Source organism: Cupriavidus sp. UME77 (assembly GCF_014170355.1).
In the GTDB taxonomy this organism is placed as follows: Bacteria; Pseudomonadota; Gammaproteobacteria; order Burkholderiales; family Burkholderiaceae; genus Cupriavidus; species Cupriavidus basilensis.
Genome location: NZ_LZZU01000051.1, coordinates 1 through 55,775 on the forward strand (window position 1 = coordinate 1; position 55,775 = coordinate 55,775).

55 protein-coding genes (1 of these 55 running past the window's edge) are annotated in these 55,775 nt (G+C 67.0%); 14 read left to right on the forward strand and 41 right to left on the reverse strand.

The features are described from left to right. Positions 1–395: 395 nt before the first annotated feature. From purH to A9975_RS20730, 10 genes are all read right to left on the reverse strand, one after another. Positions 396–1,970, reverse strand: coding sequence for a bifunctional phosphoribosylaminoimidazolecarboxamide formyltransferase/IMP cyclohydrolase (purH, locus tag A9975_RS20685; RefSeq protein ID WP_183034453.1), 1,575 nt, complete (start codon positions 1,968–1,970; stop codon positions 396–398). Positions 1,971–1,987: 17 nt separating this feature from the next. Then, positions 1,988–2,221 carry a Fis family transcriptional regulator gene (locus tag A9975_RS20690; RefSeq protein ID WP_006156396.1) on the reverse strand — a complete coding sequence of 78 codons (234 nt, stop codon included), beginning with the start codon at positions 2,219–2,221 and terminating at the stop codon, positions 1,988–1,990. Then, positions 2,218–3,312: a tRNA dihydrouridine synthase DusB gene (gene dusB / locus A9975_RS20695; protein ID WP_183034454.1), complete on the reverse strand. Its 1,095-nt coding sequence runs from the start codon at positions 3,310–3,312 to the stop codon at positions 2,218–2,220. Before dusB ends, A9975_RS20690 begins: the two co-directional genes overlap by 4 nt. 229 nt (positions 3,313–3,541) lie before the next feature. After that, a complete protein-coding gene (locus tag A9975_RS20700; RefSeq protein WP_183034455.1) occupies positions 3,542–4,789 on the reverse strand; it encodes a UbiH/UbiF/VisC/COQ6 family ubiquinone biosynthesis hydroxylase in 1,248 nt (415 codons plus the stop codon). After that, a complete protein-coding gene (locus A9975_RS20705; protein WP_255503340.1) occupies positions 4,770–5,279 on the reverse strand; it encodes a hypothetical protein in 510 nt (169 codons plus the stop codon). Before A9975_RS20705 ends, A9975_RS20700 begins: the two co-directional genes overlap by 20 nt. Then, positions 5,276–6,658, reverse strand: coding sequence for an aminopeptidase P N-terminal domain-containing protein (locus A9975_RS20710; protein ID WP_183034456.1), 1,383 nt, complete (start codon positions 6,656–6,658; stop codon positions 5,276–5,278). The genes A9975_RS20705 and A9975_RS20710 overlap by 4 nt, the downstream gene beginning before the upstream one ends. Before the next feature lie 81 nt (positions 6,659–6,739). After that, positions 6,740–7,480, reverse strand: coding sequence for an N-acetylmuramate alpha-1-phosphate uridylyltransferase MurU (gene murU / locus A9975_RS20715; protein ID WP_183034457.1), 741 nt, complete (start codon positions 7,478–7,480; stop codon positions 6,740–6,742). Positions 7,481–7,497: 17 nt separating this feature from the next. Continuing rightward, the gene (locus A9975_RS20720) at positions 7,498–7,836 is read right to left on the reverse strand and encodes an AzlD domain-containing protein (protein ID WP_183034458.1); all 339 of its coding nucleotides are present in this window, start codon (positions 7,834–7,836) and stop codon (positions 7,498–7,500) included. Next, positions 7,833–8,585, reverse strand: coding sequence for an AzlC family ABC transporter permease (locus A9975_RS20725; protein WP_183034459.1), 753 nt, complete (start codon positions 8,583–8,585; stop codon positions 7,833–7,835). The genes A9975_RS20720 and A9975_RS20725 overlap by 4 nt, the downstream gene beginning before the upstream one ends. 31 nt (positions 8,586–8,616) lie before the next feature. After that, positions 8,617–9,651 carry an aminoglycoside phosphotransferase family protein gene (locus tag A9975_RS20730; protein ID WP_183034460.1) on the reverse strand — a complete coding sequence of 345 codons (1,035 nt, stop codon included), beginning with the start codon at positions 9,649–9,651 and terminating at the stop codon, positions 8,617–8,619. Positions 9,652–9,807: 156 nt separating this feature from the next. Here A9975_RS20730 and A9975_RS20735 point away from each other — a divergent pair, with 156 nt between their 5' ends. The 5 genes from A9975_RS20735 (at position 9,808) to trpS (ending at position 16,813) form a co-directional block, all read left to right on the forward strand. Then, positions 9,808–12,213 carry an LPS-assembly protein LptD gene (locus A9975_RS20735; protein ID WP_183034461.1) on the forward strand — a complete coding sequence of 802 codons (2,406 nt, stop codon included), beginning with the start codon at positions 9,808–9,810 and terminating at the stop codon, positions 12,211–12,213. A gap of 9 nt (positions 12,214–12,222) precedes the next feature. Beyond that, a complete protein-coding gene (locus A9975_RS20740) occupies positions 12,223–13,719 on the forward strand; it encodes a peptidylprolyl isomerase (RefSeq protein ID WP_183034522.1) in 1,497 nt (498 codons plus the stop codon). Between the two features lie 18 nt (positions 13,720–13,737). Next, positions 13,738–14,787, forward strand: coding sequence for a 4-hydroxythreonine-4-phosphate dehydrogenase PdxA (gene pdxA, locus A9975_RS20745; protein ID WP_183034462.1), 1,050 nt, complete (start codon positions 13,738–13,740; stop codon positions 14,785–14,787). Positions 14,788–14,807: 20 nt separating this feature from the next. Further along, positions 14,808–15,629, forward strand: a complete 822-nt coding sequence (gene rsmA / locus A9975_RS20750) for a 16S rRNA (adenine(1518)-N(6)/adenine(1519)-N(6))-dimethyltransferase RsmA (protein ID WP_174427471.1) — start codon at positions 14,808–14,810, stop codon at positions 15,627–15,629. 161 nt (positions 15,630–15,790) lie between these two features. After that, on the forward strand, positions 15,791–16,813 hold the full coding sequence (gene trpS, locus A9975_RS20755) for a tryptophan--tRNA ligase (RefSeq protein WP_183034463.1): 1,023 nt from the start codon (positions 15,791–15,793) through the stop codon (positions 16,811–16,813). Between the two features lie 112 nt (positions 16,814–16,925). On the opposite strand, the gene A9975_RS20760 is transcribed toward trpS, so the two are convergent. The 15 genes from A9975_RS20760 to A9975_RS20830 form a co-directional block, all read right to left on the reverse strand. Then, positions 16,926–17,780: a DMT family transporter gene (locus A9975_RS20760; protein WP_183034523.1), complete on the reverse strand. Its 855-nt coding sequence runs from the start codon at positions 17,778–17,780 to the stop codon at positions 16,926–16,928. A gap of 55 nt (positions 17,781–17,835) precedes the next feature. Continuing rightward, a complete protein-coding gene (gene gloA, locus A9975_RS20765) occupies positions 17,836–18,243 on the reverse strand; it encodes a lactoylglutathione lyase (RefSeq protein ID WP_006162781.1) in 408 nt (135 codons plus the stop codon). A gap of 116 nt (positions 18,244–18,359) precedes the next feature. Beyond that, positions 18,360–19,244 (reverse strand): M48 family metallopeptidase, encoded by an 885-nt coding sequence (locus A9975_RS20770; RefSeq protein ID WP_183034464.1) that lies wholly within the window; start codon positions 19,242–19,244, stop codon positions 18,360–18,362. Continuing rightward, a complete protein-coding gene (locus A9975_RS20775; RefSeq protein ID WP_043343766.1) occupies positions 19,241–19,993 on the reverse strand; it encodes a 1-acyl-sn-glycerol-3-phosphate acyltransferase in 753 nt (250 codons plus the stop codon). The genes A9975_RS20770 and A9975_RS20775 overlap by 4 nt, the downstream gene beginning before the upstream one ends. Positions 19,994–20,010: 17 nt before the next feature. Next, the gene (gmhB, locus tag A9975_RS20780) at positions 20,011–20,589 is read right to left on the reverse strand and encodes a D-glycero-beta-D-manno-heptose 1,7-bisphosphate 7-phosphatase (protein WP_043343769.1); all 579 of its coding nucleotides are present in this window, start codon (positions 20,587–20,589) and stop codon (positions 20,011–20,013) included. Between the two features lie 29 nt (positions 20,590–20,618). Next, complete coding sequence (gene glyS, locus A9975_RS20785) at positions 20,619–22,751, reverse strand: glycine--tRNA ligase subunit beta (protein ID WP_183034465.1); 2,133 nt, start codon at positions 22,749–22,751, stop codon at positions 20,619–20,621. Positions 22,752–22,787: 36 nt separating this feature from the next. Beyond that, positions 22,788–23,444, reverse strand: a complete 657-nt coding sequence (locus A9975_RS20790) for a hypothetical protein (RefSeq protein ID WP_183034466.1) — start codon at positions 23,442–23,444, stop codon at positions 22,788–22,790. Continuing rightward, on the reverse strand, positions 23,441–24,391 hold the full coding sequence (glyQ, locus tag A9975_RS20795) for a glycine--tRNA ligase subunit alpha (protein ID WP_183034467.1): 951 nt from the start codon (positions 24,389–24,391) through the stop codon (positions 23,441–23,443). Before glyQ ends, A9975_RS20790 begins: the two co-directional genes overlap by 4 nt. 480 nt (positions 24,392–24,871) lie before the next feature. Beyond that, entirely contained in the window at positions 24,872–26,479 is a 1,608-nt protein-coding gene (lnt, locus tag A9975_RS20800; RefSeq protein WP_183034468.1) for an apolipoprotein N-acyltransferase, read from the reverse strand. Beyond that, the gene (locus A9975_RS20805; protein ID WP_183034469.1) at positions 26,476–27,348 is read right to left on the reverse strand and encodes an HlyC/CorC family transporter; all 873 of its coding nucleotides are present in this window, start codon (positions 27,346–27,348) and stop codon (positions 26,476–26,478) included. The genes lnt and A9975_RS20805 overlap by 4 nt, the downstream gene beginning before the upstream one ends. A 309-nt stretch (positions 27,349–27,657) precedes the next feature. Further along, on the reverse strand, positions 27,658–28,410 hold the full coding sequence (ybeY, locus tag A9975_RS20810) for an rRNA maturation RNase YbeY (RefSeq protein ID WP_183034470.1): 753 nt from the start codon (positions 28,408–28,410) through the stop codon (positions 27,658–27,660). Between the two features lie 14 nt (positions 28,411–28,424). Beyond that, a complete protein-coding gene (locus tag A9975_RS20815) occupies positions 28,425–29,420 on the reverse strand; it encodes a PhoH family protein (protein ID WP_043343789.1) in 996 nt (331 codons plus the stop codon). 40 nt (positions 29,421–29,460) lie between these two features. Then, positions 29,461–30,813 (reverse strand): tRNA (N6-isopentenyl adenosine(37)-C2)-methylthiotransferase MiaB, encoded by a 1,353-nt coding sequence (miaB, locus tag A9975_RS20820; protein ID WP_183034471.1) that lies wholly within the window; start codon positions 30,811–30,813, stop codon positions 29,461–29,463. Positions 30,814–30,907: 94 nt separating this feature from the next. Then, the gene (locus tag A9975_RS20825) at positions 30,908–31,288 is read right to left on the reverse strand and encodes a hypothetical protein (RefSeq protein ID WP_183034472.1); all 381 of its coding nucleotides are present in this window, start codon (positions 31,286–31,288) and stop codon (positions 30,908–30,910) included. 150 nt (positions 31,289–31,438) lie between these two features. Continuing rightward, positions 31,439–33,127 (reverse strand): ClcB-like voltage-gated chloride channel protein, encoded by a 1,689-nt coding sequence (locus A9975_RS20830; RefSeq protein ID WP_183034473.1) that lies wholly within the window; start codon positions 33,125–33,127, stop codon positions 31,439–31,441. Between the two features lie 307 nt (positions 33,128–33,434). On the opposite strand from A9975_RS20830, the gene A9975_RS20835 reads away from it, so the two are divergent. After that, positions 33,435–35,144, forward strand: coding sequence for a DEAD/DEAH box helicase (locus A9975_RS20835; RefSeq protein ID WP_183034474.1), 1,710 nt, complete (start codon positions 33,435–33,437; stop codon positions 35,142–35,144). A 33-nt stretch (positions 35,145–35,177) separates the two neighbouring features. Then, positions 35,178–36,239: a serine/threonine protein kinase gene (locus tag A9975_RS20840; RefSeq protein WP_183034475.1), complete on the forward strand. Its 1,062-nt coding sequence runs from the start codon at positions 35,178–35,180 to the stop codon at positions 36,237–36,239. 30 nt (positions 36,240–36,269) lie between these two features. On the opposite strand, the gene A9975_RS20845 is transcribed toward A9975_RS20840, so the two are convergent. Beyond that, positions 36,270–36,707, reverse strand: a complete 438-nt coding sequence (locus A9975_RS20845; RefSeq protein WP_183034476.1) for a universal stress protein — start codon at positions 36,705–36,707, stop codon at positions 36,270–36,272. A gap of 271 nt (positions 36,708–36,978) precedes the next feature. Between A9975_RS20845 and A9975_RS20850 the strand changes: the two genes are divergently transcribed. From A9975_RS20850 to A9975_RS20860, 3 genes are all read left to right on the forward strand, one after another. Continuing rightward, entirely contained in the window at positions 36,979–37,140 is a 162-nt protein-coding gene (locus tag A9975_RS20850) for a hypothetical protein (RefSeq protein ID WP_183034477.1), read from the forward strand. 304 nt (positions 37,141–37,444) lie between these two features. Further along, positions 37,445–38,962 carry a M20/M25/M40 family metallo-hydrolase gene (locus tag A9975_RS20855; protein ID WP_255503342.1) on the forward strand — a complete coding sequence of 506 codons (1,518 nt, stop codon included), beginning with the start codon at positions 37,445–37,447 and terminating at the stop codon, positions 38,960–38,962. Between the two features lie 79 nt (positions 38,963–39,041). After that, the gene (locus A9975_RS20860; RefSeq protein ID WP_183034478.1) at positions 39,042–39,461 is read left to right on the forward strand and encodes a carboxymuconolactone decarboxylase family protein; all 420 of its coding nucleotides are present in this window, start codon (positions 39,042–39,044) and stop codon (positions 39,459–39,461) included. A 292-nt stretch (positions 39,462–39,753) separates the two neighbouring features. Here the strand turns inward: A9975_RS20860 and A9975_RS20865 are convergent, their stop codons facing one another. Beyond that, positions 39,754–39,984 (reverse strand): hypothetical protein, encoded by a 231-nt coding sequence (locus A9975_RS20865; RefSeq protein WP_150993073.1) that lies wholly within the window; start codon positions 39,982–39,984, stop codon positions 39,754–39,756. Positions 39,985–40,101: 117 nt separating this feature from the next. Beyond that, a complete protein-coding gene (locus A9975_RS20870) occupies positions 40,102–41,031 on the reverse strand; it encodes a LysR substrate-binding domain-containing protein (protein ID WP_183034479.1) in 930 nt (309 codons plus the stop codon). 264 nt (positions 41,032–41,295) lie between these two features. Between A9975_RS20870 and A9975_RS20875 the strand changes: the two genes are divergently transcribed. Both A9975_RS20875 and A9975_RS20880 read left to right on the forward strand, forming a co-directional pair. Next, positions 41,296–42,246, forward strand: a complete 951-nt coding sequence (locus A9975_RS20875; protein WP_253930350.1) for a tripartite tricarboxylate transporter substrate binding protein — start codon at positions 41,296–41,298, stop codon at positions 42,244–42,246. Positions 42,247–42,276: 30 nt separating this feature from the next. Then, positions 42,277–43,503 (forward strand): PLP-dependent aminotransferase family protein, encoded by a 1,227-nt coding sequence (locus tag A9975_RS20880; protein WP_183034481.1) that lies wholly within the window; start codon positions 42,277–42,279, stop codon positions 43,501–43,503. A gap of 34 nt (positions 43,504–43,537) precedes the next feature. On the opposite strand, the gene A9975_RS20885 is transcribed toward A9975_RS20880, so the two are convergent. The 4 genes from A9975_RS20885 to A9975_RS20900 form a co-directional block, all read right to left on the reverse strand. Continuing rightward, on the reverse strand, positions 43,538–44,275 hold the full coding sequence (locus A9975_RS20885; protein WP_183034482.1) for a helix-turn-helix transcriptional regulator: 738 nt from the start codon (positions 44,273–44,275) through the stop codon (positions 43,538–43,540). A 221-nt stretch (positions 44,276–44,496) separates the two neighbouring features. Continuing rightward, on the reverse strand, positions 44,497–45,072 hold the full coding sequence (locus A9975_RS20890; RefSeq protein ID WP_183034483.1) for a flavodoxin family protein: 576 nt from the start codon (positions 45,070–45,072) through the stop codon (positions 44,497–44,499). A gap of 92 nt (positions 45,073–45,164) precedes the next feature. Then, positions 45,165–45,920 carry an AAA family ATPase gene (locus tag A9975_RS20895; RefSeq protein ID WP_183034484.1) on the reverse strand — a complete coding sequence of 252 codons (756 nt, stop codon included), beginning with the start codon at positions 45,918–45,920 and terminating at the stop codon, positions 45,165–45,167. A gap of 1 nt (position 45,921) precedes the next feature. Beyond that, entirely contained in the window at positions 45,922–46,971 is a 1,050-nt protein-coding gene (locus A9975_RS20900) for an AvrD family protein (RefSeq protein ID WP_183034485.1), read from the reverse strand. Positions 46,972–47,178: 207 nt separating this feature from the next. Here A9975_RS20900 and A9975_RS20905 point away from each other — a divergent pair, with 207 nt between their 5' ends. Further along, positions 47,179–48,210, forward strand: a complete 1,032-nt coding sequence (locus A9975_RS20905; protein ID WP_183034486.1) for a DUF6352 family protein — start codon at positions 47,179–47,181, stop codon at positions 48,208–48,210. A 51-nt stretch (positions 48,211–48,261) separates the two neighbouring features. Here A9975_RS20905 and A9975_RS20910 read toward each other — a convergent pair whose 3' ends face one another. Both A9975_RS20910 and A9975_RS20915 read right to left on the reverse strand, forming a co-directional pair. Next, complete coding sequence (locus A9975_RS20910; protein WP_183034487.1) at positions 48,262–48,651, reverse strand: hypothetical protein; 390 nt, start codon at positions 48,649–48,651, stop codon at positions 48,262–48,264. Positions 48,652–48,765: 114 nt separating this feature from the next. Then, a complete protein-coding gene (locus tag A9975_RS20915) occupies positions 48,766–49,677 on the reverse strand; it encodes a DMT family transporter (RefSeq protein ID WP_183034488.1) in 912 nt (303 codons plus the stop codon). A 162-nt stretch (positions 49,678–49,839) separates the two neighbouring features. On the opposite strand from A9975_RS20915, the gene A9975_RS20920 reads away from it, so the two are divergent. Beyond that, complete coding sequence (locus A9975_RS20920) at positions 49,840–50,310, forward strand: Lrp/AsnC family transcriptional regulator (RefSeq protein ID WP_006158020.1); 471 nt, start codon at positions 49,840–49,842, stop codon at positions 50,308–50,310. Positions 50,311–50,319: 9 nt separating this feature from the next. Here the strand turns inward: A9975_RS20920 and mdcH are convergent, their stop codons facing one another. The 7 genes in view from mdcH to mdcA are tightly spaced (at most 24 nt apart) and all read right to left on the reverse strand, a layout consistent with a single transcriptional unit that may run on beyond the window. Then, positions 50,320–51,258 carry a malonate decarboxylase subunit epsilon gene (gene mdcH / locus A9975_RS20925; RefSeq protein WP_183034490.1) on the reverse strand — a complete coding sequence of 313 codons (939 nt, stop codon included), beginning with the start codon at positions 51,256–51,258 and terminating at the stop codon, positions 50,320–50,322. Further along, entirely contained in the window at positions 51,255–51,893 is a 639-nt protein-coding gene (locus A9975_RS20930) for a malonate decarboxylase holo-ACP synthase (RefSeq protein WP_183034491.1), read from the reverse strand. The genes mdcH and A9975_RS20930 overlap by 4 nt, the downstream gene beginning before the upstream one ends. A gap of 24 nt (positions 51,894–51,917) precedes the next feature. Then, complete coding sequence (gene mdcE, locus A9975_RS20935; RefSeq protein WP_183034492.1) at positions 51,918–52,736, reverse strand: biotin-independent malonate decarboxylase subunit gamma; 819 nt, start codon at positions 52,734–52,736, stop codon at positions 51,918–51,920. Next, a complete protein-coding gene (locus A9975_RS20940; RefSeq protein ID WP_183034493.1) occupies positions 52,733–53,584 on the reverse strand; it encodes a biotin-independent malonate decarboxylase subunit beta in 852 nt (283 codons plus the stop codon). The genes mdcE and A9975_RS20940 overlap by 4 nt, the downstream gene beginning before the upstream one ends. Then, the gene (locus A9975_RS20945) at positions 53,581–53,895 is read right to left on the reverse strand and encodes a malonate decarboxylase subunit delta (RefSeq protein ID WP_183034494.1); all 315 of its coding nucleotides are present in this window, start codon (positions 53,893–53,895) and stop codon (positions 53,581–53,583) included. The genes A9975_RS20940 and A9975_RS20945 overlap by 4 nt, the downstream gene beginning before the upstream one ends. Continuing rightward, positions 53,895–54,800 (reverse strand): triphosphoribosyl-dephospho-CoA synthase, encoded by a 906-nt coding sequence (locus tag A9975_RS20950; protein WP_183034495.1) that lies wholly within the window; start codon positions 54,798–54,800, stop codon positions 53,895–53,897. Before A9975_RS20950 ends, A9975_RS20945 begins: the two co-directional genes overlap by 1 nt. Beyond that, on the reverse strand, positions 54,800–55,775 hold the 3' portion of the coding sequence (mdcA, locus tag A9975_RS20955) for a malonate decarboxylase subunit alpha (protein WP_183034496.1). The gene runs 683 nt beyond the window's last position; the window shows 976 of its 1,659 coding nt (coding positions 684–1,659); its start codon lies off the right edge, out of view; its stop codon occupies positions 54,800–54,802. Before mdcA ends, A9975_RS20950 begins: the two co-directional genes overlap by 1 nt.

Below are 55,775 nucleotides of genomic sequence, written 5' to 3' on the forward strand. Positions count from 1 at the left end.
GCGGCGACCTACTTTCTTGTCTTGCCAAGAAAGTAGGCAAAGAAGGCGCGCCGGATGGGGCGACTACCCCCTCGGGCTTCGACGAAAAGAGCGGCCGGGACCCAAACTCGCATCGCCTTAAGGCGATACTCAGACATGGGTCCCTCTTTTCCGCTCTTTTCGCCGAATCCCGAGGCGCCCCATACGGCCTTGGCACACCTCCACGGCTCGCTTCGCATCGCCGTGGGTGTTTCCCGCCCCTAGGGGCGGGAAACACGGCCGAACCGAATCGTTTGTCTGATCGTGTCGTTTCTGGTCCCGCTGCTTGGCTCCCCTCTCCCACTTGTGGGAGAGGGGCCGGGGGAGAGGGCGGGCGCTCGCGATGCCGCGGTGCGCTCAAATGCCCGGCCCGGACCTCAATGGCGGAAGTGGCGCACGCCGGTCAACACCATTGCGATATTGCGCTCGTCGGCGGCGGCGATCACTTCGTCGTCGCGCATCGAGCCGCCCGGCTGGATGACGCAGGTGGCGCCTGCGTCCACCACTACGTCCAGGCCGTCGCGGAACGGGAAGAAGGCGTCCGATGCCACGGCCGAGCCCGCCAGCGTGAGGCCAGCGTTCTGCGCCTTGATGCTGGCGATGCGGGCCGAGTCCACGCGGCTCATCTGGCCGGCGCCGACGCCTAGCGTCATGCCGCCGCCACAGAACACGATGGCGTTCGACTTGACGAACTTGGCCACGCGCCAGGCGAACATCAGGTCGTCCATTTCCTTGGGCGTGGGCTGGCGCTTGGTCACCACGCGCAGTTCGTCACGCTGGACGTTCCTGGCGTCGGGGCCTTGCACCAGCAGGCCGCCGCCGACGCGCTTGAAGTCATACGGGTTGAGGCCGTTGCCCAGCGGGATTTCCAGCAGGCGCACGTTCTGCTTGGCAGCAAACACGGCGCGCGCGCCGGCGCTGAACGACGGGGCGATCAGCACTTCGACGAATTGCTTGGCCACGGCTTGGGCGGCGGCTTCGTCCAGCTCGACGTTGAAGGCGATGATGCCGCCGAAGGCCGAGGTCGAGTCGGTCTTGAGGGCTTTTTCGTAGGCTTCCAGCGCGTTGGCGCCGATTGCCACGCCGCACGGGTTGGCGTGCTTGATGATCACGCAGGCCGCGCCGGTGGCAGCGCCGAAGGTCTTGACGCATTCCCATGCCGCGTCGGCGTCGGCGATGTTGTTGTACGACAGTTCCTTGCCTTGCAGCTGCGTGTAGTTGGCCAGCGCGCCGTCGGAGGCTTTCAGGTCGCGGTAGAAGGCGGCCGACTGGTGCGGATTCTCGCCATAGCGCATTTCCTGCACCTTCTCGAAGGCCAGGTTCAGCGTCTGCGGGTAGGCGCTGCGGGTCTGGTGCGCCTTGTCCGCGCCGAGGCTGGTCAGGTAGTTGGTGATGGCGCCGTCGTACTGCGCGGTGTGGGCGAACACCTTGGTGGCCAGGCGGAAGTTGGTGTCATAGCCGACGCTGTTGGCGTTGGCGCGCATTTCCTCCAGCACCGGCGCGTAGTCGGCCGGGTCCACGATGACGGTGACGTCGCGGTGGTTCTTGGCGGCCGAGCGCAGCATGGTGGGGCCGCCGATGTCGATGTTCTCGATGGCGTCCGGCAGGGAGCAGTCATCCTTGGCCACCGTTTGCTGGAACGGGTACAGGTTCACGACCAGCAGGTCGATGGTGGGGATGTTGTGCTCGGCGAGAGCCGCCATGTGCTCGGGCAGGTCGCGGCGGGCCAGGATGCCGCCGTGCACTTTCGGGTGCAGGGTCTTGACGCGGCCATCGAGCATTTCGGGGAAACCGGTGTAGTCGGCCACCTCCGTGACGGGCAGGCCGGCATCGGCCAGCAGCTTGGCGGTGCCGCCGGTGGAGAGCAGCGCGACGCCGAGCGAGTTGAGCTCGCGGGCAAATTCGACGATGCCGGTCTTGTCGGATACGGAGAGGAGGGCTTGCTTGATCATGGCTATGGGGAGACGCTTCAAAGTAAACCGTGCTGCTGCAACTTCTTGCGCAGCGTATTGCGATTGATGCCCAGGTAGGCGGCCGCGAGCGACTGGTTGCGCTCGGCGCGCGCCATCACTGCTTCCAGCAGCGGCCGTTCCACGGCTTCGAGCACCATGTTGTACATATTCGACGGCTCTTCACCGTCCAGGTCGCGAAAGTAGGCACCCAGGCTGTCCCGGATGCACTGGTCGATAGCGTTGCGGCTCATGCGGCAAGCAACTCCCCGTTATTGTTGTTGTTCGACTTGTTGCGTTTCTCGTCGTCGGCATCATCCGTGCCGTGCGCGCCGTCTTCCACATAGACCAGGCGCTCGGACAGCAGCGCCTGCTCATCGAAGAATTCGTTGACCGCGGCGAGCTGGGCCGTGGTGTTGTCCAGCGTGTTCATGCGGTGGCGGAACAGGTTGGCGCCGGCCAGGCCGCGCGTGTACCAGGCAATGTGCTTGCGCGCGGTGCGCACGCCGGTGAACTCGCCGTAGAAGTCGTAGTGGTCTTCCAGGTGCGCGTTCATGATGGCGCGGATCTCGGCCACTTCCGGCGACGGCAGCAGCTCGCCGGTGGCCAGGTAGTGCTCGATCTCGCGGAACAGCCAGGGCCGGCCCTGCGCCGCGCGGCCGATCATGATGGCGTCGGCGCCGGTCACGGCCAGCACATGCTTGGCTTTTTGCGGCGTGGTGACGTCGCCGTTGGCGACCACGGGGATGGAAAGCGCTGCCTTGACCGCGGCAATGGTCTCGTACTCGGCTTCGCCCTTGTACAGGTCGGCGCGCGTGCGCCCGTGCACGGTGAGCATGCTGATGCCGGCGTCTTCCACCATGCGCGCGATGCGAAGCGCATTGCGGTTCTGGCGGTCCCAGCCGGTACGGATCTTGAGCGTGACGGGCACGCGCGGATCGACCTCGGCCACGGCGGCGACCACCGCCTGGACGATGCGCACCACCAGCGGCTCGTTTTGCAGCAGTGCCGAGCCGGCGGCCACATTGCACACCTTCTTGGCCGGGCAGCCCATGTTGATGTCGATGATCTGCGCGCCGCGCTCGACGTTGTGGCGCGCGGCCTGCGCCATCATGGCCGGCTCGGCGCCGGCGATCTGCACCGCGATGGGTTCGACTTCGCCCGTGTGGTTGGCGCGCCGCATGGTCTTCTCGCTCTTCCACAGCTGTGCGTTGGAGGCGACCATTTCGGACACCGCATAGCCCGCGCCCAGCCGTTTGCACAGCTGGCGGAATGGCCGGTCAGTCACACCGGCCATGGGCGCGACGAACAGGTTGTTGCGGAGTTGGTGCGGTCCGATTTGCACGATAGCGACTGTAGCGACTGACGAGGGGCCGCAAGGCGGCCCCGCAACTAGACAAAAATGAAAATGGCATGCCCTGCCGAAACAGTGCTCGGCGTCATTCAGTGGACATGTGTGAGGGCAGGATTTTACCGCCAAACGACCCGGGTTGCTCAAGATTTGAGCAAATATTGCACCGGGCTGGCTTGCAAACCATGTTGACAACAGGGCCGCCGGCGGCCCTTGGCAGCCTTTAGCGGCGCATGCCGTACATCATCTGGCGCGCCAGCGTGTCCTTGAGCGGTCCCAAGCAAGCGAGCGCCGCCAGGGACGCCCCACGCGCGTGGGCAGCGAGCGGGTAGGAAACGCCAAACACGCGCGGCAGCAGGTCGGTCACGCCGATGGTGACGGCCCGATCCAGCTTTTGTTGCGCCGCAAACGCCTGCAAGGCCTGCGGGCTGCAGTCGGCGCGCAGCGCAAGCGCCAGGGCAAAGGCGTCGCGCAGGCCGAGGTTGAGGCCCTGGCCGGCTACCGGATGTAGCGTCTGCGCCGCATTGCCGACCGCTACCACCCTGCCCTGCACGGTGACGGGCGCCGCATTCAGCCCGAGCGGGAAGGCATGGCGCTTGCCAATGCCGGTGAAGCGGCCCATGCGCGGGCCGAAGGCTTGTTCCAGTTCAGCAAGGAACTCCCCGTCCGGCAGCGCGAGCCGGCGGGCCGCTTGTTCCGGCGGGCAGCACCAGACCAGGGCGTAGCCGGGCGTGCCGTGCTCTTCATGCGGCAGCAGCGCCAGCGGCCCTTCCTCGGTAAAGCGCTCCCAGGCCCAGCCGGGCTGCGGGCGCGAGCAGGCCACGTGGGCCACGATGGCGGTCTGCCCATAGTCGCGCCGGAATTTCTGCCCCTGCACGCCACGCTCCGCGCGGGTGGATTGCTGGTGGAACAGGCCGCCTTCGGCCTGCACCACCAGGCGCGCGCCGAAGGCGGCGGGTTGCTGGTCATGCCCATGGCCGCAAAGGCGCACCAGGCTGGCTGCAGCCGTATCGGGGCCAGATTGCTCCAGGTGATCGATGCGCGTCTCGTAGATCCGTATCAGGCGTTCGCCAGCGGGGGCGGGGCTGGCCTGGACGGCCTGGGCCAGCGCACGCTCGAGTGCCTCGCACAGTTCGCCGTAGCGCACCACATAGCCCAGCGCGGGTACGCCGTAGTCGTGGCTGTGGAGCTTGACGTGGCCGAACCGCCCGCGTTGCGACACATGGATATGCTCGATCGGGGTGACAGCGCGGGGCCACGCGCCGATCTGCTCGAGCAGCTGGCGGCTGCCGTACGAAAGGGCGATGGCGCGCGGATCGCGGGCTGCGCGCGCTGGCGTGGCGGCGTCGATCAAGGTCAGGCGCCACGGGCTTTTGCGCAGCAACAGGCAGGCCAGCGCTAGGCCGACCGGCCCTGCGCCGACGATGGCGATATCCGTGTCCGCGGAGGCTTCAGTGCTTGCCGGGCTCATGCGCGCTGCCTGGCTGGGCGACGGGGTTGCTGTCGTTGCTCGCATCGCCCATGGCGCCGGACTCCACCGGCAGTGCGCCGCGTTTCCAGCAATTGGCGTCGGTGCGGTGCTTGCCCGCCGCCGCGTCGCTCAGGGCGTTGTCCAGCTTCTGCTGGTTGAAGCCGGGAAATGCCTGCAGGCGTTCCACCAGCGCCGCATGGTTGGCCGCGTCCAGTGGTACCACGCAGCCCCGGGGCGTGCCGTCGGCCTTGGGGTCTCCCACCAGGATCAGCCAGGCCTTCCCGGCCCATGGCTCGCGGTTCGAGACCCGCACCACCACGCGTTCGATCACGTCCCATTCGAGTTCTTCGCGCTGGCCATCGGGGCGATGCACGACCAGGCGGTCATCGTAGAGGTTGACCACGAACGGTTGCGCGGGATCAACGGCGCGCGCGCGGCTGGTCTGCGTGCGCTCGCCGCTCGGAAGTATCTTGCGAAGCCAACTGATCATCGTGTACCTCCCGCGTCGCGCATCAGCGCCTCGATTTCGTCCGCCTTGACCGGCACGCCGCGCGTCATCAGCTCGCAGCCGCCCCCGGTGACAACCGCATCGTCCTCGATGCGGATGCCGATATGCCAGAAGCGCTCCGGCACTTCCGGTGCCGGGCGCACGTAGATGCCTGGCTCCACCGTCAGCACCATGCCGGGCGCGAGCGGACGCCAGGCGCGCTCGCCCTCGGCCGGCGCGGCGCCTGGCACGCGGTACTCGCCCACGTCATGCACGTCCATGCCCAGCCAGTGGCCGGTGCGGTGCATGTAGAACTGGCGGTAGCTGCCGCTGGCGAGCACCTCGTCCAGGCCGCCGCAACGGTTCGCGTCGAGCAGGCCGGTATCAAGCATCCCTTGCGCCAGCACCCGCGTGGCGGCGTCGTGCGGCACGTTGTAGGGCACGCCGGGGCGGGTCTCGGCGATGGCGGCTTCCTGCGCGGCCACCACCAGGTCGTACAGCTCGCGCTGGGCTGGCGAGAAGCGGCCGGAAACGGGGAAGGTGCGGGTGATGTCGGAGGCGTAGCCATCGAGTTCGCAGCCGGCGTCGATCAGGCACAGGTCGCCGTCGCGCAGCTCGGCAGGGCCGGCGCGGTAGTGCAGCACGCAGGCGTTGGGGCCGGTGGCGACGATCGAGTTGTAGGCGACGCTCTGCGCGCCGTGGCGGCGGAATTCGTAGAGCAGCTCGGCTTCCAGGTGGTATTCGCGCAGGCCCTCGCGCGAAGCGCGCATGGCGCGCACATGGGCCTGGGCCGAGATCTCGGCCGCGCGGCGCATGGTGGCGATCTCGCCCGCGTCCTTGAACAAGCGCATCTCGTCGAGGATGGTGCGGATATCGATCGCCGTCGATGGCGCGGTCACGCCGGCACGGCCTTGCATGCGCACCGTTTCGAGCCAGCGCCGCACCTGCATGTCGGTGCGGGTGTTGGCGGCCAGCGGGTAGGCCACCACAGCGTGGTTGGCCAGCAGCGAGGGCAGCACGGCGTCGATTTCCTCGACCGAATGTGCCTCGTCGAAGCCGAAGGCCGCCTGCGCGCCTTCCGGGCCGTAGCGGAAGCCATCCCAGATCTCGCGCTCTTCGTGCTTGGGGCGGCAGAACAGGATGCTGCGCTCGGCGCCGCACGCCTGCGCCACCAGGACCAGCACGCCCTCCGGCTCGGTGAAGCCGGTCAGGTAATAGAAATAGCTGTCGTGGCGATAGGGATAGTCGCTATCGCGGTTGCGCATGGCTTCCGGCGCGGTGGGCAGGATCGCCACGCCGCCGCCGGCGGCACGCAATTGCTGCAGCACGCGGGCGCGCCGGTCGCGACAGGCGAGAAGGAGGGCGGAGTCGGGTGCGGACATGTGTTGGGCCACGTGGATGGGGAATAGGGCGATTCTAACGCCGCCGGATTGCCGGCGCGGGGCTGGACTGGCCGACGCCGCTCAAGGCAGGGGTGCGCAAGCGGTGCCGGCTCGCGCTAGCACCAGGGCATCGAGGGCCGCCAACTGGGCCGGCGTGCCGACGTTCTCCCAGGCGCCGTCGAAGCGCTCGCCGCTGGCCAGCCCGGCTGCCACGGCGGCGCGGTAGTAGGGCGTCATGGCAACTTTCTGGCCGGGCTCGATGGCGGCGAACAGCCGGGTGTCGTACAGGCCGATATTGCCGAAGGTCAGGCTCGGCGCCGTCGCCGTGGGCGTGGGTAACAACAGGCCGTCGGCGCCGAGCGCAAAATCGCCCTCTGGATGGAACGGCGGATTGGGCACCATTACCAGGTGCATGCGCGGCTCGGGCGCACCGGCCATGGCGCGCGCGCGGGGCAGCAGGGCGCGGAAGTCGTAATCGGTGAAGATGTCGCCGGATACCGCCAGGAAGATCTCGCCGCGCTCGGGTGCGGCCGCCAGCAGCGGCAGCGCCTGGGCGATGCCGCCGGCGGTTTCCAGCGCGCTGGGTTCGGCCGAGTACACCAGGCGCACGCCGAAGCGGTTGCCATCACCGAGCGCCTGCTCAATCTGCTCGCCGAGCCAGGCGTGGTTGATCACGATGTCCTTGAAGCCGGCGCGCGCCAGCGCCTCGATCTTCCAGACGATCAGCGGCTTGCCGCCCACCGCCAGCAGCGGCTTCGGGTGGGCATCGGTCAGCGGGCGCATGCGCTCGCCGCGCCCGGCTGCAAAAATCATGGCTTTCAATGCAGGGTCTCCGGCGCTTATTTCAGCGCGTGGTTCAGCAGGTATGTCAGCGCGATCAGGGTGCCCATGCCGCCAGCGATGGTCCAGCCAATGCTGCGCGTCCTGGCGGCGATGACAATGGCCACCAGCCCGGCTACCAGGCGGGCATTGCCGGGACCGATGTCGACGTGCCCATCGCGCATCAGCAGGTCGGGCGCGATCAACGCCGACAGCATGGCCGCCGGCACGAACTGCAGCGCGGTGCGGAACCACGATGGCAGCCGTACCTGGCCTTCCACGGCAATGAAGGACAGGCGGATCAGGTAGGTGGCGAGGCCGGCGCCGATAAACACCAGCAGCAGGGTCAGCTGGCTCATGCGGCTGGCTCCGTCGCGGCCGGCTTGCGCTGCCTGCGGTCCTTGCCAAGCAGCAGCATGCCCGCGGCAATTCCGCCCAGCGCCGCGACCATCAGGCCAAGCTTGTGCGGCATGCCGTAGCAGGCCACCGCCAGCGCCGTGGCCACCAGCGCCGCCGCGGCGTGCGAGCGGTGCTTGATGCCGGGCACGATGATGGCGATGAAGGTGAGCGGCAGGAAGAAATCGAGCGGCCAGTCGCGCGGGATCTGGGCGCCCACCAGCACACCCGCCAGCGTCGAGACCTGCCAACTGGCCCACAGCGCGAAGCCGGCGCCAAAGAAGAACCAGTGGCGGTAGCGCTTGTGTGCGTCGTCGTCGCTGAGGCGCCGCGTCATGGCGGCGAAGGCCTCGTCGGTCAGCAGGTAGGAGATGAGTGCCTTCCAGCGGCCCGGCAGGTGCGCCAGCGCCGGGGCCATGGTGGCGGAGTACAGCGCATGGCGCAGGTTGACCATGGCGACCGTCACGGCGATCAGCACCGCCGGCGTGCCCGCCGCCCACAGTTGCGTCAGGATCATCTGCGAGGCGCCGCCGAACACGATCGCGCTCATGGCGCAAGCCAGCCAGGCGGGCATGCCGGCGTTGACCGCCAGCACGCCATAGATCAGGCCGAACGGCGCCACGCCGAGCAGCATCGGCGCCAGCGCCCGCACGCCTGCCCACCACTCGCCGCCGCGGGTGAGCGTGGCCGTGGGATCGCCGCCGGATGTCATGGCCGTGCGCCCGGCATGGCTTGCGCCGGCATCAGAATGTGTAGCCGACCGGGCGCTCGACGCCGTCGAGGGCGTCGAACAGGCGCACCAGCCTGCGCAGCTCGATGTAGCGGCCCGCCACCTGGCGTGCGTACTTGAGCACCAGCGGCAGGTTGGCCAGGTAGCCTTCCTTGCCGTCGCGATGGTACAGGCGGGCAAAGATGCCGAGCACCTTGAGGTGGCGCTGCAGGCCCATCCACTCGAAATCCCGGTAGAAGTCGCCAAAGTCCGGCGCCACCGGTAGCCCGGTCTTGCGCGCGCGCTCCCAGTAGCGGATCAGCCAGTCGAGCTGCTCCTGCTCGTCCCATTCAATATAGGCATCGCGCCACAGCGACACCGCATCATAGGTAATGGGACCGATCACCGCGTCCTGGAAATCCAGGATGCCGGGATTGGCCTCGCCTTCAAGCACCATCAGGTTGCGCGAGTGATAGTCGCGATGCACATACACCTGTGGCTGGGCCAGGTTGTTGGCCAGCAGCGTCTGCATCACTTCGGCCAGCCCGGATTCCTGGTCAGGCGTGAGCGTCACGCCCAGGTGCCGGGCCACGTACCACTGTGGGAACAGGTCGACTTCGCGCTGCAGCAGCGCGCGGTCGTAGGCGGGCAGGGTGCCAGGGCGGGTCGCGAGCTGGATCTTCACTAGCGCGGCGGCGGCATCGCCATAGAGGCCGCGCGCGCTGGCCGCATCCAGCCGGGACAGATACGTGGTGTTGCCCAGGTCGCTGAGCAGCAGGAAGCCTTGCTCGAGGTTCTGCGCCAGAACCTTTGGCACGGTCACGCCGGCAGCGCCGAACAGTTCCGCGACATGGATGAAGGGGCGGCAGTCCTCCTGTGCGGGAGGCGCATCCATCACGATCACGCTCGGATGGCCGGGGTGGCTGGTGCTGGCCCGGAAGTACCGCCGGAAGCTGGCGTCGGCCGATGCGGGGGTACAGGAGTCGGGGTTAACGGACCAAGCCGGACCGAGTCCGGACACCCAGACTTTGAGCTGGTCGAGACGCGGGTCGAGAGGATGTGCTGCCATGCCGGAAAGGGAGAATAGGATGCCCCGTATAATACCCGACCAGACCCGGGCCCCGGGGCGGCTCCCAGGCGGGCCTCCCACAGCCCGACAGCCTGCTTCGGCGGTGGCTGGCGGTTGCTGGGCCGCCGCCGCCGCTCTGACTCATGACCCGCTCGCATGACCGAACAACGACGATCACCGAACCAGAAGGCTAGCAAGACACCGGCACGACTCCCCGGCAGCGCGTTGCGCCCGCTCGTGTTGGCCATGGCCGGCTGGTCGGTGGGTGCGCACGCGCAGGCCGTGAGCTCCACCATTCCCGACCTGCCGGTGGCCGAGCCGGCCGTCGAGGCGGCACCCGAGGCCCCGCCGGTAGCCGGCGAACTGGTGCCGCGCCTGGCCGAGCCGGGCACGGCCAAGACCAAGACGACCGAGCCGGACGACAACCCGCCCACCTTTGTCTCGGGCGATCGCATGACCGGCTATAACCAGCGTGGCGTGGAGCTCGAGGGCAACGCCGAGCTGCGCCGCGATGGCGGCGTGGTCAAGGGCGACAAGCTTACCTACGACCAGGACAGAGACGAGGCCTTTGTCCACGGCAATGCCCGCGTTGCCCGCGACGGATCGCTCTCGGTCGGGCCGGAAGCCCGGCTGCGGGTCGAGGCCAACGAAGGCTACATGCTGTCCCCGGACTATTATTTCCAGCAGACCGGCGGCTCCGGCAAGGCCGAGCGCATCGATTTCATCGACAAAAATCTCAGCACGATCAAGCGCGCCACCTACACGACCTGTTCGCCGGACAACGCGGACTGGTATTTCAGCGCGCGCGAGCTCGATATCGACAGCGACCGCCAGGTAGGCACCGCCTATGGCGGCGTGCTGCGCTTCTTTGACGTGCCGATCTTGGCGGCGCCGGTGTTCAGCTTCCCCTTGAACAACGAGCGCCGCAGTGGGGTGCTGCCGCCGCTGTTCGGCTACAGCTCGCGCTCGGGCATGGACCTCACGGTCCCGTATTACTTCAATATCGCGCCAAACCGGGACCTGACGATCTTCCCGCGCGTGCTGAGTTCGCGCGGGGTGCAGCTTGGCACCGACTACCGCTACATCGGCAGCGGCTATTCCGGGCGTATCCGCGGCGAATTCCTGCCGGACGACCAGAAGACCAAGACTAACCGCTGGGCGTATTCGATCCAGCATGTCCAGAACATAGTGCCGGGACTGAATGCGTACGTTAACCTGAACAAGGTGTCGGACGCCCAGTATCCCGATGACCTGACCCGCTCGGTGACACAGGCGACGTTGCGCCAGTACACGCAAGAAGGCGGCGTCACCTACAACTGGCAGGATTTTGCCCTGCTGGCGCGGGTTCAGAAATTCCAGACGCTCGCGCCTAGCCAGCCTTCTTATGAGCGTGTGCCTCAGCTCAATGGCAAGTACACGCGCTATGACCTGGGTGGCTTCGATATCCAAGTGGAAGCCGACTACACGCGCTTCCGCATTCCTCTGGGCACGACAGGTACGCAACTGCCGCAGGGTGAGCGTGTCTTCATCCAGCCCTCGATCAGCTATCCGATCATCCGGCCAGGCTGGTTCGTCACGCCCAAGGCGACGTTCAATGCCACGCAGTATCAGATGGAGTCCTCCACCAATACCGCGGGCACGCCCAATACGCTGAACCGGGCCTTGCCGACCATGAGCTTGGATTCGGGCATGACGTTCGAGCGCGAGGCGCCGACCGTGAGCCGGCTGTTCGGCGTCAATTACGTGCAGACGCTGGAACCGCGCCTTTTCTATGTCTACACGCCGTTCCGCGACCAGAGCCAGTTCCCGCTGTTCGATACGGTGCAGTCGGATTTCGGCTACGGACAAATCTTCAGCGAGAACCCGTTTACCGGCTACGACCGTATTGCCGACAACAACAAAGTGACGGCCGGCGTGACCACGCGCCTGATCGAAGCGGCGAGCGGTATCGAGCGCTTCCGCGGCACGATTGCGCAGCGCTTCGACCTCACCGGCCAACGGGTACAGCTCAATGGTACCGATCCAGCCAAGTCAGGCTATTCCGACCTGCTGGCGGCAACGACCATCCAGATGTTCAAGGGCTACTACCTCGATGCCGGGGTGCAGTACAACCCGGACAGCGATCGGGTGATCTACTCGAATATCGCCTTCTCGTGGCGGCCCGAAGCGCGCAAGACGCTGAATATCGGCTATCGCTACCGGCGCCCCACCTCGGTGACGGACAATACCGCTATCGACCAGTTCGAGGTGTCGAGCCAGTGGCCGCTGACACAGCGCACCTACGGCATCGGCCGGGTCGCGTTCGACCTGAGCGCGAGCCAACTGGTAGACGCGCTGGCCGGCTTCGAATACGCCGCGGATTGCTGGGTTGGCCGTGTGGTCTACCAGCGCTTCCGCAATACCACGCAGGGCTACACCGGACGCATCTTCTTCCAGGTGGAGTTCCGCGGGTTGTCCAAGATCGGTTCCAATCCGCTGGATGTGCTGCGGCTGAACGTGCCGGGTTATGAGCCCGTCCTCGCCAAGCCTGTTATCCCATCCCAGCTCGACCACTATGAATGACGGACCATGATGAAACGTCAAGAATTCAACGCGCGCCCCTCGATGTCTTCCCGCCTGACCGGCTGGCAAAGCCTGCTGCTGACCGCACTGCTGGCCGCCTTCGCACTGCCGGTTTCGGCACAGCTGAAGGCGCCCGGGCAGAAGGCTACAGGCATCTTCATGCCCCAGGCCGGCGACAGCGCTGCCGCCTCGCCCAGCCAGCCGCGCCTGGGCGTGACGCAGCCGGGCACGAGCGCGCAGCGCTCGCAATTGGTGGACGAGGTGGTGGCAATCGTCAACAACAGCGTGATCACGCGGCGCGAATTGCTGGACCGCGCCGACGAGATCGAATCGCAGCTGCGCCAGGCCAACCGGCCGGTGCCGGCGCGCGCCGACCTGCTGGGCGAAGTGCTCGAGCGGCTGGTGATGGAGCGGGTGCAGACGCAAGCCGCGCAGGATGCCGGCATCAAGGTGACCGACCAGGAAGTCGATCGCGCCATTGAGTCGGTCGCGCAGCAAAACCACATCAATGCGACCGACTTGCGCAGCCAGGTCGAGCGCAGCGGCATGACCTGGACCAAGTACCGCGACGAGCTGCGCAAGCAGGTGCAGGTGATCCGCCTGCGCGAGCGCGAGGTGGATTCCAAGATCCAGGTCTACGACGGCGAGATCGACAACTATCTCGCGGCGAATGGCGCACCGGGCGCGGCCGCCACCGCCACCGGCCCCACCGAATATAACGTGGCCCAGATACTGGTGCGCGTGCCTGAGGATGCCTCCGAAGCGCAGAAGGCCACCTTGCGCGCCAAGGCCGAAGGCCTGCTCAAGCAGGCCCAGGGCGGCGCGGATTTCGCCCAGCTGGCGCAGGGCTCCGACGGCCCCGAGGCCGCTCAGGGAGGCTCGCTGGGTTTCCGTGAAATCGGTCGGCTGCCGGCGCTGTTTGCCAATGCCGTGCTTGACCTGCAGCCTGGTGGCGTGGCGCCTCAGGTCATCGAGAGCGCCAACGGTTTCCATGTGCTCAAGCTGGTGGCCAAGCGTACCGCACCGCCGGCAGCGTCGAACCCGGCGGCCAGCGATCGCATCACGCAGACCCAGGTGCGCCATATCCTGATCCGCACCGGCCCCAACATGCCGGAGGCCGAGGCACGTCGCCAGCTGGCCACGCTGCGCGACCGGATCACTCACGGCGGCGACTTTGCCGACGCGGCCAAGCGCTTCTCCCAGGATGGGTCGGCGCAGAACGGCGGCGATCTCGGCTGGGTATCGCCGGGCGAGCTGGTGCCGGAGTTCGAGCAGGCCATGAGCCGCCTGCGCCCGGGCGAAGTGTCCGAGCCCGTCGTCACGCAGTTTGGCGTGCATCTGATCCAGGTGCTCAACCGCCGCGAGACCGAGATCACGCCGGAGAAGCAGCGCGACTTTGCCCGCGCGGAGATTCGCGAGCAGAAGGTGCGCGCGGCGTATGAAGACTGGCAGCGCCAGTTGCGCCAGGCCGCCTACGTGGAATACCGCGTCAACCGCCAGCGCTAACCGGAACGCATCGCCACCATGTCCGAGCCGCTCGCGCTAGCCATCACCACCGGGGAACCCGCCGGCATTGGCCCCGACATTACCGTCGGCGCCTTGCTGCAACTTGCCGGCGAGCATCCGCAGGTGCGTTTTCACGTGCTTGGCGACGCGGGCCTGCTGGCGGCGCGCGCCGCCGCGCTGGGTGTCGCGCAAGCCTGGGCGCACCGGCTTGCGGATGGCAGCGTGGTGTGCGACGACATCCCTCTGGCCGTGCCTTGCGATGCCGGCCGGCTGGATGCGCGCAACGGCGGCTATGTGCTCGCCTTGCTCGATGCCGCCATCGATGGCTGCATGGGCGGGACCAATGGCACGCGGCGCTTTGCCGGCATGGTGACCGCGCCCGTGCAGAAGAGCACCATCAACGATGCCGGCGTGCCCTTCACCGGGCACACCGAATACCTGGCCGAGCGCGCCGGCGTGCCGCGCGTAGTGATGATGCTGGCCGGCCCGCAGCCCGCGCATGGCAACGCCATGCTGCGCGTGGCGCTGGCCACCACCCACCTGCCATTGCGCGCGGTGCCCGATGCGCTTACCGTGTCCATGCTGGAAGAAACGCTGGCCATCGTCGACCACGACCTGCGCCGGCATTTCGGCATCTCCCGGCCGCGCATCCTGGTGACCGGCCTGAACCCGCATGCCGGTGAAAGCGGCCATATGGGGCATGAGGAGATTGATGTGATCATTCCCGCGCTGGCCCATGCCGTGGACGCGGGCATCGATGCCCGTGGCCCGTACCCGGCCGACACGCTGTTCCAGCCCCGGCATCTCGATGGGGCCGACTGCGTGCTGGCGATGTACCACGACCAGGGCCTGGCCCCGCTCAAGTACGGCACATTTGGCCACGGCGTGAACATCACGCTGGGGCTGCCTTTTATCCGCACCTCGGTCGACCATGGCACTGCGCTCGATCTGGCCGCAAGTGGCCAGGCCGAGCACGGCAGCATGATCGAGGCGATCCGCAACGCCATCGCCATGGCCGGCCACGCCAACGGCCGGCCGCGCGCCGCGCCGCTGGTGGCAACACGCTGACGCCCGAGCGAGACCTAACTATGCGTTCCAACGTACACCAGGGCCATGTGGCCCGCAAACGATTCGGACAGAACTTCCTGGTCGATGACGGCATCATCCACGGCATCGTCAGTGCCATCGACCCGCAGCACGGCGACACCCTGGTCGAAATCGGCCCCGGCCTCGGCGCGCTGACCCAGCCGCTGCTGGAGCGCTTGCCGCAGATGCAGGTGGTCGAGCTTGACCGCGACCTGGTGGAGCGCCTGCGCCGCCGCTACGGCGAACGGCTGGTGATCCACGCCGGCGACGCGCTGGCCTTCGATTTCGGCAAGCTGTGCGAAGCCGGCAAGCCGCTGCGCATCGTCGGCAACCTGCCCTACAACATCTCCAGCCCGCTGCTGTTCCACTTGGCCGAGTTTGCCGACCAGGTGCGCGACCAGCACTTCATGCTGCAAAAGGAAGTGGTCGAGCGCATGGTGGCCGAGCCAGGCAGCAAAGCCTTCGGGCGGCTGTCGATCATGCTGCAGGTGCGCTATCACATGGAGCATGTGCTCGACGTGCCGCCGGCCTCGTTCAACCCGCCGCCCAAGGTCGACTCCGCCGTGGTGCGCATGATCCCCTGGCCGCGCCAGCCCGATGGCCAGTTGCGCTCGCCGTATCCCGCGTGCAACCTGACGGTGTTGGGCGACGTGGTGGCCGCGGCGTTCTCGCAGCGGCGCAAGGTCCTGCGCAATACACTGTCGATGCTGCGCGACCAGGTTGATTTTGAGGCGCTTGGCTTCGACCTGGCGCGGCGCGCCGAGGAAGTCCCCGTGGCCGAGTACGTCGGCCTGGCGCGCCAGCTTGAAACCCCGGCTACATGATGCTGATGCGCGCTACCGGCTTTCGTTCCCATTGGTGGCGCTGCTGAACGCAGCGGCACGTCGTCATCCCCTGATCCCGACTCCAGCCGCCGCAGCCCGGTTGGCGGCACTCTGCCTGCGCTGACCGGCACCGCGGCGCTTCTCTTACCCAAGGAAATGCCATGACTAGCGAAACGCAGGCGCCCCAGCGCAAGGTCATCCTCACCGGCGACCGCCCCACCGGCCAGCTTCACCTGGGCCACTACGTTGGCTCGCTCAAGAGCCGCGTGGCGCTGCAGGATACCCACAAGCAGTATCTGTTGCTGGCCGACACCCAGGCCATGACCGACAACGCGCACGATCCGGACAAGGTGCGGCGCAACGTGCTGGAGGTGGCGCTCGACTACCTCGCGGTCGGCATCGACCCGGCCAAGACCACCATCACGGTGCAGTCGCACCTGCCCGCGCTGGCCGAGCTGACCCTGATGTACCTGAACTTCGTCACGGTCGCCCGGCTCGAGCGCAACCCGACCATCAAGGAAGAGATCCAGGCGCGCGGCTTCGGCCGCGATATCCCGGCAGGCTTCCTGTGCTACCCGGCTTCGCAAGCTGCCGACATCACCGGCTTCAAGGCCACCGTGGTGCCGGTCGGCGAGGACCAGGCCCCCCTGATCGAGCAGACCAACGAGATCGCGCGCCGAATCAACCACCAGGTTGGCCGCGAAGTGCTGCCGGAAGCCGCCGCGCTGATCCCGCGCTTTGGCCGGTTGCCCGGCGTCGACGGCAAGGCCAAGATGAGCAAGTCGCAAGGCAACGCGATCTCGCTGGCAGCCTCGCCCGAGCAGGTCAAGGAAGCGGTCATGCGCATGTACACCGACGCCAACCACCTCAAGGTGTCCGATCCGGGCCAGGTGGAGGGCAATGTGGTGTTTACCTACCTCGACGCGTTCGACGAGGCGGTCGATGAAGTGGCTGAGTTGAAGGCACACTATCGGCGCGGCGGCCTGGGTGACATGGTGCTCAAGCGCAGGCTCGATGGCGTGCTGCAAGGGCTGCTGGCGCCGATTCGCGAGCGGCGCGAGGAGCTGGCCAAGGATCCGGCCTCTGTGTTTGATATTTTGAAGCAGGGGACGGAGCAGGCACGGCTGGTGACGCAGGCTACGTTGGATGAGGTGCGCGAGGCGTTGGGGACTTTTAGGTTTTGAGGGTAGGGTTGGTGGGGGCTGAAGCTTCAGTTGAAGTTGAATTTGCGGTTAACCCCTTGAATCTGAAGCCGATTTTGCAGTTGCAGTTGCAGCCACATCCCCCCCAGCCCCTTTATTCCCGCCGATTCACCAACACAATCCCCCCCAACACCAGCACCGCGGCAACCGCAAACCGCATGCCCACGGCGTCATGCATCAGCACCACGCCAAACGCCACCCCGAACAGCGGCGTCAAAAACGAAAACACCGACAAGCGCGAAGCCAGGTACTGCCGCAATAGCCAGAACCACGTCAGGTAGCTGGCGAATGCAATCAGCACCGACTGGTAGAACAGGCTGGCGATCACCATGCCGTCGACGCGCGCCTGCAGATGCTGCCCGGCTGCAAGCGCCATGGACAGCAGCATCACCGCAGACACCGCAAGTTGATAGAGCAGCGTCTTGCTGGGCGCTGCCGAAGCCAGCCGGCTGGCGCGTACCACCACCGTTGTAGCGGCCCAGAGGAGGCCGGCCAGGATCCCCAGCGCATCGCCCAGCAACGTGCTGCCGCCATGCGCGGCGGGCTTGGCGATGCCATCGGCAAAGGCCAGCGCCATGCCGCAGAAGGCCAGCCCGACACCCAGCCATTGCCCGCGCCGCAGGCGTTCGCCGGCGACGCTCAGATGCAGGCCGAGTGCGGTGAAGATGGGCGCGGTATAGAGGAACACCGCCATGCGCGAAGCGGTGGTGTGGCCAAGGCCGACAAAAATACAGAAGAACTCGGCACCGAATAGCAAACCTGCCAGCAAGCCCGCGCCCAGCGTGCCGTCGTGTTGCCACAGCGGCGTGCGGCGCCAGGCGGCAAAGCCGAACACCAGCGCGGCTGCCACCGCCGAGCGCACGCCGGCCTGGAGCACGGCGCCCATCAGTGGCGCCGTCGCCTTGATGACCACTTGCTGCAGTCCCCAGGCCACGCACAGCACCACCATCAGCGTGACGGCCGTGCCGTCGAGCGGGCGCCGGCTTGGCAGTGGCGCGCTCACCTCAAGGACGGCTGGCGTCGCGGGTGGAATTGCGCTCGATCAGCTCGATCTTGTAGCCGTCCGGGTCTTCGACGAAAGCGATCACCGTGGTGCCGCCCTTGACCGGGCCGGCCTCGCGCACGACGTTGCCGCCGGCGGCGCGGATGCGCTCGCAGGTGGCCGCCGCGTTATCGGTCTCCAGCGCGATATGGCCGTAGGCCGTGCCCATCTCGTACTTTTCCACTCCATAGTTATAGGTCAGCTCGAGCACGGCGGTTTCGGATTCCGGGCCGTAGCCGACGAAGGCGAGGCGGTACTTGTATTCGGTGTTGTCGCTCTCGCGCAGCAGCTGCATGCCGAGGATGCGGGTGTAGAAGTCGATCGAGCGTTGCAGGTCGCCGACGCGGAGCATGGTGTGGAGGAGTCGCATTTTGGGAGAGGCCTGATATTGTTTTGGGATAGGTCGATTATTCTAAACGGGATGGCAGCAATCGGTTTACCTTGGCCCAGGTGTGCCATTTCCCCGTTTTAAATCAAAGGCCCAGCCTAGAACGTGGGCAGCAACTCGGGTGGGTGTGCCCGCAATTGCGCGCGGGCATCACGGAACTCCGGAAAGATCGACGCCACCGTATCCCAGAACCTCGGGCTGTGGTTCATCTCCTTGAGATGCGCCAGCTCATGGGCGGCCACGTAGTCGATCATCGACAGCGGAAAATGCATCAAACGCCAGTTCAGGCGGATCTTGCCGTCGGCGGTGCAACTGCCCCAGCGCGTGGCGGCGGAGGTCAGCGAAAACGCGCTATGCCGCACGCCGAGCTTTTCCGCGTAGATATCGAGGCGCTGCGCCAGCAGGCGCCGTGCCTGGTGTTGCAGCCACCCTTGCACGCGATCCTTGATCTGCTGCTCGTCGGCATGCACGGGCAGCGCGAGATGAAGAATGCAGGTCTCGGCATCGAACAGCAGCACGCCGGCGGGAGACTCCAGTTGCAGGGTGATGGGCTTGCCCAGGAAGGGCAGGCTGGCGCCGTCGCGCCATTGCACGGTGGGCAGCACCCGGCGGGCTTCGCGGTGCTGCCATTCGCCCAGCTTGTTGAAGATCCAGCGCTGTTTTTCCAGAATGGCCGACTCGATGTCGGCCAGCGTGACCCAGCGCGGCGCCGTGATGGACAGGCCGCGGTCGTCCACGGTGAAGCCGATGGTACGGCGCGACGAGCGCTTGAGCGTGTAGTGCACGGCGCGCTCGCCCACCAGCAGCCGTCGTGCATTGGGCTGCGGCTGGGGCCAGGGCTGCGGCGTCGGGGAGTTGGGCTGCGCCGGCGCCAACCCGCCTGGCACCATGCCGGGCGCTCTGTCTTCGCCTGCGAGGGCGTCGGACAGCGGCAGCTCCATCTGGGAACCGGGGGAGTCGGGGGTCGGGCGCAGCAATTTCATGCGGGCGTTCTGCTCCGGTAGCTCTCGGCGTCGATTCTACGCATATCTTGTTCGATCCACGCCTCAACCTCTTGATTGACCTGGTCTGCCGTCTTGTTGGCCGACGAAATCGGCGCGCCGACGGAGACCGTGATCAAGCCCGGGTACTTGAGGAACGAGTTGCGCGGCCACAGGCGCCCGGAGTTGACCGCCATCGGGATCACCCATGCGCCGGTCTCGACAGCAAGGCGGGCGCCGCCGCTCTTGTAGCGCGTTTTCTCCAGGCCCGACGGTGTGCGCGTGCCTTCCGGGAACATGATGATCCAGGCGCCTTCGGCCAGCCGCTCGCGGCCCTGGCGCACCGCCGAGGCGAAGGCGCGGGTGCCTTCCTTGCGGTTGATGTGCACCATCTTGAGCATGCCCAGCGCCCAGCCGAAGAAGGGCACCATCAGCAGTTCGCGCTTGAACACGAAGCACATCGGCTTGGGCATGGTGGCCAGGTAGGCCACGGTTTCCCACGCCGACTGGTGCTTGGACAGCACCACCACCGGCTTGTCGAGCATGGCATCGAAATGCTCGCGGCCTTCATAGCGGTAGCGGATGCCGCAGATCAGCGCGGCCGCACCGGTCACCAGCCGCGGCCAGCCGCGCACGAAGCGGTAGCGGCGGTCGGCGTTCATGAACGGAAAGACGATGAAGCACGCGCAGGCATAGGGCGGTGTCAGTACCAGGAGGAACAACGCGAACAGCAAGGAGCGGAGAAAAATCATCGGTACGGGAGTTGGGTTCAGGAGCCGGCCTGGCGCGGGGCGCCATCGCCGGTGAGCAGCCAGCGCGCAAAGGCGCGCAGGTCGTCGTGGATCAGCGTGCCGGGCGGCAGGCCGCCCTTTTTCTCGGTCTTGGGGCCTTTGCCGGTCAGCACCAGGTGCGGGGCGCAGCCTACCGCCAGCCCGGCTTCGAGGTCGCGCAGGGAGTCGCCCACCAGCGGCACGCCCTTGAGCTCGACGCCGAAGCGCTCCGCCAGCTGCTCAAGCATGCCGGGCTTGGGCTTGCGGCAATCGCAGCCGTCCGCCGCCGTATGCGGGCAGAAGAAGACCGCATCGACGCGCCCGCCCAGGTTGGCAAGCGCCTTGTGCATCTTCTCGTGCATGGCGTTGAGCGCGCTCATCTCGAACAGGCCGCGGCCGATGCCGGACTGGTTACTGACGATCACCACGCGATAGCCGGCCTGGTTGAGTGCTGCGATCGCTTCCAGGCTGCCATCGATGGGGATCCATTCGTCCGGCGTCTTGATGAACTGGTCGCTGTCGAGGTTGACGACCCCGTCGCGATCGAGCACGACAAGCTTGGGCGGTGTCTGCGGCATGATGGCTTCCCGTTGTGGTGCCGGGCCGCTTACGCGGCCAGCTTGGAGATGTCGGCCACGCGATTGGCCAGCACGTGCAGCGAGGCCAGTAGCGCGAGCCGGTTGGCGCGCAGCTGCGGGTCTTCGGCCATCACCATGACATCGTTGAAGAACTGGTCGACCGCTTCGCGCAGCTGCGCCAGGTCGCGCAGCGCGGTGGCGAAGTCGCCATTGGCGAAGGCGGCATCCACTTGCGGACGCACGCTTTCCACCGCCTTGTGCAGCGCGCTTTCGGCGGCTTCCTGGAGCAGGGCCGGCTGCACCGTGCCTACGGGCTCGGTGTTCTTGCGCAGGATGTTGGTGATGCGCTTGTTGGCCGCGGCCAGCGCCTCGGCCTGGGGCAGGGCGGCAAAGGTACGCACCGCTTCCAGGCGGGCCAGGATGTCGTCCAGGCGCTGCGGGCGCAAGCTCACCACGGCTTCGACCTCATGGGTGGTGTAGCCCTTGTCCTTCAGGTAGCCGCGCAGGCGGTCGTAGAGGAAGTCCGCAATCGCGGCTTGCGCGGGCTTGACCGCGGCAATGCCGGCGAAGGCTTGCTGGGTGAGTTCCAGCAGCGCGTCGATCGACAGCGGCAGCGGGGTTTCGACCAGCATGCGCAGGATGCCCAGCGCATGGCGGCGCAGCGCGAACGGGTCCTTCTCGCCGGTGGGCGACAGGCCGATGCCCCAGATGCCGACCAGCGTTTCCAGCTTGTCGGCCAGCGCCACGGCCAGGCTCACCGGGCTGCCCGGCAGGGCGTCGCCGGCAAAGCGCGGGCGGTAGTGCTCTGAGCAGGCCAGCGCCACGCTCTGCGCTTCGTCGTCGTGGCGCGCGTAGTACGTGCCCATGGTGCCTTGCAGTTCCGGGAATTCGCCCACCATGTCGGTCAGCAGGTCGGCCTTGGCGAGTTCGGCGCCACGCATGGCGGCCGCCTTTTCCACGGCGATGCCGGCTGCGGCCAGCGCGTCGGCGATGTGGCCGGCGATCTGCTGCAGGCGCTGCACGCGGTCGAGCTGCGTGCCGATCTTGTTGTGATAGACCACGTTGGCCAGTTGCGGCACGCGCGAGGCGAGGGTCTTCTTGCGGTCCTGGTCGAAGAAGAACTTGGCGTCCGCCAGGCGCGGGCGCACCACGCGCTCGTTGCCGCTGATGATGGACTCCGGCGTATCGGTGGCCAGGTTGGAAACCACCAGGAAGCGGTTGCGCAGGTGGCCGGCGGCATCGGTCAGCGCGAAGTATTTCTGGTTGGTCTGCATGGTCAGGATCAGGCATTCCTGCGGCACTTCGAGGAAGACCTCCTCGAAGTGGCAAGGATAGACCACCGGCCATTCCACCAGCGAGTTGACTTCGTCGAGCAGCGCATCGGGCATCACGACCTGGTCGGCGCCCGCCTGCTCCAGCAGCGCGGTGCGGATGCGTTCACGGCGATCCGCGTAGCTGGCCAGCACGTGGCCTTGCGACGCCAGCACGGCGGCGTATTCGCCTGCATGCGCGATCTCGATCTCGCCGCTGGAGAGGAAGCGGTGGCCGCGCGTGGTCCGGCCCGCCTGCAGCCCCAGCACGCTGAGCGGCACCACCTCGGTGCCAAGTAGTGCGATCAAACCGTGCGCGGGGCGCACGAAATGCACCGTGCTGCCGTCCGGGCGCTGGTAGCTCATCACCTTGGGGATGGGCAGCTTGGCGATGGTGTCGTCCAGCGCTGCCTGCAGCCCGGCGCCCAGTTCGGCGCCGCGCGCGGTGTAGCAGTAGAAGAAGGCGTCGGCCTTGCCGTCGGAGGCTCGCTCCAGGGTTTGCCAGTCGATCGCCTCGACGCCCACCGATTTAGCCAGGGCGGCCAGTTTCTTGGCCAGCGGGGCGGTGGGCTGGCCGCTGGCGTCCAGCGCCACGGTCAGCGGCAGCACTTTCTCGCGCTGCTCGCGGTCGGGCGCGTTACGGCGCACTTTGGTGACCAGCGCAGCCAGCCGGCGCGGCGTGGCGAACGCGGTCACGGCGGCGCCGTCACCTACCAAGCCACGCTCGGAGAGGCCGGCGAAGAGGCCCTGCGCGAAGGCGTCGCCCAGGCGTGCCAGCGCCTTGGGCGGCAGCTCTTCGGTGAGCAGCTCGATCAGCAGCGTATCGTTCGAATCGGTCAGGAGTTGCGACATGAATCGTTTCCAACAAGTTGTGGCACGCGCTGCGTTCTAGCAGCGCGGTGCAATAGTAGGTTCTACGCCGGACAACAGCCACAGGCCGTTTTGCTGGCGGAATTGCAGCGTGGTTGCTACGCACTGCGTGTCTGCGCTGGTGCCATTGGTGCCGTTGCTTGCGCTGCCGCCACGGCCGCCGGGGGCGGGACGGGGGGCGAAGAAGCGGGCATCGAGGCGGCGCAGCCGCTTGTCGTAGCGGATCTCGTCGATGCGGCCGCTCACCCAGAAGTCGATCCTGGGCGGCAGCTGCGCGGCCGAGTAATACGTCTTGATCTGCCTGCGCACCCGCCCGTTGACCGTCTCGGTCTCAACCCACGAGAGCGGGTAGCGGATCGCGCTTTCATAGGCGCGCAGGGGCACGCGGTGCCAGCCCAGGTCCTTGGAGCCCGAGAGATCGCACGAGAACGTGCGCACCAGCTGGGTCCATTGGTCCAGCGAGTTGTTCGGGCCGAAAGCGCCATGCCAGTGCCGGTCGATCGCCTGCTGCAGGGCCTGCGGATTGGCCTCGCACACATTGGACAGGTCGGCCGGCAGGTACAGCACCTGTGGGCTCGGCATCGGCGCGGTGGCCTGGGCGGCACCCTGCGCCCCCAAGGCCAGCAGTGCCAGGGCAGCGCCTCGGCATAGCGCGCTGCGCGCTGCGCGGGTCATGCGGTGGCCTCGCGCTCGCACATCGGGAAGCCGAGCGACTCGCGCGAGTCGTAGTAGGCCTGGGCCACCAGCCGCGACAGGTTGCGGATGCGGCCGATGTAGGCCGCGCGCTCGGTGACCGAGATCGCGCCACGCGCATCCAGCAGGTTGAATGTGTGTGCGGCCTTGAGCAGTTGCTCGTAGGCCGGCAGCGCCAGGCGCTTGGCGACTTCGGCCGGTGCGTCCTGCTGCGTGGCTTCGGCGGCACCCATCAGGCGCTTGGCCTCGGACTCGTACTCGGCGAAGTGGCGGAACAGGATCTCGGTGTTGCTCTGCTCGAAGTTGTAGGTGGATTGCTCCACTTCGTTCTGGTGATAGACGTCGCCATAGGTCAGGCGGCGCGTCTTGCCGTTTTCTTCCCACTCGGTCCACACCAGGTCATAGATGTTCTCGACCTTCTGCAGGTACATCGCCAGGCGCTCGATGCCGTAGGTGATCTCGCCGGTAATGGGCTTGCAGTCGATGCCGCCAACCTGCTGGAAGTACGTGAATTGAGTGACTTCCATGCCGTTGAGCCAGACTTCCCAGCCCAGGCCCCAGGCGCCGAGGGTGGGGTTCTCCCAGTCGTCCTCGACAAAGCGGATGTCGTTTTGCTTAAGGTCCAGGCCCAGCGCTTCGAGCGAGCCGAGGTAAAGCTCCAGGATGTTCTCGGGTGCCGGCTTGAGCACCACCTGGTACTGGTAGTAGTGCTGCAGGCGGTTGGGGTTCTCGCCATAGCGCCCGTCCTTGGGGCGGCGCGACGGCTGCACATAGGCGGCTCGCCACGGTTCCGGGCCGATCGCGCGCAGGAAGGTGTGCACGTGCGAGGTGCCGGCGCCGACCTCCAGATCGATAGGTTGCAAGAGTGCACAACCCTGCCGGTCCCAGTAGGCCTGCAGGGTGAGGATCATTTGTTGGAAGGTCAGCATAGGCGAAGACTAGTAAGGGCCTGCAAGCAGGCCAGCAAGCAAGGGCGGACGGCGTGGCGGCAAAGTTGCCGCGGCGCCTCACGAAGATCGTGCCAAACCCTGAATTCTATCGGTTTTTTTGCCGCCGCCAGCCATCGGCACGGCCCTTGCATGCGTCAGGGCGTCCAATCCCGCCCGCGGGGCTGGCATGGGGTGTCGGCGTTTTGCAACGAATCGGGTAAACACCGAAGGGTGCTAAAGGCCTGCCGGATACTGGCCGTTAGTGTTTTTGTATACAGTATTAGGCAGAGCTGTGCATAACAGCCGCAACCGTTTGAATCAATCCAGTTACGGGGACACCGGTCATGTCGCTACTTTCTCGCAAGCCTTATCTTGTTGCCATCGCAGTGATGATTGCCGCCGCCTTGGTCTCGGCCGTAGCGGCGTCGACCTGACGACAGGCCTGGCGATGGGGCCGGCGCAGGCCGGCCCGGACTATCGTCAGCCCTGCCGGCGGCGGCGCCAGGCCGCCAGTGCCAGCACCAGCAGGCATGCCGCCAGCGCCGGTACATTGCCCCAACGCACGTAGGGGGTGAAACCCTGCGTGCCCTGCACATTGGCGGTGAGCGTGCCGACGGTGAAGGTCGGCAGTTGTCCCGCCACCACGCCGTCCGGCGTCACCACGGCCGTCATGCCGGTATTGGTCGAACGCAGCATCGGCCGGCGCGTTTCCAGTGCGCGCATGCGCGAGATCTGCAGATGCTGGTCCAGCGCGATGGTGTCGCCGAACCACGCCAGGTTGGTCACGTTGGCCAGGATATTGGCTGGCACCTTCTGGCTGCGCAGGGTCTCGGCGATTTCCTCGCCGAACAGATCCTCGTAGCAGATATTGGGCGCCACCAGGATGCCGCGCACGGGCAGCGGCGTCTGGTCCAGCCCGCCGCGGCGGAAATCCCCCAGCGGCATCTTCATCATGTTGACGAACCAATGAAAGCCGAAGGGAATGAACTCGCCGAACGGCACCAAGTGGTGCTTGTTGTAGCGGTACAGCCGTTCGGTCAGCGGGCCCAGGCCAAAGACGCTGTTGGTGAAATCGACCGGCGAATCCGCGCCGGCGGCGCCGAACAGCACGGTGGTGCCGCTAGCCACGGTGAAGTCGCGCACCGCGATGGCGATGTCCACCGGCAGGTCCTGCAAGATCACCGGGAACGCCGTCTCCGGCGTCACGACCAGATCGGCCGGGGCGGCGGTGATCAGGTCACGATAAAGCTCGAGCGAGCGCTGCACGCCGACCGGCTCGAACTTGATGTCCTGCGCCACGTTGCCTTGCAGCAGCCGCACCGAAATGGGCTTGCCGGCAGGGGTGGTCCAGGCGATCGGCGCCAGCGCTGCGCCGGCCAGCGGCAGCGCCACGGCGGCTGCCAGCGCGATCGCGCCGGCACGCATGCCACGCGGGTTGGCGTGCGCATCGCGACCACGGCCAAAGCCATGCACGGCGGCCACCAGCAAGGCAGCCACGGTCGCGGCCAGCGCACCGATGCCATAGACGCCTACCAGCGGCGCGAAGCCGGCCAGCGGGCCATCGGTATGGGCGTAGCCGCTGGACAGCCACGGAAAGCCGGTGAAGACCACGCCGCGCAGCCATTCCGACAGCCCCCAGGCCGCCCCAAAGGCGAGTGGCGCGAGCAGTGCCAATGAGGTTGTCCGCGTACGGCGGGCAGTCAGCCAGTGCCACGTGGCGGCGGCCAGTGCCGGATAGAGCGAGAGGAAGGCGCCGAACAGCAGCACGGCAAGCATCGCCATCCACGCCGGCATCTCGCCATAGACGTGCATGCTGATATAGAGCCACCAGATGCCGGAGAGGAACCAGCCGAGGCCGAAGGCGTAGCCGGTGGCGGCCGCGCCACGGGTGCGCGGCGCATCGGCGACCAGTGCCACCAGCCCCGCCAGCGCCAGCAGTTGCAGCCACCACCAGGTGTGCGGCGCGTAGGCCTGGGTATGGGCCACGCCCAGCACGGCAGCCAGCAGCAGGCGGGGCAGGCTCACGCCGCGCGCGTCGTCGCGTCCGGCGCTGGCGGCGCCGGACCATGCCTGGACAACGCGCTTCATGCGCCGTCCATGTCGGGTGGGGTGAGCGGGGCCTCGCGGCGCACCAGCATCAGGTGCGCCTGGCGGGCGTCGGCACGCAGGACCTCGAAGCGCATCGGCGGCAACACCACCACTTCGCCACGATGCGGCACGTGACCCAGGTGGTTGCTCAGCAAGCCGCCCACGGTATCAACGTCGTGATCCGAGTATTGCGTGCCGAAGGTTTCGTTGAATTGCTCGATTTCGGTCAGTCCATGCACGCGCCAGCTGCCATCGGGCAACTGCACGATGTTGTCGTGGTCTTCGTCGAGGTCGAACTCATCCTCGATGTCGCCCACGATCTGCTCCAGCACGTCCTCGATGGTGACCAGGCCGGCGACGCCGCCGTACTCGTCCACCACCATGGCGATGTGGTTGCGGTTGATGCGGAAGTCGCGCAACAGGATATTGAGGCGCTTGGACTCGGGAATGAACACCGCCGGGCGCAAGGTCTCGCGCAGGTCGAACTCTTCATCGGTGTAATACCGCAAGAGGTCCTTGGCGAGCAGGATGCCGATGATGTTGTCGCGGCTGCCTTCATAGACCGGAAAGCGCGAGTGCGCTGTCTGCCGCATGAAGGGAATGAAGCTCTCCGGCGCATCGGCGATATTGACGGTGTCCATCTGGCCACGGGGGACCATGATGTCGCGCGCGGTGAGTTCGGATACCTGGAACACGCCTTCGATCATGGAAAGCGAGTCGGCGTCGATCAGGTTGCGCGCATGCGCATCCTGGAGCACCTCAAGCAATTCGGCACGGGAATCGGGCTCCGGAGAGATGAAATCCGAGAGCCGTTCGAGCAGGGATCGGGGACGGTCGGCTGACTTCGAACTGGGATAAGGGTCGTTCATGGCGCGACGAGCGCGGGGTGGATATCGGTTGAAGGATACACTAAAAGGGTTTGGGGGCTGTGATAGGGGAGGTTTGGTGGGATTTGGAACTACAACTTCTACGGCAACTTGAGCTGTTTAACGTCAGGGGCAACTGCAACTGCAACTGCAACTGCGGTTTCACCACGCCTGCGGCGCGGCGACCTACTTTTTTGTCTTGCCAAAAAAGTAGGCAAAAAAGGCGCCCCATACGGCCTGGTACACCTTCACGGCTCGCTTCGCATCGCGCTGGGGTGATTCCCGCCTGGCTGGCGGGAATCACGGCTGCACCTAGTCTTTGATTTTGATGTTGCCGTCTGCCAGGTACGGATCCGGGAAGCCTAGGGCCTGCAGCGTTTCCGTCTCGATGGCTTCCATTTCTTCCGCTTCGCCATCTTCCTCGTGCTCGTAGCCTTGCGCATGCAGGACGCCGTGCACGATCAGGTGGGCGTAGTGTGCTTCAAGCGACTTTTTCTGCTCGCGGGCTTCCTGTTCCACTACCGGGCAGCACAGGACGATGTCGCCGCTGACCGGGTCGGACTCGTGCTCGGCATAGGCGAAGGTCAGCACATTGGTCGCGTAGTCCTTGCCGCGGTAGCTGCGGTTCAGGCTGCGGCCTTCTTCCTCGCCGACGAAGCGGATGGTCAGCGTGGCATCGGCGTACAGCGCGGACTTGGCCCAGGTCTGGACCTTGCGCTGGGTCGGCAGGCCGCGCTGTCCCTTGATGCCTTCGCCATATTGCAGTGCCAGTTCCAGGGATGGCGGCGTGGCGGGTGTGCCGGTGGTGGTGACCGTAGGCGTGGCGGTAACGGCGACCGACAAGGCGTCGTGGTTGTCCGGGCGCACCAGCAGGCCGGCCTGCTGGCGGTCGTCGGTGTGCTCGGCCAGCAGCGCGACGACGCCGTCGGCGGCTTGCGACAGGTCCACCGTGATGCTGCGGCCGTCAGGCAGTTGCACGCGCAGGGCGTGTGCCTGGGTCTTGCGCGCGCGGCCTTCGGCGTCGAACAGGATCAGGCTGGCGGGGGAGGAGGATTTTGCGTTCACGATTGGGCGTTTGATTAAGCGTCTCGGTGTTGAGCGTGATATTCGTCATAGGCATCGACGATGCGCGCCACCAGCGGGTGTCGCACCACGTCGGTGCTGGTAAAGCGGGTCATGGCCACGCCGCGCACTTCACGCAGCACGTGCTGGGCTTCCACCAGCCCGCTCTTCTGCCCGCGTGGCAGGTCGATCTGGGTGGTGTCGCCGGTGATGACCGCCTTGGAGCCAAAGCCGATCCGGGTCAGGAACATCTTCATCTGCTCGGGCGTGGTGTTCTGCGCCTCGTCCAGGATGATGAAGGCGTGGTTCAGCGTGCGCCCGCGCATATAGGCCAGCGGCGCGACCTCGATCATCTGGCGCTCGAACATCTTCTGCGTGCGGTCGAAGCCGAGCAGGTCGTAGAGCGCGTCGTACAGCGGCCGCAGGTAAGGATCGATCTTCTGGGCCAGGTCGCCGGGCAGGAAGCCCAGGCGCTCGCCGGCTTCCACCGCCGGTCGCGTCAGCACGATGCGCTTGACCGAGTCGCGCTCGAGCGCGTCCACGGCGCAGGCCACCGCCAGATAGGTCTTGCCGGTGCCGGCCGGGCCGATGCCCAGAGTCAGGTCGTGCGCCAGCACGTTGCGCAGGTAGTCGCGCTGCATGGGCGTGCGCCCGTGCAGGCCCGCGCGGCGCGTGTGCAGCACGGGGGATTCGTCATCGTCGCTCCCGGTATCGGCGCTCGCGCCGTCGGGCACATAGCCGCCGTGCGCGGCGACCTGGCGTGCCTCGACCAGGCCGAGCTGCACGTCGTCGATCGACAGGGCGGTGCGGGCGTTGTTGTAGAAGCGCTCAAGGGCCGCCGCGGCGTCGCGGGCGTAGGCGCCGCGCACGGTCATGCGATGGCCGCGGCGCTGGATGGTGACGTCGAGCGCCTGCTCGATCTGGCGCAGGTTCTCGTCAAGCGGCCCGCACAGGTTCTGCAGGCGGGCGTTGTCGTCCTTGGGGGCGACGAATTCGGCTGAAGGGATTTTCATCTGGGTACGAGTGGCTGCAACAGGCTGCATCGGGCGTGGGTTACTGGCGCACGACGATTTCGCCGCGCAGCGAATGCGGGAAGGCTTCGGTAATGGCCACGTCCACCATTTCGCCGACCATGCGCTCGCGCCTGTCCTGGGGCACGCCGGGCAGCGCGAAGTTCACCACGCGGTTGTTCTCGGTGCGGCCGTGCAGCTCGGTCGGATCCTTGCGTGCCGGGCCTTCCACCAGGATGCGCTGCACCGAGCCGACCATGCCTTTGCTGATGCGCTGCACGTTCTCCTCGATGGTGGCCTGCAGATGCTGCAGGCGCCGCAGCTTGACCTCGTGCGGCGTGTCGTCGGCCAGGTTGGCCGCCGGCGTGCCGGGGCGCGGGCTGAAGATAAACGAGAAGGAGGTGTCGTAGCCGATCTCCTCGATCATCGCCATCAGCTTGTCGAAGTCCGCCTCGGTCTCGCCGGGGAAGCCGATGATGAAGTCGGATGACAGCGACATGTCCGGGCGCAGCGCGCGCAGCTTGCGGATGATGCTCTTGTATTCCAGCACGCTGTAGCCGCGCTTCATCGCCATCAGGATGCGGTCTGAAGCGTGCTGCACCGGCAGGTGCAGGTGGTTGACCAGCTTCGGGCAGCGCTCGTACATCTCGATCAGGCGCGGCGTGAATTCCTTCGGGTGGCTGGTGGTGTAGCGGATGCGCTCGATGCCGGGGATCTCGGCCACGTATTCGATCAGCAGCGCGAAGTCGGCGATCTCGCTGGTGCCGCCCATGGCACCGCGATACGCGTTGACGTTCTGGCCCAGCAACGTGACTTCGCGCACGCCTTGCCCGGCCAGCCCGGCGACTTCCGCCAGTACGTCCTCGAACGGGCGGGAGACTTCCTCGCCACGGGTGTAGGGCACCACGCAGTAGCTGCAGTACTTGGAGCAGCCTTCCATGATGGAGACAAAGGCGCTCGGGCCTTCCACGCGTGCCGGCGGCAGGTGGTCGAACTTTTCGATCTCGGGAAAGGAAATGTCCACCTGCGAGTGGCCGGTCTGCTGGCGGCGGTTGATCATGTCAGGCAGGCGGTGCAGCGTCTGCGGGCCGAACACCACGTCGACATAGGGCGCGCGCTTGACGATGGCGGCGCCTTCCTGGCTCGCCACGCAGCCGCCCACGCCGATCACCAGGTCCGGCTTGACGGCCTTGAGTGCCTTCAGGCGGCCCAGTTCGGAGAACACCTTCTCTTGCGCCTTCTCGCGCACGGAGCAGGTGTTGAAGAGGATGACGTCCGCTTCTTCCAGCGTGTCAGTCTTCTCCATGCCCTGGGTGGCATGGAGCATATCGACCATCTTGTCCGAGTCATACTCGTTCATCTGACAGCCGTAGGTTTTGACGAAGACTTTTTTCATGGTGCCGATCTCAGTGGTTGACCTGGGGGCATCAGGGTTTTATGGGGACGAAAGACATCCGGGCCTCGGCGCGTCGCCGCGCCCCGGACTACGACTATTGCGCTGCTTTTTGTTCCTGCTCGGTCAGCACCCAGGCCGTCAGCAACTGGCCGTAGAGGTCGAGCTTGAACCGCACCGGCAGCTTTTGGCCGGCCACCGCCGCGATGGGCAGCAACTGGTTGTCCGTGCCAAACAGCCGCAGGCCCGGCGCCACGCCAACGGTCTTGCCGTCCAGCGTGGCCGACTGCGGCGCGCTGGGCGACTGCGTGGCGAGCACCAGCTTGGCCTTGGCCGCGTCCGCGGGGATCACGCGCAACGCCTGCTGTGCATACGCCGTTGCCGGCAGCAGCGCGGCGGGCAAAACAAGCGATGCAGCTAGCAAGGCGGTCCGGACCAAAACGAAAAGGGCAGGGCGCGCGGCACGGTTGGCTGGCATGGAGGCTCCGGCGGAAACGGTTCGGAAAACGAAAGCGGAAAACGAAAGCGGAAAACGAAAGCGGAAAACGAAAGCGCTTCGGGTCTACTCCCCGGCGGCGCGGGCCGGGCAACCTGATATTCTACCCGGTCGCCCGCCGGCCGCGCGGCGCTAGAACAGCCCGGATGCTTCCTGCAGCACACGCTGCTTGGAGACCGTGCCCATCAGCTCGCGCCCGGCCGTGTCGCGGATCAGCGGGATCCGGTTAAGCGCGTGATGGGTGAACAGCCGCAGCGCGTCGGGCAGCCGCGACTCCGGCGTCAGGGTGGGGAAATCGCGTTCGCACAGTGCCAGCAGGCCCGCGTGCGGCCGCTCGCGCAGTGCGCGTTGCACCGCATGGATCGACAGCGCGCCCAGCAGGCAGCCATCCGGCCCAACCAGATAAAGATAGCGCGTGCCGGTCTCGGCGAACTTGTCGCTGGCCTGCTCCAGCGTGGCCTCGGGGCCGATGACGGTGTCGGTGGCGTCGCACAGCCCGGCCAGCGTCAGCGCCCGCGCGCGCTCCGCGGCGGCGGATGCCTGGGTGCGCTCTGCCACCACGCTGTACAAGGACAAGGTCTGGCAACGCGATGCGGTGTAGTAGGCCGCCGCCGCGCCGATCATGCCTGGCAGCAGCAGCGCCGGGGCCAGCGTCATCTCGAACACCATCAGCACCGACATCAGCGGCGCCTGGCTGGTGGCGGCCAGGAAGGCGGCCATGCCCACCAGCGGCAGCAGCGGCGCGCCGCTGCCACCCGGCACGGCGGGAGCCAGCAGCTGCCCGAGCGCCGCGCCGACGAACAGCGAAGGCGTGAACACGCCGCCCACCGCGCCCGAGCCCATGCTGAGCACGGTGGCCAGCAGCTTGGCCAGCAACACTGCCGCCAGCGATACGCTCAAGGGGTGCGCCTGCAAGATCGACTGGATGGTGTAGTAGCCGTTGCCGACCACCTCGGGCACCCAGATCGCCAACACACCCACCATGGCACCGCCCAGCGCCAGGCGCGGCACCAGGCCGCCCGGCACCCGGGCAAAGGCGCCCTTGGCCAAGCTGGAGGCGCGCATGAAGAGGGCGCCGCAGACACCGGCCAGCACGCCGAGCAAGACCGCCGCCAGCAGCATGGGCGGATGCAGCAGGTCGGCGGGCACGGTCAGGCCGGGATAGAGCGGCTGCAGGCCACCATGTAACTGGCTAACGACCGTGCCTGCCACGGAAGCCAGGAACAGCGGCATCAGTCGCTGCACCGCCACTGCGCCAAAGACCACCTCGGCCACGAAGACCGCCGCCGACAGCGGCGTGTGGTACACCGAGGCCAGCCCGGCGGCCGCCGCGCAAGCCGTGAGCATGCGCCGCAGGTTGGTGTCGCCGTGCGGCCCGCTGCCGCCGCGCGCGGACGGAAACACCGATCCGCACAGGGCCGCGAGCTGGATCATCGCGCCTTCCTTGCCGACCGAGCTGCCGGTGACGATGGAGCAGAACGAAGACAGCGCGCGGAGCAACGTGATGCGCACCGGCAGGCGCCCGGTGCCGCTGGCAACGGCTTCCATATAGTCGGAGACGCCTGGCTGCGCGGCGTTGAGCTTGGCCGCCGCCGTCAAGAGCAAGCCCGCGATCACGCCGCCAAGCGTCGGGATCGCCACCCGCCAGATCAGGGCGAGGCCCGCGAATACCGTGACGATATCGGCATGCGTGCCAAACATCACATAGCCGCTAGCATCGAGCGCTTCCTTGAACAGGGTGGTGACGATGGCCGCGGCAATCCCTACCGGGATGGCAGTAAAGAGGGTGACTTCCTGGTCTTCGATGAACCTGAACCGCATCGTGTCGGCATCCGGGGGCTGGGATGGGCTGGGCCGGGCTGGCGCGCGCCCGCGCGTTGCGTGGACTCACCCAGGCAGGGGCCAGGCGGGGGATGGCCGCCATCATAGCGCAGCGGCGCGCGCGTCCCTCGGGGCGCCGCGCGCGCGCGAAAGCGCCAGGCTGGTACACTAGCGGTCTTTCCTCCTAAAGAAGCGGGGGCAGTCGCCTCGCTTCGCCGGTCGGTATTTCCGGTTTTCGGTTTTCTCACTCACGTCGCCCCCGCGATTGGCGCACCACATGCGCAAAGGGCGGCCGAAGCGTCAATTCATGTCTTTTTCCGAACTTGGCTTGTCCGACAAGCTTATGCGTGCCGTGGCCGAACAGGGCTATACCACGCCGACTCCGATTCAAGCGCAGGCGATTCCCGCCATCCTGAAAGGGGGCGACCTGCTTGCCGGCGCACAGACCGGCACCGGCAAGACGGCCGGCTTCACGCTGCCGCTGCTGCAACTGCTGTCCGAATCCTCGGCCGGCCGCGAACCCGCGCGTGGACAGCGCTTGCCGGTGCGCGCACTGGTCCTGACCCCGACCCGCGAACTGGCCGCGCAGGTGGAAGAAAGCGTCCGTAACTACGGCAAGTACCTCAAGCTGCGCTCCATGGTGATGTTCGGCGGCGTGGGCATCAACCCGCAGATCGAACAGCTCAAGCGCGGTGTCGATATCGTGGTGGCCACGCCCGGCCGCCTGCTCGATCACCTGTCCCAGCGCACCATCGACCTGTCGCACGTGGAAATGCTGGTGCTGGACGAAGCCGACCGCATGCTCGACATGGGCTTCATCCACGACATCCGCAAGATCCTCAACGTCTTGCCGCCGAAGCGCCAGAACCTGCTGTTCTCGGCCACCTTCTCCGACGAGATCCGTGGCCTGGCCGACCGCCTGCTGGACAACCCCGCCTCCATCGAAGTGGCGCGCCGCAATACCACGGCCGAAACCGTGGCGCAGCGCGTCTACCCGGTGGACCGCGAGCGCAAGCGCGAACTGCTGGCCCACCTGGTGCGCGAGAACGACTGGCACCAGGTGCTGGTGTTCACCCGCACCAAGCACGGCGCCAACCGCCTGGCCGAGCAGCTCGACAAGGACGGCCTGTCGGCACTGGCGATCCACGGCAACAAGAGCCAGTCGGCCCGCACGCGCGCGCTGACCGAGTTCAAGGCCGGCACGCTGCGCCTGCTGGTGGCGACCGATATCGCCGCGCGCGGCATCGACATCGACCAACTGCCCCACGTCGTCAACTACGACCTCCCCAACGTGCCCGAAGACTACGTGCACCGTATCGGCCGTACCGGCCGCGCCGGCGCCGAGGGCGAGGCGATCTCGCTGGTCTGCGTGGATGAAATCTCGCTGATGCGCGATATCGAGCGGCTGATCAAGCGCCAGATCGAGCAAACCATCTTGCCGGGCTTCGAGGTCGATCCGAGCATTCCGGCCGAGCCGATCCAGAAGGGCCGGCAGGCACGCGGCCAGGGCCAGGGCCAGGGCAATGGTGGTGGCCGTGGCCGCGGCCAGGCACCCGCCGGCGGCCAGCCGCGCGGGCGCGCACCGGCAGCGGACGCTGGCGAGCGCCAGCAACGTCCGGCACGCGCGCCGCAAGGCCGCGGCCAGGCTGCGGCCGCGGCCGATGGGCAAGGCCAGCGCCGCGCGCCGCAGGCACCGGGCCAGCGCCCGGCGCAGGGCAGCGGACGACCGGCTTCGGCTGGGCAAGGCAACCCGCGTAACGGTCAGGCCAATGGCAACCGCACTGGCGAGGCTAATGGCAACCGTGCCGCTGGCAATGGCAATGGCAATGGCAATGGCAATGGCAATGGCAATGGCAATGGCAACCGCGATCGCAATGGCGATGTCAACGGCAATCGCGCCGGTGCCGATACCCATGTCGCGCGACCGCGCACCGGGCAGGATCCGGCGGCACGCGGCCGCCGTCCGGCGCCGCAAGCCGCGCTGCTGGGCGGCCAGCGCGCCAAGCCCACGCGTTAACTCCACAACGTTCTCCAACGGCTGCCACGCGCCATGTCCAGTTCAGGGTTTGACCTTCAGGCGCCCGGCGACGGCGGCACGCCCGCCGATGGCGATGGCGTGCCCTACGCCAGCCTCACGCCAGACCTGATGCTCGATGCGATGGAGGCCGCCGGTTTCGAGCCGGATGGCCGCCTGCTGGCGCTCAATAGCTATGAGAACCGGGTCTGGCAGGTGGGGATCGAAGGCAGCGCGCCGGTGGTGGTCAAGTTCTACCGCCCCGGCCGCTGGAGCGACGCCGCCATCCTGGAAGAGCACGCTTTCGTGCGGCAACTGGCCGACGCCGAGATTCCGGCGGTGCCGGCCATCGCGCGCGACGGCGCCACGCTGCTGGCGCATGCGGGTTTTCGCTTCGCGGTGTTTCCCCGCTGCGGCGGGCGCGAGCCGGAGCTGGATCGTGCCGATACGCTGACCTGGCTCGGCCGTTTCATCGGCCGCATCCATGCGCTCGGCGCCACGCATCCTTACCAGGCGCGCCCCACCATCGACGTGGACACCTTCGGGGTGGCCCCGCGCGACTGGCTGCTGGCGCAAGACTGCATTCCCCTGGAACTGCGCCCGGCCTGGCAGGCGGTTGCCGATCTCGCCGTGGATGGCGCTCGCCGCTGCTTCGAGCGCGCGGGCGATGTCGCGCAGTTGCGGCTGCATGGCGATTGCCATCGCGGCAATGTGCTGTGGATCGAGGAGTCGCATGCGGGTTCGCGCGCGCCCGGGCCGCACTTTGTCGACTTCGACGATAGCCGCATGGGGCCGGCGGTGCAGGATCTGTGGATGCTGCTGGAAGGCGACCGCGCCGCCCAGCAGGGCCAGATGGCCGACATCCTGGCCGGCTATGAGGATTTCGCGGAATTCCGGCCGCGTGAGCTTTACCTGATCGAGGCGCTGCGCACGCTGCGCCTGCTGCATTACAGCGCCTGGCTGGCCAGCCGCTGGCGCGATCCGGCCTTTCCGGCGGCATTCCCGTGGTTTGGAACTGCCCGCTACTGGCAGGACCGCATCCTGGAGCTGCGCGAGCAGGTCGCGCTGATGGACGAGCCGCCGCTCTGGCCGGTCTGACCCGGCACCGGCCAGCCCGGGCCGGCTGCCTTACTTCTTGCCCGGGGCCTTGACCAGGACTACCGGGCACGGGGCGTGCGCCAGCACCCGTCCCGCCACCGAACCAATCACCGCATCGAAGAACGAGCCGCGGCCGTGCGTGCCCATGACGATGCCGCGTGCATCCACGCTGGCGGCGTAGGCGACGATGCGCTCCGGTGCAAAGCCGTGCAGCGCGTGTTGCTCGAAGGCGATGCCCGCGGCGCCGAGGATGTCGGCCACGGACTGCATGGCCTTACCGCTTTCTTCCTGGTGCCAGGCATCGATGGTTTCCTTGCTGACGAAGGCACGTACCTGTCCGGTGACATCGGGCGTCACATGGACCACATGCACGGTAAAGCCGCTTTGCAGCAGTTTGCCTTCGGCGATAAAGCGGGCGGCTGCGTCGGAAAAGGGCGAACCGTCGGTGGCGAGCACGATGTTGGTCATGGCGGCTATCTCCTGTAGTGGCTGTGATCGTTGTCGGCATGGCGGCCCTCGCCCGGGTGGCCCGGGGGCGCTCACTACGGTCATCATGGCACCCTGCGGGCAACCTTGCCTGGATCCAGATCAAGTCCGGGCGCAATCGGCAGCGCCTTCCACGAGCCTTGCGAGAGTCATCCGTTTTCCCGTTTTGACGGTTTCTTTGCACCGTGCCGTGGCATCTCGGCGCCTTTTTGATGTGGGGAAATCTACGCTGCAGGTAGGACAACTCTGTCGGATGTTCCGGCTTGCCGCCATGTGGATCTACTATCGGTTGGCGATCGGCGCGCTGGCCATGCTCGCGCTGATCCTGCTTTTTGCCATGGAATTCGGGCTGGCCAGTGCCATTGCGCGCCGCGAAGAGGGTTTTTCGCAGTCGCCCGACGAGCAGGGCCCCTGAAGGCCCATGAGGGCGCCCGCGCGCTGCTGGGCCCGATGAAGGCGCGCCGCCAGGGGCGCCGTGCGTGGACAAGTTGCATGTAGCGGTTCAGACTGCCGGTGCGGGCCGCGCGGTTGTCTTGCGGCCCGCTCGCCGTATCCGTCGCCATGCACTTTCCTATCCCACAAGAGCCATGAGACTACGTTCCCGTGCCCGCGCGCCTGGCAGCGCGCCGCACTGCGCCCCCCTGCATACCCATTTCCGCATCTTCCAGTCCCCCTTGCGCAGCGCTGTCCGCGCGACCGTGTGCGGCGCCCTTGGTGCCATGCTGCTGGCCGCTGGCGCGCATGCCGCCACGCTCGACAGCGCGCAGCTACAGCAGCAGGCCGACCAGGCCGCGGCGCGCAGTTACCGCGAATGGGTCGAATTGCTGGCGCTGCCCAACGACGCCACCGTGCCGGCGGATATCCAGAAGAATGCGGACTGGCTGGTCAAGGCCTTCGCCCGGCGTGGCTTCAAGGCGCGCGAGTTGCCCAATGACGGCAAGCCGATGGTCTACGCCGAATACCCCGCCAGCACGCAGCAAAGCGCTGGCCCGCGCAAGACGGTGCTGTTCTACATGCATTTCGATGGCCAGTCGGTAACGCCGTCGCAATGGGCGCAGCCCAGCCCGTGGGAGGCTACGCTCAAGGCGCGCAGCGCCGATGGCAAGTGGGAAACGCTACCGCTGGACAAACTCTATGCCGGCCAGGTCGATCCCGAGTGGCGCGTGTTCGGGCGTTCGTCGTCGGACGACAAGGGCCCCATCGTGATGTTCCTGGCCGCCATGGACGCGCTCAAGGCCGCCGGGGTGGACCCTGCGGTCGATATCAAGGTGCTGCTGGATTCCGAGGAGGAGAAGGGCTCGCCGTCGCTGGGCAAGGTGATCGCGGACAACCTGGCGCTGCTGCGCAATGACGGCATGGTGATCTTCGATGGCCCCATGCACCAGAGCAACCAGCCCACGCTGATCTTCGGCAACCGCGGCGTGCTGCTGGTGCAGCTCAAGGTGTTCGGCGCCAGCCAGGGCCTGCACAGCGGCCACTACGGCAACTATGCCGCCAACCCCGCCCAGCGGCTGGCGAACCTGCTAGCCACCATGAAGGACGACGACGGCCGCGTCACCATTGCCGGCTACTACAAGCCGGTAAAGATCGATGAGCGCGCGCGCCGCATCATGGCCGCCGTGCCCGACGACGAGGCCGCGCTGCGCCGCCGCCTGGGCATCGCGCGCGCCGAACGCGTTGGCGCCAACTATCAGGAAGCCATGCAGTACCCCACGCTGAACGTGCGCGGCATGGCCGCCGGTGACGTGGGCGAGAAGGCCCGCACCATCATTCCGGAGGTGGCGGTGGCCGATATCGATATCCGCACCGTGCCGGAGACCAGCCCGCAATCCCTGTTCGCCCTCGTCAGGCAGCACGTGGAAAAACAGGGCTACCACCTGGTCAAGGGCGAGCCCACCGATGACGAACGCGCGCGCTATCCCAAGCTTGCCTCGGTCACCGCGGGCGAGGTCTCGGCCTCCAGCTCCGCCGCGCGCACGGACCTGTCGGCGCCGATCAGCCGGTGGCTCACTCAGGCCATGCAGCAGTCCTATGGCAAGGCACCGGTACAGATCCGCATGATGGGCGGCACCGTGCCGACCGGCGCGGCGGTGCAGGCGCTGCAGGCGCCGTTCGTGATCGTGCCGCTGGTCAATGCGGACAATAACCAGCACAGCTACGACGAGAACATGCGGCTGGGCAACTACCGCGATGGCGTCCGTACCGTGATGGGCATCCTGCAGACACCGTTCAAGTAAGGCGCAACGCCGCAGGCGCCGCGCATCCGCGAGGACGCGGCGTGCCTGCCCGACCCATGCAATCACAGGAGATAGCAAGATGACGCAAGCCAGGCAAGACCCCGCCGCCTACGCACAAACGCCGGCCTTCGAAGCCGGCCGGCAGGTACGTTCGGAAGTCATGGGCGAACAATACGTGCAGCGCGCGTTCGACGCCGCGCAACAGCAGGGCGATGTCGGCCTGCAGCAACTGGTGACGGAGTTCGCCTGGGGCACGGTGTGGACGCGTGATGGCCTGGACCGCAAGCAGCGCAGCCTGGCCACGGTATCGATGCTGATTGCGCTCAACCGGCCGCAGGAACTGACCGGCCATCTGCGCGGCGCCCTGGCCAATGGCGTGACACCGCAGGAATTGCGTGAGCTGGTGGTGCACAGCGCGGTGTACTGCGGCTTTCCGGCTGCGCTGGACGCGGGGCGCAAGCTGGCCGAAGTGCTGGAGGCAGCCAACGTGAAGGGCTGAGCGGGCGGTAGCAGGCGGGGGCAGGCTTGGGGCAGATGCACGGCCGCCTCTGGCATCCGGCATCGTGCCAGAATGCGCAGTGCTTGCCTTGCCAGCCCTCAACCGCCCAGGCGGGCAAGCGTGTCAGGTCTAACGCTGCAGCGCTTGCGCGGCGAAGGTCAGGAGGTAGCCGCTGCCCAGGCAGGCGGCGATCCATCCGGCGAGGATCAGCGCGGTGTCTTTGATGGTCATGATGCGTTCCTGCTCTGCTGTCTGTGCTTCCTGTGCTTCCTGTACGGCGCTTGCTTGATGCTCACACGGAGAAACCGAACGGATAGTCGTGCTTGACCGTGCGGGCGCCATCGCTGAACGCGTCGACCTTGCGCGCGCCATCGGTGTAGGCGTCGGCCGAGCGGTGCACGTAGCCGTAGTTGTCGCCGGCATGGGTGCCGCGTGCGTCCGCGGCAAAGGCGGAGTTCAAGGAGAGCAGGGCGGTGCCGGCGATGGCGGCAGCGAGGAACAGGCGGGCTGTGGTAATTCTCATGATCTATCTGCCTTGTTGAAATTGGGAGAACATGTTCCGTCTCCATGTGACAAAGGATAGATCTGGTCCGGGATCGATACGGGCCCTTGTATCGTATTCGATATTCAAAATTTTTGACTAAGCGTCCTGTGCAAGCCCCGGGGCCTGCCGCGCTGCAAAATCCTGTGCCGCCGCCAGCAGCCAGGTCCGCAGGCGCGACATCGCATCGCTCATCGGCCGCGAGTCCGGCGCCACCAGGTAGTAGGCGCGCTGCGAGCGCATGGCCTGCGCCACCGGCATCACCAGCAGGCCCAGTGCCAGGTACTCCTCCACCAGGAAGCGCGGCACCAGGCCCACGCCCAGCTTGGCGCGGGCGGCGCTGATCACCATGCTGTGGTGGTCATAGCGCGTGCCGCGCATGGCGTTGACGTCGCCCACGCCGGCCGCTTCCATCCAGTTCTTCCAGTCCAGCCGGCGCGTCGACAGGTGCAGCAAGGGCGCCTGCGCGATCCGCTGGGCGCTGACCGGCCCCTCGCCGGCAAACAGCTCCGGATGGCAGATCGGTACCGATTCTTCATCGAACAGCGGGTCGGCGCGGCCGCCCGGATAGTTGGCTTCGCCGTAGTGGATGGCGGCGTCGTACGGCGTGCCGTCGAACAGGAACACATCCGCCTGCGCGCTGAAGTTGACCACCACCTGCGGATGTTGCGCGTAGAACGCGGGCAAGCGGGGGATCAGCCATTCCACGGCCAGGGTCGGCACGCAGGCCAGTTCCACGATGCCGCCCGCGCCCTCGTGCGCCATGATGTCCAGCGTGTCGCGCTGCAGTTTTTGCAGGCTTTCCCGTACCTGGTAGCCGTAGAGCGATCCGGCCGGCGTCAGGCTGACACGCTGGTTGGCACGGTGGAACAGCGCCACGCCGAGTTGGCTTTCCAGTGTGGCGATCTGGCGCGAGACGGCGCTCTCGCTCAGGCAGAGTTCCGCCGCGGCCCGGCGCAGGTTCTGGTGGCGGGCGGCGGCTTCGAAGGCGCGCAGGCTGCTGAGGCTGGGAATGCGGGAGGCGCTCATGGGGCGAGTGGCAAGGGGCGGTTGACTTAGGCATCGCGCTGGTGCTCCAGGTTGATGCATGAAAGTCATCATCCTATGCGTAAATCTCGCTTGATGTAAAAAAGTTGATGACTAAAAATGCCGAACTCCCGGAATGTTACTGATATGCCTTCCGGCGTTCCCCGCCCCCAAAAGAGACAAGAGACGGGACATCACAACCAATAAGGAAACGAGGAGACCGGCATGAATCGACTGCTTCGCATCATCGGCCATTGCGGCATTTCAATGGGTTTGCTGGCCGCGGCCACGGCCAGTGCGGACGACTTCCCTAACAAGCCGGTCCGCATCATCGTGCCGTATCCGGCCGGCGGCACCACCGATATGGTGGCGCGCATGATCGGCGACCAGCTCACCGTGATGTGGAAGCAGCCGGTGCTGGTGGACAACCGTCCTGGCGCCGGCGGCATCGTTGGCACCGGCGCGGCGGCCAAGTCGCCGGCGGATGGCTACACGCTGCTGATGGGCTCGGTCGGCGAGTTCGGCATCAATCCCACGCTGTACAAGAAGCTGCCCTACGACGCCGCGGCGGACTTCGTGCCCGTGTCGCTGGTGGCCAAGGTGCCCAATGTGGTGGTGATCTCGCCGGCGTTTGCCGAACGCGCCCGCGTGACCACGCTGGCGGAGTTCATCGCCTACCTCAAGGCCAATCCCGCCAAGGTCAACATGGCCTCGGCCGGCAACGGCACGTCGACCCATCTGGCGGGCGAGCTGTTCCAGCGCATGACCGGCACGCAGATGAGCCATGTTGCCTACAAGGGCAGCAGCCCGGCGCTGGCCGACCTGATGGGCGGCAGCGTCGACGTGATGTTCGACAACCTGCCCGCGTCGATCCAGTTCGTCCGTGCCGGCAAGCTCAAGGCGCTGGCGGTCACCTCCGCGGCCCGTTCGGCGGCGCTGCCCAATGTGCCTACCGTGGCAGCAGCCGGGCCGGTCGAAGGCTTTGACGCCAGCCCGTGGTTCGGCCTGTTTGCGCCCAAGGGCCTGCCCGCCGCGATTGCGCAGAAGATCAGCCGCGACCTGGCACGCGCCACCAGCGATCCCGCCATCCAGGCCAAACTGCGCGAGCAGGGCGCCGAGCTGGCGCCGAACTCGCCGGAAGCGTTCGCCGAACTGGTGCGCAACGATCGCCGCAAGTGGGGCGAGATCGTCAAGCTCTCCGGCGCCACCGTCGACTGATCGATCGACCGATCCCACACCGAGTCTCTCATGAGCACGCCAGCCCATCCGTACGCGTTCGCACCGGCCATGCGGGAGCCACAAGGCTCGCCCATCCGCGAGCTGTTTCCCTACATGAGCCTGCCGGACATGATCTCGTTCGCGGGTGGCTACCCCTCGCCGGCCAGCTTCGATGCCACCGCGCTGCAGGATGCCGCGTCCAAGGTCATGGCCACCAATCCCGCGCAATGCCTGCAGTACGGGCCGACCGAGGGCATGCCCACGCTGCGCCAGGCATTGGCCGCGCTGATGGCGGAGCGCGGCGCGCCGTTGCCACCGGAGCAGGTCGTGGTGACTTCGGGCTCGCAGCAAGGCTTCGACCTGCTGGTGCAGGCCTTTGTCGCGCCGGGCACGCCGGTGTGGGTGGAAACGCCGACCTATCCCGCCGCCGTGCAGGCGCTGCGGCTCGCCGGTGCCGCCGTGCGCGCCATCCCTTCCGACCATGACGGGCTGTGCGTGCAGGCCCTTGCCACCATGCTGGCGGATTGCCCCGACGCCGAACGGCCGCGCCTGCTCTACCTGGTGCCTACCTTCGCCAATCCGAGCGGGCGCACGCTGGCGCTGGCGCGCCGCCGCGCCGTGCTCGCGCTCGCCGCGCAGCACCGCATCGTGGTGGTGGAAGACGATCCCTACGGCAGCCTGCGCTTTGACGGCGAGCCGCTGCCCTCGCTGCTGTCGCTGGCCGCGCAGGATCCCGCGCTGACACCGTGGGTGATCTATCTCGGCAGCTTCTCCAAGACCATGGCGCCCGGGCTGCGCCTGGGCTGGATGGCCGGGCCCGCCGAAATCCTGCGGCGCGCGGTGATCGCCAAGCAAGTCTGCGATCTGTGCACCTCGCCGTGGCTGCAGCTCGCCATGGCAAGCTGCCTGGAGGATGGCCTGCTGCCCCGCCAGACCGCGCGCATCATCGACCTCTACCGCCACAAGCGCGATCTGATGGTGCAGGCCCTGGCCGATGCGTTCGGTCCCGCGCTGCACTGCGAAACCCCGCAAGGCGGTATGTTCCTGTGGTGCGAGATCGACGGCGTGGCCGACGCGGCCAGCCTGTTGCCGCACGCCATCGCGGCGCGCGTGATGTATGTGCCGGGCGCCAGTTTTGGCGTGGACGGGCAGCCCTCGCCCGCGCTGCGGCTATCGTTCGCCACCGCGTCCGATGCGCAGATCGTGGAAGGCGTGGCGCGTTTGCGGCGGGCGGTAATGTCCAGCCAGGGTGGCTAGCCAGAACCGCTTCGCTTCATTTTGAAACAGCCTCTTAGCGGGATATCGCCACCTGCCGGTTCCTGGCATCCAGTTTGCGCAGGATGTGTTGAACCTGGGTCTTTACCGTCCACTCGCTCTTGTTGAGGATGCGTGCGATTTCCCAGTTGGTCTTGCCTTGGCGGAGCCAATGGAAGACCGCTTGCTCCGCCTTGGTGAGGGATCGTACGGCCGTGCTCGCGGGATTGCCGCTCCCTCCGAGGTGATGGATCTTGACGAGCGCTTCGTGGACCCCGAGTGCAACCGCCTCGGCATGTTGCTCGTGGTGAGCGCGGCGCGCCGTATCCACGCCGAACAGCGCGAAATATGACGCTAGCCCGCGGTCCGCATCGACGTGTCCGTGGAGAAAAAGGTTGCCAAGCGCGTATTGCTTGAATAGCGACGCCAATGCTACGTTCTCGCCGGCCACGTCCGGGCAGAAAAACTGAGGGGTGCGCGCCAGGATCCAGTGCGAAAAAACCGGGCAGCCTACGCCGGGATTACGCGTAACCTGTTGCAGGTATGCCTCCGGCACGCGAAAGGTGAACGTTTCAAGTGGCCTGACCCCCAGGGTATGTTTGGTGGTCAGGCCGAATGCGGACATGTGGTGCGGGATCAGTTCATTGAGCCAGGTTCGTGACCAGTGCAGGAAACTATCCCGATCCGCAATCGCGGCGGACCGCATGGACTGCTGAATTTCCCGGCCGCGGCTGGAAGGTGCTTTCACATAAGGCGCAGACGCATGCATGTCCATCGTTGTCGCTCCTTAAGCGCCTGCCCCTGCGCATTGGATGCGCACGGAGGGTTGGATGGGTAGGGACGGAGCGCGCGCCGGGTGAGCGATGTGTCGTGTCCGCCGATCGTTGTGACGGCGCATGCCACCAACCGCTGGTGCCGGCGCCGAAGTACCCGGAAATCATCGTCGGGGCATGTCCTCGGGTCAAGCGGACAATTCTCGAACTTGACCCCGCTGAGTCAGCGCGTGCCGTAGATGAACCGGGTGGCAACTTCAGCGACTTGCTTGCCCAGTGCCTGAGCCGTATCGCGATCGCATTGCGGCGGAGCGGCATCGGGCGATTCGTCCGCATTGGCCTGGGCCATGGCGCCCAGGAAGCCGCCGACCCGGTTCAGGTCCCGCGGGGTTCCCTGGCTGGTGTGATAGCCGGGCATCGTACCCAGCGGCACCCAGATCATCGCGTGTTGCGCGGCAAAGATCGTCATTTGCATCAGGGTGTTCAGCTTGTCCCCGCTCCAGCATGCCGAGCAAGTGAACCCGGCCGCAAGCTTGTTGCGCCAGCCCTGCGAGGCCCAGACCACGGCGGAGTCATCCATGAATCGCTTGAAGTCGGCAGGGACGTTCCCCATGAACGTGGGGGCGCCAAAGATGATTGCGTCGGCCTGGTCTAGTTCGCTCCAGCGGCCGTTCACCTCAGAGACAGGAATGAGGCTTGTGGTTGTGTTGGCGATCGACTGCGCGCCCACTTGGACCGCACGGGCGAGCACGGCGGTGTGGCCTGCGTTACTTTGATAGACGATGGCAATCCTGGGCATGGGGAACTCCTTTTTTGCGTGGTTGGCGGTGGGAAATTGGAAGGCAGAAGATGGAAGGCAGAAGACGCGGCCATCTGGGCGTGGTGAACGCTCTACAAGGTGCTTAATCCGCGCGCCAGGCGATGGCGCCAGCTCATGCCTTCACGGAACGACTGGTGTCGGGCGTTGCTCTCACGTTCGATGCGTGCCGCGTTGGCGCGGGCCATGGCGATGGCGTCGGGGATGCTGCATAGGTGCGGCCATCCATAGAGCGCCGTAATTTGCGCGAGTCTCTGTTCGATCGATCCGCCCACCACGCGGCAGGGAATGCCAAGCGCCTGCAACCTCTCCAGCAACATGCGCTCCGTCATGCGGCGAAACGCTTCCGAGACGGGGCGATGGCCGTCTTCGGTCATCGGGAACTCGATCGGCAGGTGGATCACCTCTTCATACGAGGCGCGGGCGTGCGCCTCCACCGCGTGCATGAGTCGCTCGAAAATGTGTTCATGCGTGGGGCGATAGCGCGAGCCCAGTAGCCTGCGCAGGCTACGGGTGACAGGCCCATTGGCGGGATTGACCCCCGCGATCAGGCGGCCTCGGGCATATATCCACTCGTGCAGGCAGGAGCCGTCCGAAATGTAGGTGTCTCCACACAGGTGCTCGGACACGACACGCTCCTTGAACCGCCACAGGCAGAGTTCCATCAGTTCGGGAATGCTGCACTGCTCAAGCACCTTGCCCGGTAGTGCTTCCGGCATGATCTCGCGCATGGTGCGGGCATTGGTGCGAGGCATGCCGGTCAGGTAGCCCAGGGCATCGGTCGTGGTCGACTTGCCGGTGGAGTAAGTGCCGGAGATCACGATGCGCATGTCAGTCCCCGCTTGCTGGCAGGGCATCTTCTTCGGTCGCGGGGAGGTGGTGGGCGAACGTGAAGGTGGCGGTCATTGCGCCAAGCTGGCATAGGAAGCGGAAGACGGACCAATTGCATCCATCCGCGCGCCTGCGCTTGTGGCTCAACGTGTGCAGTTCGATCAATTGCTGGCGGCGGACCTTGCAGGGCACGGCGGTGCTGATAATGAAATCCCGCATCCAGAGCGTATTGCTCCGGGTTCGTGAAATCCTGTCTTTCTGGTAGATGACGGCTTGCGCCATCTGGGCGCAAGCCAATACGAACTCCACATTGGAAAGCGTTCGGTAGACGGATGTGGGGGCACTGAAGATGGTCTCCGCGATGGCATGGCCGTCGTCCGGACTGAGCATGAGATGGTGCAGATCGATCCCGTAGACACCGCCGATCGCCAGCCTGCCGGCCACCGATTGCGGCGCATCGTGTTCGAGCATTCCGGTGTTGTCGAAGTGTGTCGCATTGTTGCGCGGCTGCCCGTTGTGGGTCAGGGTCACCGCCAGTTCCATGCTGCCAAGCTGCAGTTCAATCCGCGTGGAAAAGCGGTAGAGCGAGCGGCGGTCCTTGAGCGGCTCGGTGACAATGCGATGGATGGCATAAGGCAGAGCGTCGAGCTGTTCATCGGGTGCATTTCCACTGCGAATCTCACAGCGATTGATCAGCACTTCAGGCTCGGCCGGACTCGTCGTGAATCGCTGGGCTACCGCCCACTCGGAGAGCACCGCGCCCAGATGGGTTGCGTCCACCGTCGAGAGATGAGGCGGCACCGTCGCTCCGGTGGACTTCCTGGACCAGTCCTGAGGATAGATGACCGCAACTTTGCCCTGGCATGGCAGCGCCGCGATGTCGGTGCAGGGCGCTATCACCCGATACTGGACGCGCTTGAATCCGGATCCGAAGTAGCGTTGTTCTCGCGGGCCCAGCAACTGATCAATGTCGGCAAAGTGGCGTGATTGTCCGCGCTGGGACGGGTGTTGCCGTGCGCGATTGGCGTCAGTCCTGGCGCTGAAGTGCATGGTTCGGCCCCGTGAATTGTGCAGGAGGGAAAGTATCTGCGCGGGCGGTTTGCAGCGTACATACTCTGGGTGGAGTATTGCGCTCGGCAACCAAGTGCGAGCCGCGCAATGGCCGCGCGCCAGGAAGCTGGACCATCTGCCCAGGCGCAAGGGGCTCGCTGCCGCGGCCTATGGGATACTGAGGCTCCCCTTGTTTGCTAACCCACCATGGTTGAATCCATCCCCGCCCGCTGGCCCCATTCCGGCTTCGACCCTGCCGCGCGCAACAGCGACGGCCAGTTGCTGGCCAGCGACCACCTGCTGCGGATGTGGTGGCGCCGCCCCGAGGTGGCGCCGGTGGACGAATCGTGCGACGCCGAGCGAGCGCTGCATGCGGCGTTGATCGCCGAGCCACGGCGGGCTGTGCCAGCCAGCGAGCTCGCCGTCTTGCAAGACCCCGATGCCCGTGACAACTACGCCGTGGTGCTGGCCATGCGCGAGCGCCTGCTTGCCGCGCCCACCATCGAGGCGGCCTATCTGGATATCTTCCGCGAGGGCAACGTCAGCGTGCCACCGGTCTTTATCGACCAGCTCGCGCACCTGATCGTGCACGGCATCCTGCATGACAGTGACAAGCCGGATCCGATGGAGTGGCGCGCCGCGGAGCTGTTCTCCCGCGCGCAGAAGGTGTCGCTGCAGGAAGGCGGGGTGATGCTGGCCGATGCCGACACTGTCGAGCTGCACGCGTCGGGCAGTGTCTACGGCGAGCTAGGCCGCATGCTGGCCGAAGCGCAGGTCCCGGCGCGCAAGGTGGAACTGGATGTGCTGGATCGCGATAACGCGCAGGTTTACTGGGGACGCAGCGAACGCCACGACACGGTGATCCGCTTTGCCAGCGGCAGCGCGGCGCTGGCGGCGTTCAGCCGCGTGCTCGCGCGTTGGGTGCGGCATTTCTTCGGGGTGGAGGTGACAGTGATGCCGCTGTCCGCGATCGACGACCCGCAGTGGGCCTGGCATATCGGACTGGACGCGCAGGCCACGCTGTTGCTCAATGACCTGTATCGCGGCGTGGAACTGGAGCCGGAGCGGCAGCGGCGCATCTTGTCGCTGTTCCGGCTGGATTTTGCCGATCCATCCGTGGTGCGCCCGGATGTGGCTGGCCGGCCCGTCTACCTGGCGGCAGCGATGAACGAGGCCGGGATCCTCAAGGTGAAGCCGCAGAATCTGCTGCTGAACCTGCCTCTGGCCTCGGTCTCATAGCCGCTGGCCGCAGCAGCACCACGACCAGCAGCAGGAGCCAAGTCCGCGCCATCAACGGCGCCATTCGCGGTCGCCGTCGCGATCATGGTGGTCGTGATCGTGTTCGTGCCAATCACGCTCGCGCCGATCGCGTTCACGCCACTGCTGCTCGCGCCATTCGCGTTCGCGCCAGGCGCGCTCGCGCGCACCGGGGCCGTAGTAGCCGGGGCCATAGTAACCAGGGCCCGCCACTACCACCGGCTGGGGCTGCACATACACCGGGGCCGGTTCATAGACTGGCGCGGCCCGGTACACGGGGGCCGGCTGGTAGACGGGAGCCGGCGCGACAAACACCGGGCCGGGCACGCCGATGCCGATGTCCACATCCACGCGCGCGGATGCAGCGCTGGAAGCAAGGCCTGCAACAGCAGCAATGACGCAAAGGGTGGCAATTTTCCGCACGGGTGGCTCCGGTTAGTGATTGGCTCCACTGTAAGCCGGCGCGCCGATGTCAGGTATTAGCGGGGTAATACAACTGTGTCTTCTTGTAACGTTTGATGCTTAATTTCCAAAGCATCAGGCGCCGCGCCACTGCATCCGCCGTCCCAGCCACGGCGCCAGCGCCGACGTTGCCACCCCCAGCGCGATCAGCGCCAGCCCGGCCGACAGGTCCGCCGAGATCCGCTCCTGGAATGCCACCGCCGAGACCACCAGCCCGATCAGCGGCACGCACAGCATGGCGATCGAGGTAGCCGCTGGCGGCAAGGCCTGCGTCATGTTCAGCACCACGATAAAGGTCAGCGCGGTGGCCAGCGGCCCGGTGTAGAACAGCAGCGGCCAGATCTCCGGCACCGAGAGGAAGTGGGGCGCGCCGTCGCGCAGCAGTGCCAGCACCACCAGCGGCACCGAGGCCACGGCGGTTTCCCACGGGATCATGTCCGCGCCCAGGCGCACCGTGCGGTTGGCGCGCAGCTGGATGATGCTGAGCGACCAGGCCAGCGACGCGCCGAGCAGCATCACCAGGCCCACGGCGGTATGCAACTGCCAGTCCCGCACGGCCGGGGCGATCATCAGCGCGATGCCGGCATAGCTCAGGCCGGTGGCGATCCACTGCGGGCGCGACAGCCGCTCCTTGAGCACCAGCGACGACAGCGGAATCACCCACACCGAGGTGGCATAGGCGATCACCGAGGCCCGCCCCGGCGGCACGTACTGCAGCGCCCACAGCGCCAGCGCGGTGAAGGCCGCCATCTGCAGCAGGCCCACGCCGATCACCAGCGGCCATTCCTGCCGCGTGGGCAGGCGCAGCCGGCGAAACGCGCCCAGCACCAGGAAGCTGATGGCGGCGGCCGAGACGAAGCGCGCGGCGGCAAACCAGAGCGGGCTGACGTGGGTCAGGCCCAGCTTCATGACCGGCCAGTTGCCGCCCCAGATCGCCACGGCGCAGGCGAGGGGAATAAACCGGCGCCATCCTTGTTGTGCTTGCATGCTTCGACTCGACTCTTTGACCAGGTTCTCCCGCCGCCACGAGATGGGAGCGGGATGCTGGAAAGTCTACGGTTTATTGCGCCGCAGCAAAAACCGAAGGCGGCTGCAAATGCGTGCCGTTGCGGCATAGAATGCTGCTATATGAAAAAACAGGAGTGCAACGTGCTGGACATCGACCTGGACGCCACGGATATCCGGATTCTCAACGAGCTGCAGCGAGACGCCAGCCTGACCAACGTGGAACTGGCCAGCCGCGTCAGCCTGTCGCCCTCGCCCTGCCTGGCGCGGGTCAAGCAGCTGGAAAAACAAGGCGTGATCTCGCGCCGTGTCACGCTGCTGGATGCACGCCGGCTCGGGCTGAAGGTGGTGGTGTTTATCCAGATCTCGCTGGACAAGCAGCGCCGCGAAACCTTGGATGCCTTCGAGCGGCGCATCACCACCCTGCCGCAGGTGATGGAGTGCTACCTGATGTCGGGCGATGCAGACTATCTGCTGCGCGTGGTGGTGGCCGACGTGGAAGCGCTGGAGCGGCTGATCATCGACCAGATCACGCGCATTCCGGGCGTGTCCAGCATCCGCTCCAGTTTTGCGCTCAAGCAGGTCCTGTACAGCACGGCGTTGCCGCTGGGGTAATGCCCTGGATCAGGACGACGCCCGCAGCGCTTCGCGCGCCGTGAGCGCCACCATGCTGTCGATGCGCGTGTCGGCGCAGGCCACGGCGATGCCGTCCGGCAGCAGCGGCGCGGCCAGCCGCGTCAGCACATTGCCGGGGGGCATTTCCACCGCCAGGCGCACGCCGCATTCGCGCGCCAGCAGCATGGCCTCATGCCAGCGCACCGGCACGGCAAGGTTGCGCGCCAGGTCGGCGGCGATGCGCGCCGGATCGCGCAGCTCGCGTGCCGCGCTAGCGCTGAAGTAGCGTAGGCGCGGGCGGTTGATGCGCACACCTTTGAGCGCGCGAGCGAGCTCGATTGCCGCGCCGTCGAGCAGAGCGCAGTGCGAGGGCACGCTGATGGCAATGGGTTTGGCCGCGTGCGCGCCACTGTCCAGCGCCAGCTCCGCAACGCGCGCCATGGCCGTCGCGGCGCCCGCAATCACGAACTGGGCGGGCGCATTGAGATTGGCCAGGTAGACCGGCGACGCCGGTCCGTGTACCTGCGCGATGATGCGCTCCAGCGGGCCCAGCTCCATGCCGAGGATCGCCGTCATGCCATAGCCGCTTGGATACGCTTGCTCCATCAGCGTTGCGCGCTGCGCCACCAGCCTGACCGCATCGGCATGGTCCAGCACGCCTGCGCAGACCGCCGCCGGGAAGGCGCCAATCGACAAGCCGGCCACGGCATCGGGTTTGGCGCCTTCGGCAAGCAGGCAGCGCGCCATCGCCACGCCAGCGGTCAGCAGGCACAACTGCACGGCCACGGTGGACGCGAGTTCGGCCGCGCTGTCCAGCGCCCGCACGTCGCGCCCGAGCACTTCGCTGGTCTCGCTCATCGTGGCGCGCACGGCAGGGTGGTCGGGCAGCGCATGCAGCATGCCGGGGCGCTGGGCGCCTTGCCCCGGAAAGGTGAATAGTGTGCTCATGGCTGCGGCTGCCAAGGGTCCTGGCTCATGACAGGGCCAGTCGCCGTCTTGAGCAGCACGCGGCTGCCGGTGCGCACGCGCTCGCGCAGCGCGAACGCGCCAAACGGGGTGGCCACCTGGATGTCGATGCGCGCTTGCGCATCGTCGAGCAAGGCGGCCAGAGTGCGGGCCAGTTCGGCCGAAAGCGGCGTTCCCGCTGTAACCAGCAGGTCCAGGTCGCTGCCCGCATGCAGCACGTCGATGCCGCTGGCCAGCGTAAAGCCGACGCTGCCGGTCACGCCCCAGTCCACCTGCGCAGCATCCAGCTGTGGCGCGATGCGCGCCAGCGCGGCGAGCGCCGGCAATGCAGCGCGGCGCGGATGATCCCGCCAGCGTGCCTGCCGCGCGAGCATGCCCGGCGTGACCACGCGTGCTACCTGCGCGGCGGGCAGCCAGGCCGCGTGGCGCTGCGCGCGCGTGGTGCCGCGCAGCCCGACCGGGATGCGGCCTTCGACGGCGCCATCGCGCCGCACCACCAGCGGGGCTTGCGCGAGCCAGCCGGCACTTGCCCACGCCGGCAGCGCATTGGCACGGGCGAAGCCCGGTGCGTCCGCGAGCCACAGCAGGTCATGCGGCAGGAGCGTGCTTGTGGTCATCTCATGCGCCGGTCGTGCAATGGCTCAGTCCTGCCACTGCTGCGCGAGCACTTCGCGCACACGGCTGGAAGCCTGGCGGTTTTCTCCACCCAGGCGGCTGCGCAGATCCCATTGCGGATCAGCCTGGATATCCGTCAGCGCGGCTTGCAGCGCGCCATGCACGGTATCGAGATCGGCCTCGTCGGGCAGCGCCGCGTGGTTGACGTCGACCTGCTTCCACAGCAGGCCCAGCGTGGCGTAGCTGCCAATGTCATACGCCATCGGCGGCACGGTGGCGGCAAAGCTCTCCAGGTCCTCCACGCTGCGCATGGTGATGCGCGCGGCGGCCTGCTTGCCCATGGCGTGTACTTGCACGCCGGCATCACTCAGCGCGATCAGGCGGTTGGCCTGGTATCCGTGCGCGAGGAAGGCGCCCGACATGGCGCGCCCGACCAGCAGCGCGATTACCGGATGCCCTTGCAGCCGCGCCGTGGCGTAGGCATCGGCCGCGCCCGCCAGCGACTGATGAATGCCGAAGGCTTCCTCGCGCCGTCCGTAGGCCTGGCTAGGCGTATCGACGATGGCCACGATGGGCCGCTTGATGGCGCCGTCGCGGTCGGCCAGCACGATCTCGTGCACGGCGCGCGCCAGCGACCAGCCTTCGAGCAGGCCGACTTCGCCGTCGCGCACGCGCGGGTAGGCGTTGGCGGCGTCGGGCACCACGGCGATAAAGCGCGCCGGCTGGCCGGCCAGTTCGGCGTCGGCTACCTGCACGGTGGCGGGATAACCCGGGCGGCGCGGGGCGCTGCGCGTCAGCGCCGCGAGCCAGGCCTCGCCGCGGCCCTGCGTGTTGGCTGAACTCATGGCTTTGCTCCGTGTGCGTAGATGGTGCGGACGGTTTGCGGCTCCGGCTGGCACGCCGGATCGTATTCGGCCAGGCGTTGCAGGTAATGCGCGTAGCGTTCGCTGCGGTGCACGGCCGGCACGCCTTGCGCCAGGGCCGCGCGCACCGTGGTGCGGATGGCTTCGGTGTCGTCCTCAACGTACCGGTCGGCCAGGCCAGTGGCGATGCGTTGCTCGCCGCCGGTAAAGCTCCAGATAAAGGGCCGGTCACGCGAATCGTATTCGGCAACGCCCGCCTCCTGCTCGATCACCGCCGGCCCATTCAGGCCGAGGCGAGCCTCGCGCGTCACCACCAGGCAACTGCACAGCCCCGCCGCGATGGACATGCCGCCGAAGCAACCAACTGTCCCGGCGATCACGCCAACCACCGGCTGGTAGCGGCGCAGGTCGACGATGCCCGCGTGGATGTCGGCGATGGCCGCCAGTCCCAGGTTGGCCTCCTGCAGCCGCACGCCGCCGGTCTCGAACAGGATCACCGCGCGCGTGGGCACGCCGCGCCGGTTGTCCTGCGCCGCCAGCTCCAGCGCGCCGGCGATCTTGGCGCCGCCCACTTCGCCCAGGCTGCCGCCCTGGAACGCGCCTTCGATGGCGAGGACCACCGCAGGATGGCCGTCGATGCGGCCCTTGGCCACCACCACGCCGTCATCCGCCTGCGGCACCACGCCCTGGCGTTCCAGCCACGGCGAGACCAGCCGGTCGAAGGGGCCGGCGAGTTCGCGCAAGGTGCCGGGATCGAGCAGCGCATGCACGCGGGCGCGCGCGCCGAGCTCGACAAAGCTCTCGCGGTTCAGCAGCGATGCGTGGTTCATGCTTGCTCCTTGCCATCGCCGCCGAGCGCTTCAAACGCTTGCGCCAGGCGCATGCCCACCACGCCCGGCGTGGCGCCGAAATCATGGATGTGGATGCGCATGGCGGCGCGCGGCTCGGCGCTGAACACGCGCGAGAGCTGCGCGTCCCAGACCTTGCCGTAGCCGTCCACCGACGTGGTGACATGAATCAGCGTGGTGCCGGGCGTGCCGGGCTCCACCATGACTTCGAGATCGCCGGAGCCGACCACGCCAACCAGCACGCGCTGGCTTGCCGGCGCGCCGGCGGGATATTCGAACTGGAGCTGTTCCATTATTTGTCTCCTTGCACGGGGGCTTTGGCCGGCCGCGCAGCAGGCGGCAGCCGGTCCAGGAAAAACGTGGCGGCGAGCAGGTCCGCTGCGCCGCCGGGAGAGGCGTTGCAGGCCAGCATGCCGCCTTCGAGCTGGCGCAGCAGGCGGCGCCCGGCCAGCGTGCCGATGCCGCCGGCGGCCAGCACGCGGCTCGCGCCATGCTGCATCAGCGCTAGCCCTTCGCGGCCGGCCCGGGCCAGCACGCAGGTGTCGTCGAGCCGCTGCATGATGGCCAGCAATGCGTTGACGCGCGCGCTGGGCTCGGCGTCGCCGCGCGCCCGGCTGCGAATCAGCTCTGGTAGCCCAGCGCGCAGCACATGCGGGAAGCCCGCCTGCGCCTGGCCGCGCGCGCCGGCGACGCCGTAGTCGATGCAGGCGCGTTCGCCCTTGTTGCCGGTGAGCGCGGGACGGTGCCGGTCGGGCAAGCGTGCGATGGCGCCGGCGGTGCGGGCTATGCCATGTGCGCTATGTCCATGCCGGTGCAAGCCCGCCGCGCCAACCAGCAGCCCCAGGCTCCAGATCGCGCCGCGATGCGTGTTGATGCCGCCGGTGGCGCGCATCATCGCGGCCTCGGCTTCGCGGCCCAGCGCGCCCAGCCGCTCTCGCAGCGCCACGCCGGGCCGCGCCGCGCGCATGCCTGCCGCCGCCATCTCGGCAAAGGCGGGATGCAGCGCGCGCGCCGAGACGCGCATCAGGTCCAGGTTGAGGTCGGCGTGGGCCCCATTGCCGCGGCCATCCACCAGCCCGGGCTTGGGCGACAGCGCGGCCTCGTCGATCAGCGCATTGACGGCGAGATCGGCCAGCGCGATGGCGGCGGGGTTGAAGGCATCGTCACGGTGCCCGGCAGGTAACGCGAGGCTCGCCATCACCAGCTCCGGAAGCGTGCCGGCGGCTCGTACAGCCCGCCGGACCAGTCGACCAGGTCGGCCATGCTCTTGGCCGCCAGCAGCGAGCGCGTCGCCTGGCTGCGCTGCACGCCGAGGTCTTCGGGCAGCGCGATCAGGCCGTCGCTGCGCATGCGGCGCGTGGTGCTGGTGTCGTGGCGCAGGCCGATCGGCGTCACCCCGGCTACGGCCGCCAGCATGGCGCGGCGCTCCTCCAGCGAACGTGCCTTGTAGAGATAGGCGATGCCCTCCTCGGTCAGCACGTGCGTGACGTCGTCGCCGTAGATCATCACCGGCGCCAGCGGCATGCCGCTGTCCTTGGCCACCTGCACCGCATCGAGCGATTCGACAAAGGTCGGCTTGCCGCCAGCCTGGAAGGTCTCCACCATCTGCACCACCAGCTTGCGGCCGCGCGCGAGCGGGTCGTCGGTCTCGATCAGGTCGAGCCACGCCGGCGTGGGATGGCGCCGCCCGCCCGGGTTGTGGCCCATGTTGGGCGCGCCGCCAAAGCCGGACAAGCGTCCGCGCGTGACGGTGGAGGAGTGGCCGTCGCCGTCGATCTGCAGCGTGGAGCCGATGAACAGGTCCACCGCGTACTGGCCGGCAAGCTGGCAGAAGGCGCGGTTGGAGCGCATCGATCCATCCGCCCCGGTGAAGAACACATCCGGGCGCGCGGCCACATAGTTCTCCATGCCGAGTTCGCTGCCAAAGCTGTGCACGCTCTCCACCCAGCCCGACTCGATGGCGGGGATCAGCGTGGGGTGAGGGTTGAGCGTCCAGTACTTGCAGATCTTGCCCTTGAGGCCGAGCGACTCGCCATAGGTCGGCAGGATCAGTTCGATGGCAGCGGTGTTGAAGCCGATGCCATGGTTGAGCGACTGCACCTGGTGGCGCTCGTACACGCCGCGGATCGCCATCATGGCCATCAGCACATGCACCGGCTTGATCAGGCGCGGG

Bases quoted from the DNA above. Each gene is read 5' to 3' on its own strand.
- A9975_RS20875 (WP_253930350.1), top strand. From the start codon at position 41,296: ATGGGTTTGCTGGCCGCGGCCACGGCCAGTGCGGACGACTTCCCTAAC.
- A9975_RS20855 (WP_255503342.1), top strand. From the start codon at position 37,445: ATGCTGCTGGCCGCTGGCGCGCATGCCGCCACGCTCGACAGCGCGCAG.
- A9975_RS20940 (WP_183034493.1), bottom strand. From the start codon at position 53,584: ATGAACCACGCATCGCTGCTGAACCGCGAGAGCTTTGTCGAGCTCGGC.
- trpS (WP_183034463.1), top strand. From the start codon at position 15,791: ATGACTAGCGAAACGCAGGCGCCCCAGCGCAAGGTCATCCTCACCGGC.
- lnt (WP_183034468.1), bottom strand. From the start codon at position 26,479: ATGAAGCGCGTTGTCCAGGCATGGTCCGGCGCCGCCAGCGCCGGACGC.
- gmhB (WP_043343769.1), bottom strand. From the start codon at position 20,589: ATGCCGCAGACACCGCCCAAGCTTGTCGTGCTCGATCGCGACGGGGTC.
- A9975_RS20905 (WP_183034486.1), top strand. From the start codon at position 47,179: ATGGTTGAATCCATCCCCGCCCGCTGGCCCCATTCCGGCTTCGACCCT.
- A9975_RS20860 (WP_183034478.1), top strand. From the start codon at position 39,042: ATGACGCAAGCCAGGCAAGACCCCGCCGCCTACGCACAAACGCCGGCC.
- A9975_RS20730 (WP_183034460.1), bottom strand. From the start codon at position 9,651: ATGGCAGCACATCCTCTCGACCCGCGTCTCGACCAGCTCAAAGTCTGG.
- A9975_RS20885 (WP_183034482.1), bottom strand. From the start codon at position 44,275: ATGGACATGCATGCGTCTGCGCCTTATGTGAAAGCACCTTCCAGCCGC.
- A9975_RS20930 (WP_183034491.1), bottom strand. From the start codon at position 51,893: ATGACCACAAGCACGCTCCTGCCGCATGACCTGCTGTGGCTCGCGGAC.
- A9975_RS20735 (WP_183034461.1), top strand. From the start codon at position 9,808: ATGACCGAACAACGACGATCACCGAACCAGAAGGCTAGCAAGACACCG.
- rsmA (WP_174427471.1), top strand. From the start codon at position 14,808: ATGCGTTCCAACGTACACCAGGGCCATGTGGCCCGCAAACGATTCGGA.
- A9975_RS20870 (WP_183034479.1), bottom strand. From the start codon at position 41,031: ATGAGCGCCTCCCGCATTCCCAGCCTCAGCAGCCTGCGCGCCTTCGAA.
- miaB (WP_183034471.1), bottom strand. From the start codon at position 30,813: ATGAAAAAAGTCTTCGTCAAAACCTACGGCTGTCAGATGAACGAGTAT.
- A9975_RS20850 (WP_183034477.1), top strand. From the start codon at position 36,979: ATGTTCCGGCTTGCCGCCATGTGGATCTACTATCGGTTGGCGATCGGC.
- A9975_RS20845 (WP_183034476.1), bottom strand. From the start codon at position 36,707: ATGACCAACATCGTGCTCGCCACCGACGGTTCGCCCTTTTCCGACGCA.
- glyQ (WP_183034467.1), bottom strand. From the start codon at position 24,391: ATGCTGACCTTCCAACAAATGATCCTCACCCTGCAGGCCTACTGGGAC.
- A9975_RS20740 (WP_183034522.1), top strand. From the start codon at position 12,223: ATGAAACGTCAAGAATTCAACGCGCGCCCCTCGATGTCTTCCCGCCTG.
- A9975_RS20760 (WP_183034523.1), bottom strand. From the start codon at position 17,780: ATGGTGGTGCTGTGCGTGGCCTGGGGACTGCAGCAAGTGGTCATCAAG.
- A9975_RS20835 (WP_183034474.1), top strand. From the start codon at position 33,435: ATGTCTTTTTCCGAACTTGGCTTGTCCGACAAGCTTATGCGTGCCGTG.
- A9975_RS20690 (WP_006156396.1), bottom strand. From the start codon at position 2,221: ATGAGCCGCAACGCTATCGACCAGTGCATCCGGGACAGCCTGGGTGCC.
- A9975_RS20890 (WP_183034483.1), bottom strand. From the start codon at position 45,072: ATGCCCAGGATTGCCATCGTCTATCAAAGTAACGCAGGCCACACCGCC.
- A9975_RS20945 (WP_183034494.1), bottom strand. From the start codon at position 53,895: ATGGAACAGCTCCAGTTCGAATATCCCGCCGGCGCGCCGGCAAGCCAG.
- A9975_RS20900 (WP_183034485.1), bottom strand. From the start codon at position 46,971: ATGCACTTCAGCGCCAGGACTGACGCCAATCGCGCACGGCAACACCCG.
- mdcH (WP_183034490.1), bottom strand. From the start codon at position 51,258: ATGAGCACACTATTCACCTTTCCGGGGCAAGGCGCCCAGCGCCCCGGC.
- A9975_RS20775 (WP_043343766.1), bottom strand. From the start codon at position 19,993: ATGATTTTTCTCCGCTCCTTGCTGTTCGCGTTGTTCCTCCTGGTACTG.
- A9975_RS20770 (WP_183034464.1), bottom strand. From the start codon at position 19,244: ATGAAATTGCTGCGCCCGACCCCCGACTCCCCCGGTTCCCAGATGGAG.
- A9975_RS20815 (WP_043343789.1), bottom strand. From the start codon at position 29,420: ATGAAAATCCCTTCAGCCGAATTCGTCGCCCCCAAGGACGACAACGCC.
- A9975_RS20805 (WP_183034469.1), bottom strand. From the start codon at position 27,348: ATGAACGACCCTTATCCCAGTTCGAAGTCAGCCGACCGTCCCCGATCC.
- A9975_RS20950 (WP_183034495.1), bottom strand. From the start codon at position 54,800: ATGGCGAGCCTCGCGTTACCTGCCGGGCACCGTGACGATGCCTTCAAC.
- A9975_RS20915 (WP_183034488.1), bottom strand. From the start codon at position 49,677: ATGCAAGCACAACAAGGATGGCGCCGGTTTATTCCCCTCGCCTGCGCC.
- A9975_RS20880 (WP_183034481.1), top strand. From the start codon at position 42,277: ATGAGCACGCCAGCCCATCCGTACGCGTTCGCACCGGCCATGCGGGAG.
- A9975_RS20825 (WP_183034472.1), bottom strand. From the start codon at position 31,288: ATGCCAGCCAACCGTGCCGCGCGCCCTGCCCTTTTCGTTTTGGTCCGG.
- A9975_RS20840 (WP_183034475.1), top strand. From the start codon at position 35,178: ATGTCCAGTTCAGGGTTTGACCTTCAGGCGCCCGGCGACGGCGGCACG.
- A9975_RS20830 (WP_183034473.1), bottom strand. From the start codon at position 33,127: ATGCGGTTCAGGTTCATCGAAGACCAGGAAGTCACCCTCTTTACTGCC.
- A9975_RS20895 (WP_183034484.1), bottom strand. From the start codon at position 45,920: ATGCGCATCGTGATCTCCGGCACTTACTCCACCGGCAAGTCGACCACG.
- glyS (WP_183034465.1), bottom strand. From the start codon at position 22,751: ATGTCGCAACTCCTGACCGATTCGAACGATACGCTGCTGATCGAGCTG.
- gloA (WP_006162781.1), bottom strand. From the start codon at position 18,243: ATGCGACTCCTCCACACCATGCTCCGCGTCGGCGACCTGCAACGCTCG.
- A9975_RS20790 (WP_183034466.1), bottom strand. From the start codon at position 23,444: ATGACCCGCGCAGCGCGCAGCGCGCTATGCCGAGGCGCTGCCCTGGCA.
- A9975_RS20865 (WP_150993073.1), bottom strand. From the start codon at position 39,984: ATGAGAATTACCACAGCCCGCCTGTTCCTCGCTGCCGCCATCGCCGGC.
- mdcE (WP_183034492.1), bottom strand. From the start codon at position 52,736: ATGAGTTCAGCCAACACGCAGGGCCGCGGCGAGGCCTGGCTCGCGGCG.
- A9975_RS20720 (WP_183034458.1), bottom strand. From the start codon at position 7,836: ATGAGCCAGCTGACCCTGCTGCTGGTGTTTATCGGCGCCGGCCTCGCC.
- A9975_RS20700 (WP_183034455.1), bottom strand. From the start codon at position 4,789: ATGAGCCCGGCAAGCACTGAAGCCTCCGCGGACACGGATATCGCCATC.
- pdxA (WP_183034462.1), top strand. From the start codon at position 13,738: ATGTCCGAGCCGCTCGCGCTAGCCATCACCACCGGGGAACCCGCCGGC.
- A9975_RS20705 (WP_255503340.1), bottom strand. From the start codon at position 5,279: ATGATCAGTTGGCTTCGCAAGATACTTCCGAGCGGCGAGCGCACGCAG.
- A9975_RS20725 (WP_183034459.1), bottom strand. From the start codon at position 8,585: ATGACATCCGGCGGCGATCCCACGGCCACGCTCACCCGCGGCGGCGAG.
- purH (WP_183034453.1), bottom strand. From the start codon at position 1,970: ATGATCAAGCAAGCCCTCCTCTCCGTATCCGACAAGACCGGCATCGTC.
- A9975_RS20710 (WP_183034456.1), bottom strand. From the start codon at position 6,658: ATGTCCGCACCCGACTCCGCCCTCCTTCTCGCCTGTCGCGACCGGCGC.